The organism is Janthinobacterium sp. TND4EL3 (assembly GCF_900156175.1).
In the GTDB taxonomy this organism is placed as follows: Bacteria; Pseudomonadota; Gammaproteobacteria; order Burkholderiales; family Burkholderiaceae_D; genus Janthinobacterium.
Genome location: NZ_FTMV01000007.1, coordinates 1 through 55,763, shown reverse-complemented (window position 1 = coordinate 55,763; position 55,763 = coordinate 1). Strand labels below are relative to the sequence as shown.

The 55,763-nt window shown below is 60.8% G+C and carries 59 protein-coding genes, 1 rRNA gene and 1 pseudogene (1 of these 61 running past the window's edge); 23 read left to right on the top strand and 38 right to left on the bottom strand.

Going from position 1 to position 55,763, the window contains the following annotated elements; all coding sequences use genetic code 11:
* The 7 genes from BXA07_RS12690 to rsmB all read right to left on the bottom strand — a co-directional run.
* Positions 1–722, bottom strand: the 5' portion of a protein-coding gene (locus tag BXA07_RS12690; RefSeq protein WP_076568284.1) for a class II glutamine amidotransferase. Its footprint begins 58 nt before the window's first position; 722 of the gene's 780 nt are visible here — the first part of the coding sequence; its start codon is at positions 720–722; its stop codon lies beyond the left edge, outside the window.
* 86 nt (positions 723–808) lie between these two features.
* Positions 809–1,066 (bottom strand): BTH_I0359 family protein, encoded by a 258-nt coding sequence (locus BXA07_RS12685; RefSeq protein WP_076568283.1) that lies wholly within the window; start codon positions 1,064–1,066, stop codon positions 809–811.
* A 167-nt stretch (positions 1,067–1,233) separates the two neighbouring features.
* Positions 1,234–1,629, bottom strand: coding sequence for a GTPase (locus tag BXA07_RS12680; RefSeq protein ID WP_076568282.1), 396 nt, complete (start codon positions 1,627–1,629; stop codon positions 1,234–1,236).
* The gene (locus BXA07_RS12675) at positions 1,626–2,345 is read right to left on the bottom strand and encodes a response regulator (RefSeq protein ID WP_076568281.1); all 720 of its coding nucleotides are present in this window, start codon (positions 2,343–2,345) and stop codon (positions 1,626–1,628) included. The genes BXA07_RS12680 and BXA07_RS12675 overlap by 4 nt, the downstream gene beginning before the upstream one ends.
* A gap of 97 nt (positions 2,346–2,442) precedes the next feature.
* On the bottom strand, positions 2,443–4,740 hold the full coding sequence (locus tag BXA07_RS12670; RefSeq protein WP_076568280.1) for a sensor histidine kinase: 2,298 nt from the start codon (positions 4,738–4,740) through the stop codon (positions 2,443–2,445).
* Positions 4,740–5,246 (bottom strand): DUF4390 domain-containing protein, encoded by a 507-nt coding sequence (locus BXA07_RS12665; RefSeq protein ID WP_244556261.1) that lies wholly within the window; start codon positions 5,244–5,246, stop codon positions 4,740–4,742. The genes BXA07_RS12670 and BXA07_RS12665 overlap by 1 nt, the downstream gene beginning before the upstream one ends.
* Before the next feature lie 97 nt (positions 5,247–5,343).
* Positions 5,344–6,771 carry a 16S rRNA (cytosine(967)-C(5))-methyltransferase RsmB gene (rsmB, locus tag BXA07_RS12660; RefSeq protein ID WP_076568279.1) on the bottom strand — a complete coding sequence of 476 codons (1,428 nt, stop codon included), beginning with the start codon at positions 6,769–6,771 and terminating at the stop codon, positions 5,344–5,346.
* A 374-nt stretch (positions 6,772–7,145) separates the two neighbouring features.
* On the opposite strand from rsmB, the gene argS reads away from it, so the two are divergent.
* Genes argS through BXA07_RS12625 form a run of 7 tightly spaced genes read left to right on the top strand, consistent with a single transcriptional unit; the run spans position 7,146 to position 13,344 of the window.
* A complete protein-coding gene (gene argS / locus BXA07_RS12655) occupies positions 7,146–8,855 on the top strand; it encodes an arginine--tRNA ligase (RefSeq protein WP_076568278.1) in 1,710 nt (569 codons plus the stop codon).
* Positions 8,856–8,875: 20 nt separating this feature from the next.
* Positions 8,876–9,586 (top strand): SPOR domain-containing protein, encoded by a 711-nt coding sequence (locus BXA07_RS12650; RefSeq protein WP_076568277.1) that lies wholly within the window; start codon positions 8,876–8,878, stop codon positions 9,584–9,586.
* Positions 9,587–9,595: 9 nt separating this feature from the next.
* Positions 9,596–10,267 (top strand): thiol:disulfide interchange protein DsbA/DsbL, encoded by a 672-nt coding sequence (locus tag BXA07_RS12645; RefSeq protein WP_076568276.1) that lies wholly within the window; start codon positions 9,596–9,598, stop codon positions 10,265–10,267.
* A gap of 46 nt (positions 10,268–10,313) precedes the next feature.
* Complete coding sequence (locus BXA07_RS12640; RefSeq protein ID WP_076568275.1) at positions 10,314–11,075, top strand: SDR family oxidoreductase; 762 nt, start codon at positions 10,314–10,316, stop codon at positions 11,073–11,075.
* Positions 11,076–11,085: 10 nt separating this feature from the next.
* Positions 11,086–11,880: a biotin--[acetyl-CoA-carboxylase] ligase gene (locus BXA07_RS12635; protein ID WP_076568274.1), complete on the top strand. Its 795-nt coding sequence runs from the start codon at positions 11,086–11,088 to the stop codon at positions 11,878–11,880.
* Between the two features lie 4 nt (positions 11,881–11,884).
* The gene (locus BXA07_RS12630; RefSeq protein WP_076568273.1) at positions 11,885–12,652 is read left to right on the top strand and encodes a type III pantothenate kinase; all 768 of its coding nucleotides are present in this window, start codon (positions 11,885–11,887) and stop codon (positions 12,650–12,652) included.
* Positions 12,646–13,344, top strand: a complete 699-nt coding sequence (locus BXA07_RS12625) for a hypothetical protein (protein WP_076568272.1) — start codon at positions 12,646–12,648, stop codon at positions 13,342–13,344. The genes BXA07_RS12630 and BXA07_RS12625 overlap by 7 nt, the downstream gene beginning before the upstream one ends.
* On the opposite strand, the gene BXA07_RS12620 is transcribed toward BXA07_RS12625, so the two are convergent.
* The 6 genes from BXA07_RS12620 to BXA07_RS12595 form a co-directional block, all read right to left on the bottom strand.
* A complete protein-coding gene (locus BXA07_RS12620; protein WP_076568271.1) occupies positions 13,345–14,409 on the bottom strand; it encodes a septal ring lytic transglycosylase RlpA family protein in 1,065 nt (354 codons plus the stop codon). It abuts the gene before it with no gap.
* Entirely contained in the window at positions 14,409–15,524 is a 1,116-nt protein-coding gene (rodA, locus tag BXA07_RS12615) for a rod shape-determining protein RodA (RefSeq protein WP_076568270.1), read from the bottom strand. The genes BXA07_RS12620 and rodA overlap by 1 nt, the downstream gene beginning before the upstream one ends.
* A gap of 8 nt (positions 15,525–15,532) precedes the next feature.
* Entirely contained in the window at positions 15,533–17,503 is a 1,971-nt protein-coding gene (mrdA, locus tag BXA07_RS12610) for a penicillin-binding protein 2 (RefSeq protein ID WP_076568269.1), read from the bottom strand.
* A 12-nt stretch (positions 17,504–17,515) separates the two neighbouring features.
* Positions 17,516–18,028 (bottom strand): rod shape-determining protein MreD, encoded by a 513-nt coding sequence (gene mreD / locus BXA07_RS12605; RefSeq protein WP_076568268.1) that lies wholly within the window; start codon positions 18,026–18,028, stop codon positions 17,516–17,518.
* On the bottom strand, positions 18,025–19,065 hold the full coding sequence (gene mreC / locus BXA07_RS12600; protein ID WP_076568267.1) for a rod shape-determining protein MreC: 1,041 nt from the start codon (positions 19,063–19,065) through the stop codon (positions 18,025–18,027). Before mreC ends, mreD begins: the two co-directional genes overlap by 4 nt.
* Positions 19,066–19,171: 106 nt before the next feature.
* Positions 19,172–20,215, bottom strand: a complete 1,044-nt coding sequence (locus tag BXA07_RS12595; RefSeq protein ID WP_010393186.1) for a rod shape-determining protein — start codon at positions 20,213–20,215, stop codon at positions 19,172–19,174.
* Positions 20,216–20,566: 351 nt separating this feature from the next.
* Here BXA07_RS12595 and gatC point away from each other — a divergent pair, with 351 nt between their 5' ends.
* The 6 genes from gatC to BXA07_RS12565 all read left to right on the top strand — a co-directional run bounded on the left by gatC (position 20,567) and on the right by BXA07_RS12565 (position 26,886).
* On the top strand, positions 20,567–20,869 hold the full coding sequence (gene gatC / locus BXA07_RS12590; RefSeq protein WP_076568266.1) for an Asp-tRNA(Asn)/Glu-tRNA(Gln) amidotransferase subunit GatC: 303 nt from the start codon (positions 20,567–20,569) through the stop codon (positions 20,867–20,869).
* Positions 20,870–20,932: 63 nt separating this feature from the next.
* Positions 20,933–22,417, top strand: coding sequence for an Asp-tRNA(Asn)/Glu-tRNA(Gln) amidotransferase subunit GatA (gene gatA / locus BXA07_RS12585; protein WP_076568265.1), 1,485 nt, complete (start codon positions 20,933–20,935; stop codon positions 22,415–22,417).
* A gap of 37 nt (positions 22,418–22,454) precedes the next feature.
* On the top strand, positions 22,455–23,930 hold the full coding sequence (gene gatB, locus BXA07_RS12580; protein ID WP_280175056.1) for an Asp-tRNA(Asn)/Glu-tRNA(Gln) amidotransferase subunit GatB: 1,476 nt from the start codon (positions 22,455–22,457) through the stop codon (positions 23,928–23,930).
* Between the two features lie 191 nt (positions 23,931–24,121).
* Positions 24,122–24,505 carry a BlaI/MecI/CopY family transcriptional regulator gene (locus BXA07_RS12575; RefSeq protein ID WP_076568263.1) on the top strand — a complete coding sequence of 128 codons (384 nt, stop codon included), beginning with the start codon at positions 24,122–24,124 and terminating at the stop codon, positions 24,503–24,505.
* Positions 24,502–25,749 carry a M56 family metallopeptidase gene (locus tag BXA07_RS12570; RefSeq protein ID WP_076568262.1) on the top strand — a complete coding sequence of 416 codons (1,248 nt, stop codon included), beginning with the start codon at positions 24,502–24,504 and terminating at the stop codon, positions 25,747–25,749. The genes BXA07_RS12575 and BXA07_RS12570 overlap by 4 nt, the downstream gene beginning before the upstream one ends.
* A 99-nt stretch (positions 25,750–25,848) precedes the next feature.
* Positions 25,849–26,886, top strand: a complete 1,038-nt coding sequence (locus BXA07_RS12565) for an oxidoreductase (protein WP_076568261.1) — start codon at positions 25,849–25,851, stop codon at positions 26,884–26,886.
* A gap of 19 nt (positions 26,887–26,905) precedes the next feature.
* On the opposite strand, the gene BXA07_RS12560 is transcribed toward BXA07_RS12565, so the two are convergent.
* The 4 genes from BXA07_RS12560 to BXA07_RS12545 all read right to left on the bottom strand — a co-directional run bounded on the left by BXA07_RS12560 (position 26,906) and on the right by BXA07_RS12545 (position 29,498).
* Positions 26,906–27,370, bottom strand: a complete 465-nt coding sequence (locus BXA07_RS12560; protein ID WP_076568260.1) for a carboxypeptidase regulatory-like domain-containing protein — start codon at positions 27,368–27,370, stop codon at positions 26,906–26,908.
* Between the two features lie 59 nt (positions 27,371–27,429).
* A complete protein-coding gene (locus tag BXA07_RS12555; RefSeq protein ID WP_034749384.1) occupies positions 27,430–27,621 on the bottom strand; it encodes a YqaE/Pmp3 family membrane protein in 192 nt (63 codons plus the stop codon).
* Positions 27,622–27,716: 95 nt separating this feature from the next.
* The gene (locus BXA07_RS12550; RefSeq protein WP_076568259.1) at positions 27,717–28,583 is read right to left on the bottom strand and encodes an alpha/beta fold hydrolase; all 867 of its coding nucleotides are present in this window, start codon (positions 28,581–28,583) and stop codon (positions 27,717–27,719) included.
* 21 nt (positions 28,584–28,604) lie between these two features.
* Positions 28,605–29,498: a LysR family transcriptional regulator gene (locus tag BXA07_RS12545; protein ID WP_070222806.1), complete on the bottom strand. Its 894-nt coding sequence runs from the start codon at positions 29,496–29,498 to the stop codon at positions 28,605–28,607.
* A 125-nt stretch (positions 29,499–29,623) separates the two neighbouring features.
* On the opposite strand from BXA07_RS12545, the gene BXA07_RS12540 reads away from it, so the two are divergent.
* Positions 29,624–30,367: a sulfite exporter TauE/SafE family protein gene (locus BXA07_RS12540; RefSeq protein ID WP_076568258.1), complete on the top strand. Its 744-nt coding sequence runs from the start codon at positions 29,624–29,626 to the stop codon at positions 30,365–30,367.
* A 195-nt stretch (positions 30,368–30,562) separates the two neighbouring features.
* Here the strand turns inward: BXA07_RS12540 and BXA07_RS12535 are convergent, their stop codons facing one another.
* Together BXA07_RS12535 and pyrE are read right to left on the bottom strand one after the other, a co-directional pair.
* Complete coding sequence (locus BXA07_RS12535; protein WP_170909655.1) at positions 30,563–30,889, bottom strand: low molecular weight protein tyrosine phosphatase family protein; 327 nt, start codon at positions 30,887–30,889, stop codon at positions 30,563–30,565.
* 13 nt (positions 30,890–30,902) lie between these two features.
* On the bottom strand, positions 30,903–31,565 hold the full coding sequence (gene pyrE, locus BXA07_RS12530; RefSeq protein ID WP_076568256.1) for an orotate phosphoribosyltransferase: 663 nt from the start codon (positions 31,563–31,565) through the stop codon (positions 30,903–30,905).
* Between the two features lie 109 nt (positions 31,566–31,674).
* Here pyrE and BXA07_RS12525 point away from each other — a divergent pair, with 109 nt between their 5' ends.
* The gene (locus BXA07_RS12525; RefSeq protein ID WP_076568255.1) at positions 31,675–32,451 is read left to right on the top strand and encodes an exodeoxyribonuclease III; all 777 of its coding nucleotides are present in this window, start codon (positions 31,675–31,677) and stop codon (positions 32,449–32,451) included.
* 6 nt (positions 32,452–32,457) lie between these two features.
* On the opposite strand, the gene BXA07_RS12520 is transcribed toward BXA07_RS12525, so the two are convergent.
* From BXA07_RS12520 to BXA07_RS12460, 13 genes are all read right to left on the bottom strand, one after another.
* Positions 32,458–33,357 (bottom strand): RluA family pseudouridine synthase, encoded by a 900-nt coding sequence (locus BXA07_RS12520; RefSeq protein WP_076568254.1) that lies wholly within the window; start codon positions 33,355–33,357, stop codon positions 32,458–32,460.
* Position 33,358: 1 nt separating this feature from the next.
* The gene (locus tag BXA07_RS12515; protein WP_076568253.1) at positions 33,359–34,261 is read right to left on the bottom strand and encodes a M48 family metallopeptidase; all 903 of its coding nucleotides are present in this window, start codon (positions 34,259–34,261) and stop codon (positions 33,359–33,361) included.
* Positions 34,242–35,501, bottom strand: coding sequence for an AmpG family muropeptide MFS transporter (locus tag BXA07_RS12510; RefSeq protein ID WP_076568252.1), 1,260 nt, complete (start codon positions 35,499–35,501; stop codon positions 34,242–34,244). Before BXA07_RS12510 ends, BXA07_RS12515 begins: the two co-directional genes overlap by 20 nt.
* Positions 35,501–36,112, bottom strand: coding sequence for a methionine biosynthesis protein MetW (gene metW / locus BXA07_RS12505; RefSeq protein ID WP_076568251.1), 612 nt, complete (start codon positions 36,110–36,112; stop codon positions 35,501–35,503). The genes BXA07_RS12510 and metW overlap by 1 nt, the downstream gene beginning before the upstream one ends.
* Complete coding sequence (locus tag BXA07_RS12500; RefSeq protein WP_076568250.1) at positions 36,109–37,308, bottom strand: homoserine O-succinyltransferase MetX; 1,200 nt, start codon at positions 37,306–37,308, stop codon at positions 36,109–36,111. Before BXA07_RS12500 ends, metW begins: the two co-directional genes overlap by 4 nt.
* A gap of 133 nt (positions 37,309–37,441) precedes the next feature.
* Complete coding sequence (gene ptsP / locus BXA07_RS12495; protein WP_076568447.1) at positions 37,442–39,184, bottom strand: phosphoenolpyruvate--protein phosphotransferase; 1,743 nt, start codon at positions 39,182–39,184, stop codon at positions 37,442–37,444.
* 44 nt (positions 39,185–39,228) lie between these two features.
* Positions 39,229–39,498 (bottom strand): HPr family phosphocarrier protein, encoded by a 270-nt coding sequence (locus BXA07_RS12490; protein WP_010393142.1) that lies wholly within the window; start codon positions 39,496–39,498, stop codon positions 39,229–39,231.
* 92 nt (positions 39,499–39,590) lie between these two features.
* The gene (locus tag BXA07_RS12485) at positions 39,591–39,995 is read right to left on the bottom strand and encodes a PTS sugar transporter subunit IIA (protein ID WP_029496035.1); all 405 of its coding nucleotides are present in this window, start codon (positions 39,993–39,995) and stop codon (positions 39,591–39,593) included.
* A gap of 14 nt (positions 39,996–40,009) precedes the next feature.
* Complete coding sequence (gene gshB, locus BXA07_RS12480; protein ID WP_076568249.1) at positions 40,010–40,966, bottom strand: glutathione synthase; 957 nt, start codon at positions 40,964–40,966, stop codon at positions 40,010–40,012.
* A 97-nt stretch (positions 40,967–41,063) separates the two neighbouring features.
* A complete protein-coding gene (gene gshA / locus BXA07_RS12475) occupies positions 41,064–42,362 on the bottom strand; it encodes a glutamate--cysteine ligase (RefSeq protein WP_076568248.1) in 1,299 nt (432 codons plus the stop codon).
* 204 nt (positions 42,363–42,566) lie between these two features.
* A complete protein-coding gene (gene amt, locus BXA07_RS12470) occupies positions 42,567–44,105 on the bottom strand; it encodes an ammonium transporter (protein ID WP_076568247.1) in 1,539 nt (512 codons plus the stop codon).
* Positions 44,106–44,116: 11 nt separating this feature from the next.
* Positions 44,117–44,455, bottom strand: a complete 339-nt coding sequence (locus BXA07_RS12465) for a P-II family nitrogen regulator (RefSeq protein ID WP_010393464.1) — start codon at positions 44,453–44,455, stop codon at positions 44,117–44,119.
* Between the two features lie 11 nt (positions 44,456–44,466).
* A complete protein-coding gene (locus BXA07_RS12460) occupies positions 44,467–45,240 on the bottom strand; it encodes a TorF family putative porin (protein WP_076568246.1) in 774 nt (257 codons plus the stop codon).
* 270 nt (positions 45,241–45,510) lie between these two features.
* On the opposite strand from BXA07_RS12460, the gene BXA07_RS12455 reads away from it, so the two are divergent.
* The 3 genes from BXA07_RS12455 (at position 45,511) to BXA07_RS12445 (ending at position 47,699) form a co-directional block, all read left to right on the top strand.
* The gene (locus BXA07_RS12455) at positions 45,511–45,759 is read left to right on the top strand and encodes an accessory factor UbiK family protein (RefSeq protein WP_076568245.1); all 249 of its coding nucleotides are present in this window, start codon (positions 45,511–45,513) and stop codon (positions 45,757–45,759) included.
* Positions 45,760–45,870: 111 nt separating this feature from the next.
* The gene (locus tag BXA07_RS31605; protein WP_280175055.1) at positions 45,871–46,005 is read left to right on the top strand and encodes a hypothetical protein; all 135 of its coding nucleotides are present in this window, start codon (positions 45,871–45,873) and stop codon (positions 46,003–46,005) included.
* Positions 46,002–47,699 carry a recombinase family protein gene (locus BXA07_RS12445; protein ID WP_076568243.1) on the top strand — a complete coding sequence of 566 codons (1,698 nt, stop codon included), beginning with the start codon at positions 46,002–46,004 and terminating at the stop codon, positions 47,697–47,699. Before BXA07_RS31605 ends, BXA07_RS12445 begins: the two co-directional genes overlap by 4 nt.
* Positions 47,700–48,560: 861 nt before the next feature.
* On the opposite strand, the gene BXA07_RS30140 is transcribed toward BXA07_RS12445, so the two are convergent.
* A complete protein-coding gene (locus BXA07_RS30140) occupies positions 48,561–49,085 on the bottom strand; it encodes a hypothetical protein (RefSeq protein ID WP_139335548.1) in 525 nt (174 codons plus the stop codon).
* A 100-nt stretch (positions 49,086–49,185) separates the two neighbouring features.
* Between BXA07_RS30140 and BXA07_RS12440 the strand changes: the two genes are divergently transcribed.
* Positions 49,186–49,428, top strand: a complete 243-nt coding sequence (locus tag BXA07_RS12440) for a helix-turn-helix domain-containing protein (RefSeq protein ID WP_076568242.1) — start codon at positions 49,186–49,188, stop codon at positions 49,426–49,428.
* A 135-nt stretch (positions 49,429–49,563) separates the two neighbouring features.
* Here BXA07_RS12440 and BXA07_RS12435 read toward each other — a convergent pair whose 3' ends face one another.
* Genes BXA07_RS12435 through BXA07_RS30135 form a run of 3 tightly spaced genes read right to left on the bottom strand, consistent with a single transcriptional unit; the run spans position 49,564 to position 51,197 of the window.
* Positions 49,564–49,788, bottom strand: a complete 225-nt coding sequence (locus tag BXA07_RS12435; protein ID WP_076568241.1) for a cold shock domain-containing protein — start codon at positions 49,786–49,788, stop codon at positions 49,564–49,566.
* A complete protein-coding gene (locus BXA07_RS12430) occupies positions 49,781–50,956 on the bottom strand; it encodes a reverse transcriptase family protein (RefSeq protein ID WP_083708195.1) in 1,176 nt (391 codons plus the stop codon). Before BXA07_RS12430 ends, BXA07_RS12435 begins: the two co-directional genes overlap by 8 nt.
* A 22-nt stretch (positions 50,957–50,978) precedes the next feature.
* Positions 50,979–51,197, bottom strand: coding sequence for a hypothetical protein (locus BXA07_RS30135; protein ID WP_139335547.1), 219 nt, complete (start codon positions 51,195–51,197; stop codon positions 50,979–50,981).
* Positions 51,198–51,854: 657 nt separating this feature from the next.
* Here BXA07_RS30135 and BXA07_RS12425 point away from each other — a divergent pair.
* From BXA07_RS12425 to BXA07_RS12410, 4 genes and pseudogenes are all read left to right on the top strand, one after another.
* Positions 51,855–52,442 carry a recombinase family protein gene (locus BXA07_RS12425; protein WP_076568239.1) on the top strand — a complete coding sequence of 196 codons (588 nt, stop codon included), beginning with the start codon at positions 51,855–51,857 and terminating at the stop codon, positions 52,440–52,442.
* A 294-nt stretch (positions 52,443–52,736) separates the two neighbouring features.
* Positions 52,737–54,170: pseudogene (locus BXA07_RS12420) on the top strand (YifB family Mg chelatase-like AAA ATPase); the annotation flags it as partial.
* 59 nt (positions 54,171–54,229) lie between these two features.
* Positions 54,230–54,775 carry a hypothetical protein gene (locus BXA07_RS12415; RefSeq protein WP_076568238.1) on the top strand — a complete coding sequence of 182 codons (546 nt, stop codon included), beginning with the start codon at positions 54,230–54,232 and terminating at the stop codon, positions 54,773–54,775.
* A gap of 180 nt (positions 54,776–54,955) precedes the next feature.
* The gene (locus BXA07_RS12410; protein WP_076568237.1) at positions 54,956–55,300 is read left to right on the top strand and encodes a DUF1840 domain-containing protein; all 345 of its coding nucleotides are present in this window, start codon (positions 54,956–54,958) and stop codon (positions 55,298–55,300) included.
* Between the two features lie 61 nt (positions 55,301–55,361).
* On the opposite strand, the gene rrf is transcribed toward BXA07_RS12410, so the two are convergent.
* Positions 55,362–55,474 (bottom strand): 5S ribosomal RNA (rrf, locus tag BXA07_RS12405).
* A gap of 105 nt (positions 55,475–55,579) precedes the next feature.
* The coding region (locus BXA07_RS31075) for a hypothetical protein (protein ID WP_212592292.1) at positions 55,580–55,763 on the bottom strand (184 nt) is incomplete at its 5' end.

Below are 55,763 nucleotides of genomic sequence, written 5' to 3'. Positions count from 1 at the left end.
GCAAATGCCGTCCATTGCTCGTTGGTCGTCAGCGGCTGCGTAACGATCACGGCCACCCGGTCCAGCGGCGTCGTCACCTGGGAAAAGTCCACGCTCAAGTCCTCATCGGAGAGTTTAGCAGTTGGGAATGGATGTTGTCGCACCAGATAGTGCAAGCTGGTCGAGCAATGGGCAAACAGGGCTTCGCCGCTCGACAGCATCATATTGAAGGTGCCATGGGCGGCGATACCTGGCAGCAACTCCGCCAGCGCCGCGTGCAGGGCCGGCAGCGCCGGCGGGGCATCGCCGAAGCGTGCATGCAGCTCCTGCAGCAGATAGCAGAAGGCCAGTTCGCTGTCGGTGCAGCCGACGGGGCGGTAGCTGCCCGTCAGCACGGGGTGGAACTCCTTCAAGTCGCCATTGTGGGCGAATACCCAGTAGCGGCCCCACAGTTCGCGCACGAAGGGGTGGCAGTTTTCCAGCGCCACCTGTCCCTGCGTGGCCTTGCGGATGTGCGCGATGACATTGCGCGACTTGATGGGATAGCGTTTGATCAGTTCGGCCACGGGCGAGGCGATGGCCGCCTGGTGGTCGACGAAATGGCGCACGCCGGCGCCTTCGAAAAAGGCGATGCCCCAGCCGTCATGGTGGGTATCCGTATGGCCGCCGCGCATGGCGAAGCCGGTAAAACTAAAGACAATGTCCGTGGGGACATTGCAATTCATTCCGAGAAGTTGGCACATGGTCTGTTTGCAGCAGGTTAACCCGGCCACCATACCACGCCGCCCGGCGGATTGGTATGGTAGCGATGGCCATCAGGCAGCCAGCATCAGTGCAACAGGACCGGTTGGCTCATGAGGGAATCATAGCTGCCCAAAAATTCATCGATTTCCTCCATGCTCGGTTCGCTGGCGATCAGTTCCGTGACGTCGCGGCGGAAGTTTTGCGCGAGGACTCCCGCGATGAAAGTCTCGCGCTTGCCGCCCTTGTCGACGATTTCATAGCCGCCAAAGCGCAGGGCCTCCAGGTCGACGTCGGCGCCGAATTCCACGACGCTATATTGTTCGCTGTTATAGATCAGGTTCATTTTGCATCCTTCGCTCAGGCAGGAGAAGCTCCTGCGGTTTCAGGACAGAGGTGGGGTTCCCACGCCGCCATTTCAAGCGGCCAGGCCACCCTGCGGGCTACAGAGTTGTAACGAGATGCAAACTGCGACTGCGGTCATTCGATCAGAAAGGCGTCAGGAAAGCGCGTTCAGGAAACCACGATGTCCGCCTGCGGCGCCAGCAAGACATCGTAGGGACTGGCGGTAAGCCAGGTGCGCAGCTGTTCGATATGCGTAGCGTCGGCCAGGCTGATGAACAGGCGCGCCGGTGGATGGCGCAGCAGACGATTTAATGTTACACGCAATACGAGATTGCCGCTGCAGCACAGGCAACCGGGCGCGATGCGCAACAGTTGCAATGGAAACGATGGGGAGGTTTGCTCGGCCAGGTCGGCCAGGATGGAGTTGCCGTCAGCCAACCCTTCCAGGATCACGGCCGACGGCTGCTCCGGCAGCAAGACTTGCGCAATGCTAGCCTCGCGCTCACCGGCACGTCCGCCACTGACCAGGGTCAGCGGCGTAGCGTGCCGTACGGCTGCCGTCACAGGCTTTTCTTGGCCAGCTTGCCCGGTTCGACGCCCAGCTGTTTCAGCTTGCGGTACAAATGGGTGCGTTCCAGCCCCGTTTTTTCCGCCACGCGCGTCATGCTGCCGCCTTCGCGTCCCAGGTGGTGTTCGAAATACATGCGCTCGAACGCATCGCGCGCCTCGCGCAGCGGCAGGTCGAACGACAGGTTGTAGCCATGGCCCTCGGCCACCGCCGGAACGGCGATGCCTGGGCGCACCATCAGCTGTTGCGGCGCGCTGCCGCCGAAGCTGGGCACGGGATGGCTGCTTTCCTCGGCCACGGCGGCGGCCACGGGACGCGGCGCCACGCTCGGCGCGCGCACGGTTTCCTGCGCCCGCGTCAAGCCTTGCTGGACCGCTTTCAGCAGTTTTTGCAGGGCAATCGGCTTTTCCAGGAAATTCAGCGCACCGATGCGCGTCGCCTCGACCGCCGTATCGATGGTGGCATGGCCCGACATCATAATCACCGGCATGGTCAGCAAACCATCGCGCTGCCACTCCTTGAGCAGGGTCACGCCATCGGTGTCGGGCATCCAGATATCGAGCAATACCAGATCCGGCGCACCGGCGGCACGCGCTTCGCGCGCCTGCTGCGCATTTTCGGCCAGCTGGATAGCATGTCCTTCGTCGCCCAGAATTTCCGAGAGCAACTCACGGATACCCATTTCATCATCCACTACGAGTATGTTTGCCATTCGTGTCTTGCCTTCCTCATTTCGCCGGCCGTCGCGTACAAGAGGCACGCGCGGACAGCTATGATTTTATTAGTGTTTTAAATACTAAACCAGACCCTCAAGCCAGGAATTCCTGGGCCGGAGCGTCGGGAGCTAACTTTAACAGCAAAATGACCACCGAAGCGCCATTGCCGTCGACCCGGTTTTCGATATCGATGCGTCCACCATGTTCATCGATGATTTTCTTCACCATCGCCAGGCCCAGCCCCGTGCCGCGCGCCTTCGACGTGACGTAGGGCTCGAAGGCCCGCGCCAGGATCTTCGGCGCGAAACCGGGGCCATTGTCGGTGATGGCCAGCCGCACGGCGATATTCACGCCGCCGTCCGCACTGCGATAATGAATTGCTTCCGTCCTTACGTCAATCCGCGGATGCGGCGATTCCGGCGGCAGGTCCGCCATGGCGTCCTGTGCGTTCTGCAACAGGTTATGTATGACCTGGCGCAACTGGGTCGGGTCGCCCATCACCATCGGCAGATTCGGCGCCAGTTGCGGGTGGATGATGTCGCCATCGTCGCCGCGCAAATACAGGTTCAGTATCTCTTCGATCAGCTCGTTCAGGCGCAGCGGCGTCAGCACGGCCGGCGGCGTGCGCGCATAGTCGCGGAAGTCATCGACCATGCGCTTCATGGCGTCGACCTGTTTGACGATGGTGGTGGTGGCGCGATTGAGCAGTTCGGCGTCGCGCGGCTCCAGCTTGTCTTCGAGCTTCATCTGCAGGCGCTCGGCCGACAGCTGGATGGGCGTCAACGGATTCTTGATTTCATGCGCGAGACGGCGCGCCACTTCGCCCCATGCAATCGAGCGCTGCGCGGAAATGACGTCGGAAATATCATCAAAAACAACGATGTAGCCGCTGCCGGACTCCAGCGGCAGGCGCGAGCCGCGCGCCAGCAAGGTGATGTCGTGCTCGTCGGCGCTGCTGCCCAGCCGGCGCGGTATCTCGATCTGGCGCTGCCAGTGCAGGCGCTGCAGGTTGCGGCCCGACGCCGATTGCGCACTTTGCGCCGTGAAGGCGCTGATGATGGCGGAACCGAATTCTTCCATCCCGGCAATATTTGCCAGCGGCTGGCCCACCATGCTGGCGCCCGAATGCTGGAGGATGCGCTCCACCGATTCATTGCAGGTCACCAGTTTGAAGTCGCCATCGAGCACCATCACGCCGGCCGACATGTTCGCCAGCACGGATTCCAGGTGGGCCTTGGCATTTTGCAGCGCGGCGCGGTTGCTTTCCACGGCCGTGCGCGCATCGAGCAGCTGGCGCGTCATGATGTTGAACGATTGCGTCAGGGTGCCCAGTTCATCCTTGGTTGCGACGATGGGGCGCGGCGACAGGTCGCCTTCGGCCACGGCGCGCGTGCCTTCGGCCAGCAGCAGCAACGGCTGGGCCAGGTTGCCGGCGATCAGGAAGGCGCTGCCGATGGCGCCAAAGATAGCCAGCAGCAAGGTCAAGGTGAGGATTTCCATGTACATCTTGCGCAAGCCCACGCGCGCGACGAAACGTTCCTTGTACTCGCTGTAGGCGGCGCGCAGCATTTCGCCATTGGTGGCCAGCTTGGGCGGCACCGATTGCAGCAATTGCAGGTAGCGGGGCGATACGGACGGCCCCGGCACGGACACCAGCACGCGCAGGCGCAGGCCGGCTGCCGCATCGAGCCCCGCCGGCGGCCCGGCGCGGATGCCGCCGCCGCCCGATTCCGTGCCATCGTCATGCAACTCCAGCCCGCCCTCGGCGGACGCGTAGCCGGCCGGCAAGGCCGCCTGCGCCAGCATGGCCGGCGTCGGCAGGTCGGCCGCGCTGTGCGGGCCGGCGCTGGCCAGCAGCACGCCGTCACCGCTGACGATCATGACGTTTTGCATGCCTTCCTCGCGCAGCAGGCTGGTCAGCACCGCCGGACCGGCCACGGGGTCGGCGCGCATTTCGTCGACCGCCTTGTGGCCGCGGTGGTCGAGCTCGACCAGGGCCGCATCGAGGCCCGCGCGGCCCAGCTCCAGCCCTGATTCCAGCGCCGCTTCAATCTTGACGTTGAACCACGATTCGATGGAATGGGACACGAAGCGCACGGACACGACGAAAATCACGAGTCCGGGCAGGATGCCGACGATGGCGAACAGCATCACCAGGCGCGTCATCAGCTTGGAGCCGAATTTGCCGCTCTTGTAGCGCGCGTACAGGCGCCCCAGGGAAATGCCGACCAGGGCCAGCAGGGACACGGCCACGGCGGCGTTGAGCCCCAGCAGCCAGGAATAGTAACGGTCGAAGAAGCCGGAATTGTCGGATGCCGACGCCAGCAGGAACAGCAGGATACTGACAATGCCGCCGCCCACCACCAGCAGATAGCGCAATGCTTGACTCACTACTCCGCCGTATACAAGAAGGTTTTTTTATTCGAAGCCAGGCGCCAGTCACTGTTATTGAAGGCATTGACCTGTATCGGCTTGGGCAGGTAGTCGCGGTCCATGCCCATGCGCAAGGTCACATTGTACGTCTGCCCCACTTTCAGCTCGCCGCGCCGCGCCACCAGCCAGCGGCTGGGGCGGCGGATCAGGAACAGCGCATCGTCCAGGTTGGCAAAGCTCTGCTGCAGGCCGCCGCCCGACACATGGTACTGGCGTGTCAGCACGTTGTATGACAGGCGGCTGGTCTGGCGCGCGACGATGGCTTTTTCATCGAACCAGTACCAGCGGGGCCGGGTCAGTTCGATTTCCGTCGTAAAAAACAAGGGGACGCCGTGCTGCACGGCGTCATCGAGGTCGTGATTGAGTTCGAAGGAATACGTGGCGGCCAGCTTGTAGCCCTCTTCGCTAGCCTCGATGTAGGCACGCGTGATCTCGACCATATCGGCGGCATGCGCGCGTGGCATGGTACATGCCAGCATCAGCAGCAAGGCCAGGAGTCGGAAGAGTCGTGTTGTCACAAGTGTGCCGATAGTGTCCGTAGGAAAAGTATGAACGAATCGCTCAAGCCGCATTTTTTTGGAATAGCGCATAGAACAAACCGTCATGGTCCTGCTCCGCGCTGCCAGTGGGCAACAGCTGGCCAGGCGCGGTCAGACGGGTCGCATTATTGCGCACCGCAAACGCAGCCGCTTGTGCTTCGGACTCTTGCGGCCACAATGAACAGGTCACGAACAGCAATTTACCATCGGGGCGCAGCATCTGCCACAGGTTGTCCAGAATTTTGGATGAAAGTGTTGCAAGTTGGAACGCGTCCCCCTTGCGGCGCAGCCAGCGGATATCGGGATGACGGCGCACGATGCCCGACGCCGTGCACGGCACGTCGGCCAGGATGCGGTCGTACTGCTGGCCATCCCACCACGCGCTCGATTGCGCATCCTGCGCCTTCAGGGTCGCCTGCAGGCCCAGGCGCTCGAGGTTTTCCGCGATGCGCGGCAGGCGCTTGGCGTCGGCATCGATGGCCGTCACCTGCACGTCGGCCAGCTCCAGGATATGGCAAGTCTTGCCGCCCGGCGCCGCGCAGGCGTCGAGCACGCGCATGCCGTCCTGCAAGTCCAGCAGCGGTGCGGCCAGTTGCGCGCCAGCATCCTGCACCGAGACGACACCGTGCTCGAAGCCGGGGATCAGGGCCACGCCGATCGGCTTGTCCAGGCGCACGGCAAACGGTCCCACCTGGCGCGCGGCGATACCCGCTTCCGCCAGCACGGCCAGGTAGGCTTCCACCGTGCTCTTGCGGCGGTTCACGCGCAGGGTCAATGGCGGCACGGCGTTGCCTGCCGTCAGAATGGCTTGCCAGTCGCGGGGATAGGCCAGGCGCAGCGAATCGATCCACCACTGTGGATAATTCCATTGCGCCAATGGCTGCTGCAGGGCCGCTTCCAGCAAGGACTTGCGCTCGCGCAAGAACCGCCGCAAAACGGCGTTGACCATGCCCTTGGCATGCGCCAGGTCAGGGTGCGATGTCGCCACCGTGACAGCCTGGTCGACAACGGTAAATTCTTCATAGGGCTGTTCGCCCGGCTCGGCCGACATCAAGGACAGCGCGCAGCACAGCAGCGCAGCCAGCATCGGCGGCTCGGGCGCCTTCGAGGTCATCAGGCCGACCAGGGTTTCGCTGCGGCCCAGTTGGCGCATGGTGCGATAGGAAATATCCTGGATGGCGCCGCGCGCCTGCGGGCTGGCGTTCGATTGCGCAAACACCTTGGCCAGCGCCTGCGGCAGGGCCGTGCCCGTGCGCACTTGCGCCACGGCATTGGCAGCGCCCAGCAGGCAAAATGCCAGCGAGTCGGCGCGCAAATCGGGTTGGAAGCCTGGCTGCAGGACCGGTTTCAGGTCGGGATGGTAGCTGGGACGCAATTTCGGTGCGGCAGGGGCGCTAGCCTGGCCTGGCGCCGGCTTGGTTTTCAATTTCAGCGTGGGGCGCTTGTTCATAGTTATCCGGTGTGGCTGCGCGCGGCTGGTGGCATGGTGGCACTCGCGGCCGCGCGTCATCAATAAAGGGTCGATTGTAGCGTTTGTAGCGCCCTCTGGCCCAAGCGATTGTAGTGATAAATGTAAATTGCCGCAAAAAAGCGCATATATACAAGCAGAATGCGCCATGCTGATGTTTTCATGCACCAACATGAACATGTCTTACTGATAATATCGTGAAATGCGGCGCGATGGGGCGCCCGCCGGCAAGCGTATTGTTCCCGGCAGCAAACCAGTATAATTAACGCAGTCTGGGCGGCTTGGGTACTTGCCGTCCGTTTTGCTTTTTGATTCATTCTATTCATTCTTAACGCGGTTTCGCCGCCATCCTGCTCATGCTCGCCCAACAGAAACAAGAAATCATCGCCCTGTTCCAGGCCGCCCTCGCTCCCGTCCTGGCCGGCACCTCGCTGACCCCCATCGTGGTGCTCGAGCGACCACGCGATGCATCGCATGGCGACGTCGCCTGCAATATCGCCATGCAACTGGCCAAGCAGCTGAAACAGAATCCGCGCGAACTGGCGCAAACCATCGTCACGGCCGTGCTGGCCAATCCGGCCGGCAAGGGCCTCGTCGAAGCGGTGGAAATCGCCGGCCCCGGCTTCATCAACGTGCGCGTGTCCGCTGCCGCCAAGCAAGCCGTGGTGAAGACCATCCTGGGCGAAGGCGATCGCTATGGCCGCAGTACGGCAGGTGCCGGCAAGCAAGTGATCCTGGAATTCGTCTCGGCCAACCCGACCGGCCCCCTGCACGTGGGCCACGGCCGCCAGGCGGCGCTGGGCGACGCCCTGTCGTCGCTGTTCGACGCACAAGGCTATCAAGTGACGCGCGAGTTCTACTACAACGACGCGGGCGTGCAGATCCAGACCCTGGCCAATTCCGTGCAGGCGCGCGCGCGCGGCCTCAAGCCGGGCGACGCCGAATGGCCCGAGTCCGCCTACAACGGCGACTACATCGCCGACATCGCCAACGACTTCAAGGCCGGCAAGACGGTGTCGGCCAGCGATGGCTTGCCCGCCACGGCCAATGGCAACGTGGACGACATCGATTCGATCCGCCCGTTCGCCGTCACCTACCTGCGCAACGAGCAGGATATCGACTTGCAGGCGTTCGGCGTGAAGTTCGACAATTACTACCTGGAATCGTCGCTGTACGCGGACGGCAAGGTCAACAGCGCAGTGGAAACCTTGATCAAGGCCGGCCACACGTATGAACAGGATGGCGCGCTGTGGCTGCGCACCACCGACTTCGGCGACGACAAGGACCGCGTCATGCGCAAGACGGACGGCACCTACACGTATTTCGTGCCGGACGTGGCATATCACCTGGTGAAATGGCAGCGCGGCTTCGTGCAGGCCATCAATATCCAGGGCAGCGACCACCACGGCACCATCGCGCGCGTGCGCGCCGGCCTGCAGGCGGTCGACATGGGCATCCCGCAAGGCTACCCGGACTACGTGCTGCACAAGATGGTCACCGTCATGAAGGACGGCGAGGAAGTCAAGATTTCCAAGCGCGCCGGCTCCTACGTGACCGTGCGCGACCTGATCGAATGGTCGGGCGGCGGCGACATCGCCAAGGGCCGCGACGCCGTGCGCTTCTTCCTGATCTCGCGCAAGGCCGACACGGAATTCGTCTTCGACGTTGACGTGGCGCTGAAAACCACCGATGAAAACCCGGTCTATTACGTGCAGTACGCGCATGCGCGCATCTGCCGCATCCTGGAAAACTGGGGCGGCGACGAAAGCAGCATCGCCGGCGTCGACCTGGCCGCCCTGACGGCGCCGACCGAGGCGACCCTGCTGGCGACCCTGGCCGCCTACCCGGAAATGCTGGCGCGCGCACAAGCGGAACTGGGGCCGCACCAGGTTGCGTTCTACCTGCGCGAACTGGCCGCCGACCTGCACAGCTTCTACTTCGCCGAAAAGGTGCTGGTCGAGGACGAAGCCGTCAAGATGGCCCGCCTGGCGCTGGTGCTCGCCGCGCGTCAGGTACTGCGCAACGGCCTGGCACTGATCGGCGTATCCGCGCCAAACAAAATGTAATCGCGAAGGTCTATCCGTCAATGAATCACGCTTCCCGCTTCTCTTCGACCCGGCGCCAGCAGGGCAACACCCTGGTCGGCATCATCATTGGCCTGGTCATCGGCCTGGGCATCGCCGTGGTGGTCGCCCTGGTGATCACCAAGGGTTCGTCGCCCTTCACCGACAAGTCGGGCAAGGCCGGCAAAACGGCCGAGCCGACTGCCGGCCAGATCGCCGACCCGAACAAGCCGATGTACGGCAACAAGGAAGCGGCCAAGGAAGCGGCGCGCGACTTCTCCAAGGAGCCGCGCGAAATCACCACGCCGGCGCAACCGGCGGCCCCCGCGCCGGCCCCAGCACCGGCGCAGCAGCCGAAGGCGCCGCCACCGGACGCGCTGCAGGAACTGATCGGCACCCTGAAGGACAAGCCGGCGCCAAAAGCACCTGCCGCTGCCCCGGCGCCGCAGGCCAAGGCCGAAACGAAGCCCGAGGCCAAGGCCGATGCAGCCGGCGACAAATGGATTTATTATCTGCAGGCTGGCGCCTTCCATGACATGGCGGACGCCGAAAGCACGCGCGGCAAACTGGCGCTGCTCGGTTTCGAAGCGGCCATCAGCGACCGCAGTACCGATGCCGGCGTGCTGCACCGCGTGCGCGTCGGTCCGTTCAACCAGCTCGAAGCGATGAACCGCGCGCGCACCAAGCTGTCTGAAAACGGCATCGATGTCGCCGTCGTCCGCAACCAAAAATAAGGAACCAGCATGCGTTTTCTGAAGAAGCTGTTGTTTGCCGCCGCTCTGTGCGGCGCCGCCATGGGCGCGTCGGCCTCGCCGTCCGAGCCGAAGAACGGCGTCGAGTACGAAACCCTGCCCACGCCGCAGGCGACCGAATCGGGCAAGAAGATCGAAGTGACGGAATTCTTCGCGTATTACTGCCCGCATTGCAACGTGCTCGAACCGCAGCTGGCGGCCTGGGTCAAGAAACAGGGCGACAACATCGTCTTCAAGCGCGTGCACGTGTCGCGCGACGAAAACGTGGCGCCGCAACAGCGTTTGTTCTTCACCCTGCAAGCCATGGGCCTGGTCGACAAGCTGCACACGACGGTCTTCCACGCCATGCACGCGGAGCGCAACCGCCTGGCCACCGACGACGCCGTGTTCGACTTCGTCGCCAGGCAGGGCGTGGATCGCCAGAAATTCATCGACACCTACCGCTCGATGGGTATCTCGGCCCGCGTGCGCCGTGCGGACGCCATGATGCAGGGCTATAACGTCACGTTCTGGCCCATGATCGCCATCGATGGCCGCTACATCACCTCGCCATCGCAGGCAGACCAGGGCAGCAAGTCGGCGAAAAACGAAGAGCAGCTGAACGCCCAGGCGCTCACCGTGATGGACGCGCTGGTCGCGAAAGCCAAAGCGGAAAAGAAATAAGCATGGCCACTTCCCTGGCGCAGCCCCGGCACGCGCGCATCGCCTGATGCACGGCGTCTTCATCACGGGCGCGTCGAGCGGACTGGGCGCCGCCCTGGCGCTGCAGTACGCGCGCCAGGGCGCCAGGCTGGGTTTGCTGGCGCGCCGCGGCGACGCGCTGCAGCAGCTGATCGCCTCCCTGCCCCACCCTGAGCGCCACCGCGCCTACGCCGTCGACGTCTGCGACCACGCGGCATTGAAACAGGCAGCTGATGACTTCCTGCAGTACGCGGGCCGCATCGACGCCGTCATCGCCAGCGCCGGAGTATCGTACGGCACCCTGACGGAGCACGCGGAAGACCTCGACGCCTTCGCGCGCCTCATCGCCATCAACGTCACGGCCACGGTCGCCACCTTCGCCCCTTTCATCGCCGCGATGAAAGCCCAGGGCAGCGGACGCCTGGTGGGCATCGGCAGCGTGGCCGGCATCCGCGGCCTGCCCGGCGCGGAAGCCTACAGCGCCTCGAAGGCGGCCGTCATCAGCTACTGCGAATCGCTGCGCCTGGAATTGAAACCTGCCGGCATCAAGGTCGTCACCATCACGCCCGGCTACATCGACACGCCGATGACGCGCCATAACGCCTACCGCATGCCCTTCCTGATGCCGGCCGAACAATTCGCCGTACGCGCCGCGCGCGCCATCGCCGACGGCGACAGCTACCGCGTGATTCCATGGCAGATGGGCGTCGTCGCCAAGCTGCTGCGCGTGCTGCCCAATGCCGTGTACGACCTGGCGTTCGCCAACGCGCCGCACAAGGCGCGCAACTGACCCCATCACCATGACGAAGCACTCAGACCTGAACAGCGCGGCCATCGCCGCCCATTGCGCCACGGGCGCCTCCCACGTGGCCATCGAAGTGGTCGACGAAACGGGATCGACCAACGCCGACCTGCTGGCGCGCTGCGCCACCCTGGCCGGCCCCACCCTGCGCATCGCCGGCCAGCAGACGGCCGGACGCGGGCGTGCCGGACGCCCATGGCTGTCGCAATCCGACGCCAGCCTGATGTTCTCGCTGGCCTGGCGCTTCAAGGCGCCACTGCACCAGTTGGTGGGGTTGCCCCTTGCCGTCGGCGTGGCGCTGGCCGAAACCATGGCCTCGCTGGGCGTGCCGGTGCAGCTGAAGTGGCCGAACGACCTGCTCAAGGATGGCCATAAACTGGCCGGCATCCTCGTCGAGACGCAGCAGGCAACGGAAGGCGGCGTGTGGGCCGTGATCGGCTGCGGCATCAACCTCTTGATGCCCGATGCGCTGGAACAGCGGATCGGCCGCAGCGTGTCGGCCGTGCCCTGGCTGGCGCAAATGGAACGCAACACCCTGGTAGCGGCCCTTCTCAGCCGCCTGGCCGGCGTGCTGGCCGAATTCGACGACACGGGCTTTGCGCCATTTACGGAGCGCTGGAACCTGCTCCACGCGTGGCAGGGCCGGCACGTGAGAATCCTCGACAATGGCCAGTTGCTGCAGCAAGGCGTGGCGGCCGGCGTCGATCAGCTGGGCCGGCTGCTGCTGCGTACCGACGACGGCCTGCAGGAAATCATGTCCGGCGACGTCTCGCTGCACCTGGCGCAGGAGTAGGCGCATGCTGCTCCTCATCGACGCCGGCAACACGCGCATCAAATGGGCCTTGAGCGCCCCTGCCGGCGTGGCTGGCGCCTGGCTGGCCAGCGGTGCCGTGGCCCACGCCCAGCTCGACAGCTTGCAGGCCGCATGGTCGGGCCTGGATATCTCCCATGTGCTGCTGTCGAACGTGGCGGGAGCGGCCATCGGCGCGCGCCTGCGGGCGCAGCTTCCGGCCTTGCCGGCGCCCGCCATCTCCACCTTTGTTTCGCTGCCGCAGCAGGCAGGTGTCAGCAATCACTATCGCAATCCGGCGCAACTGGGCTGTGACCGCTTTGCCGCCGCCATCGGCGCGCACGCGCTGGCACCGGGCCAGGCCGTCATCGTCGCCAATTGCGGCACCGCCACCACCATCGACGCCATCACGGCCGACGGCGTGTTCCTCGGCGGGATGATCCTGCCGGGCCTGGGTCTGATGGCCAGTTCGCTGGCGCGCAACACGGCGCAGCTGCCGCAGATCGCGGGCGACGCCGGGTTGCCGGACGGCTTTGCCGACAATACGGACGATGCCATCCTGTCCGGCTGCCTGGCGGCGCAGGCGGGCGCCATCGAACGGGCCGTGCGCATGCATGGCGCCAGCGCCTGCCTGCTGTCGGGGGGCGCCGCACAACGCATCGCGCCAGCCCTGGCGCTGCCGGTGCCGCTGCACCTGGTCGACAATATCGTCATGATCGGCCTGCAGGCCGCGGCGCGTGCAGCGGGCGACACGCAAGGAGAACACGCATGCTGAAATTCGTCTTCTGGCTGCTGGCCGGCGTCAACCTGCTGGTGCTGGCCATCGGCCAGGGTTATCTGGGCAGTTTTCGCACGGAGACGCGCGAACCGGCGCGCCTGAAAAACCAGCTGCAGGCGGGCAAGCTCACCTTGCTGACGCAGGAGCAGGCCACGGCGCCCGCCGCGCCGCCGGCCGCCGAAGAGGCAGAGAAGCCGGTGGCGGCCGTGCCGGCACCGCCGACGACGTATGCCTGCACGGAAGTGGGCAATTTCCTGCTGGCCGACGGGCGCCGCTTCGAGGCGCAAGTGGCCGCGCTGGACCTGGGCGACCGCCAGTCGCGCCGCAACGTGGCCGGCCAGGAAGTATCGAGCTATATGGTGTATATCCCGCCGCAGGGCAGCAAGGAAGGCGCGGAGCGCAAGGCCGGCGAATTGAAGCAGCTGGGTGTGACGAATTACTTCATCATGGGCGACGGCAGCCCGATGCGCTGGGGTATCTCACTGGGCGTCTTCAAGTCGGAAAGCGGTGCGCAAAGCCAGCTGGCGTCGCTCAACAAGCAGGGCGTGCACAGCGCGCGCATCGGCCCCCGCTACAGCTCCAGCAAGCAGCTGGCCTTCCAGTTCCGCGACCTCGACGCTGCCACGCGCACGCGCCTGGAAAAGATCAAGGCGCAGTTCCCTGAACAGGAACTGCGCAATTGCAAATAACTACCGTTGGATCACGATAGGCTTGATACCCGTCGATTCCGGCAAATTCGCCGCCGCGCGTGCCGCCTCGGCGCGGCTGGAGAACGGTCCGCCGTACAGGCGGAACAGGTTACCGGCCTGCACCACCCCTAGCGTACCGAGGGCTGCCGCGTAGGGCGCCAGGCGCGAGCGCCCCGTTTCCGCATTGTCGGCGCGCGAATACGCGCCCAGCTGCAAATAAAAACCGCTGGCCAGCGCCGCCGGTGCGGGCGCGGCAACCGTTGCGTCAACCGGCAGCATCTGCGTCGTCACTTCAGGTTGTACTACGGCGCCCGTCTCGACTGGCGTATCGATGGAAATGGCCACCACCGACGGCGTCAATGGCGCCGGCTTGGGCGCCGCGCGGGCGGCCAGGATGGCGTCGATATCGGCCGGCAGCAGGCGTTCCACCACTACCTGGTGGCTGCCCTTGCCCAGGAAGCCCAGTTTCAGCGCCGCCGTGTAGGACACGTCGATGACACGCGTGGCGTGGAACGGCCCGCGGTCGTTGATGCGCACGATCACCTGCTCGCCGCTGTCGATGCTCGTCACGCGCGCATACGACGGAATTGGCAAGGTCGGATGGGCCGCCGTCATCTTGTACATATCGTAGATTTCGCCCGACGAGGTGCGCTGGCCGTGGAATTTCTTGCCATACCAGGTGCCGGTGCCCTTCTGCGTAAACGGCTCGTTGTCGGTAATCGGCGTGTAGGTCTTGCCGAAGACGACGTAGGGCCGGTTCGAGCGCGTGGAATACGGCTCATTGCGCACTTCCGCATCGGGCACGTCGCGCAGGTTGGCAGGCGGATTGTCGCCCGGGCCGTCATCCTTGTAGTAGCCGCCGCGTCCGGAACCGGCTGCCGGCAAGGCCGGCAAGGTAGGGTCCTGGCGCACGGGCGCCTTGACCTTGCCGCCCGACGGCACAGGGACGTTGCCCGAGCCGGGCTTTTGCGGCGCGGTGCCGCAGGCGGCCAGGGTCAGCAGGACGGCCAGCAGTGCGGCAGCATTCGGCCCGCGCGTGGCGAAAGCATCGAAAGGCGCGCGCATCAGGTCTGCACCAGTTTACGGTGGCGCTGAATGCTCATCAGGATGCCGGAGGCGACGCCCAACGTCAGCAGGGCGGTGCCGCCATAGCTGAGGAAAGGCAGGGGAACGCCGACTACCGGCACGATGCCGCTGACCATGCCCATGTTGACAAACGCATATGTAAAGAAAATCATTGTTATCGCTCCTGCCAGCAGGCGAGTGAAAAAACTGGGGGCGTTGGCGGCAATCATCATCCCCCGTCCCACCAGCAGCAAATACATCAGCATCAGGATCAGATTACCCACCAGGCCGAACTCCTCCGAGTACACGGCGAAGATGAAGTCGGTCGTACGCTCCGGCACGAACTCCAGGTGGGCCTGCGTGCCGTGCGTCCAGCCCTTGCCCGTCATGCCGCCGGAACCGATGGCAATGATGGACTGGATGATATGGAAACCCTTGCCCAGCGGGTCCTTGGTCGGGTCGATCAGCATCATCACCCGGTCGCGCTGGTAATCGTGCAGGTGGGACCAGGCGATCGGCAGGCAGGAAACAAAGGTGATCAGCAAGCCAGCGAGCACCTTCCACGACAGGCCGGCCAGGAAGATGACGGTAAAGCCGGCCGCCACCACCAGCAGCGCCGTACCCAGGTCGGGCTGGCGCGCGATCAGGTACACGGGCACCAGCAGCAGCACGGCCGCCATCACGAACGATTTCCAGCGCAAGGCGCCCACATTATGCTGGAAGAACCAGGCCAGCATCAGCGGCGTGGCGATCTTCAGGAATTCGGAAGGCTGGATGTCGATCACGCCGATATGCAGCCAGCGCCGCGCGCCAAGCTTGATGGTGCCGAACAGGGCCACGGCCACCAGCAGTATCACCGATACCGTGTACGCGGGCACGGCGATGCGCATCATCATCTGCGGCGTGACGTTGGCCGCCACCCACATGACGAAAAAGCACAGCAGGATGTTGCGCAGGTGGTCCTCGATCTTGCCGGGAATGCCGATGCTGGCCGAATACAGGGTCAGCAGGCTGGTGCACAGCAGCATCAGGATGATGATCATCAGCGGCGGATCGAACACCGCCAGATAGGGTTTGGCGCGCCGCCACAGCGAGCGCCTCTCGTTAATGGGCATGTGCTTCCTTATTGCCTGGCAGGCGGCGCCGGGGCGGCCTGCTCGTCAGTGATTTCTTCCAGGGTGCGCACTTCGTCGACATCTTCCTTGGGCACCTTGGTGGTGTCCTTTTCCTTGTCGCTCGGGCGCTTGCCCAGCAAGTAGTAATCGAGCGCCTTGCGCGCGATCGGCGCGGCCACGCCGGCGCCGAAGCCCGCGTTTTCCACCACGATGGCGATTGCGATGCGCGGCTTGTCGGCCGGCGCGAAGGCCGTAAACAGGGCATTGTCGCGCAGCCGTTCGGCCAGCAGCTTGGCATTGTACTTCTCGTTCTTCTTGATCCCCACCACCTGCGCCGTGCCAGTCTTGCCGCCCACCGTGTACTGCACGCCGGTGAAGATGCGCGCGGCCGTGCCGCCCTGCTCGCTGGTCACGCCCACCATGGCGCGCTTGATGGTATCGATGTTTTCCTGCTTGAGCGCGATGCGGTAGCTTTCCTTCGGCACCGTCAGGGTGCGCGCACGCGTGGCCGCGTCCTCGATGATTTTCACCAGATGCGGCTTCATCACCACGCCGTTGTTGGCCAGGTTGGCCGTCGCGTGGGCTATCTGCAGCGGCGTGTAGGAGTTGTAGCCGGAGCCGTTACTCACCGAAATCGTGTCGCCGCCCACCCATTTTTTCTGCTGCGGCGTCTTGAAGCGGTTGCGCTTCCATTCCGTCGACGGCAGCACGCCCGTCTTTTCGTTATTCAGGTCGATGCCCGTCAGCTGGCCGAAGCCGAACGGCTTCATGAAGTCGTGGATGGCGTCGATGCCCATGTCGCGGCCCAGCTGGTAGTAATAGGTGTTGCACGAGACGACGATGGACTTGTGCATGTCCACCGTGCCGTGGCCGCCCACCTTGTCGTCGCGGAAGGTGTGACCGCCGAGGATGAAGAAGCCGGGGTCGGAAATCGACTGGCTCGGCGTGCGCTTGCCCAGTTCCAGCGCGGCCAGCGCCATGAAGGGCTTGAAGGTCGAGCCGGGCGCATAGGTGCCGGACAGGGGGCGGTTGACCATCGGCCGGTCCAGCGAGGTATTGAGTTCGTTCCAGCTTTGCTGGTCGATGCCGTCGACGAACAGGTTCGGATCGTAGCCTGGCTTGGAGACGTAGGCCAGGATGTCGCCCGTGGCCGGGTCGATCGCCACGGCGGCACCGCGCCACTCGCCGAACGCTTCCTCGACCACCTTTTGCAGCTCGATGTCGATCGACAGGATCAGGTTGTTGCCGGGCGTGGCCGCAGTGCGCGACAGCGTGCGCATGGCGCGCCCGCCAGCCGACACTTCCACCTCTTCATAGCCCGTAATGCCATGCAGCTGCTTCTCGTAGCTTTTTTCCAGGCCTTCCTTGCCGATATGGTCGGTGCCGTTGTAGTTGGCGGCATCCTCGCCCTCTTCCAGGGCCTTGGCTTCATTGCGGTTGATGCGGCCGATGAAGCCCACCACGTGCGACGCCACTTCACCCATCGGATACTGGCGGAACAAACGCGCCTGCACTTCCACGCCAGGGAAGCGGAAACGCTGCGCCGTGAAGCGGGCCACTTCCTCGTCCGTCAGGCGCGTGCGCAGCGGCACGCTGACGAAGTTCTTCGATTCTTCCAGCAGCTTCTTGAAGCGGCGGCGATCCTTGACGTCAATCTGCACCAGCGTCGACAGCTCGTCGATCACGGAATCGAGGCTGGCACTGAGCTTCGATGGCGTCACTTCCAGCGTGTAGGCCGAGTAATTGCGCGCCAGGACGACGCCGTTGCGGTCGAGGATCAGGCCGCGCGTGGGCACGATGGGCACCACGGCAATGCGGTTGTCTTCGGCCTTGGTGGCATAATCCTCATGCTTGATCACCTGCAGCCAGATGAAGCGCGCCAGCAGCAGCGAAAAGCAGATAAACACGAGCGCGCCCAGGACGGTCAGGCGCCGCCGGAAGAAATGCAGTTCGCGCTCGTTATTCTTCAGTTCAGTCATTGCGGGCGCCCGTCAAATCGGCCGGTTATGGTCACGGTCCACGGCGCGGCGCTGCGGCGCCAGCAGGATCCAGGTAACGAAAGGCCACAGCGCGACGGCGACGAAGCTCTCGATGAAATTGAGCCAGCCGGGGAAACGGCCAGAAACGATCAAGCGCGTCAGCAACTGCAGCGCCTGCGTCAGCAGCAGCAGCGGCAGCACGTGCAGCGCCTGGGTCATGATGGGGAACCACAATACGCGGCGGTGCATCATGATGGCGAAGTACGACAACAGCGTATAGGCCAGCGCATTCTCGCCCAGCAGGGTCGAGTCGTGCACGTCCATCATCAGGCCCATGAAGAAAGCCACGCCGATACCGACCTTGCGCGGCTGATGAACGCCCCAGAAGACCAGTACCAGCGCGACGAAATCGGGCACGCCGACGAACTGCCCCCATGGCAGCAAATTCAGCAGAAACGCACACAGCAGGGAAAAGCCGATAAACAGGGGGCTGACCGGCAGCAGGATGTAATGCGGGCGGTTCATCGTGTCGCCTCCTTCGGTGGCACGGCGGCGGGTGCCGGCACAGGTCCTGCAGGCGCAGCGGGTTTCGGCGCGGGGCTGGCAGGCGGTTTCGCGGCCGGCGCGGTCGCGGCGGCCGCCTCCTTGGCGGGGTCCTTGATCGGCGCCATCTTGCCGGCGATCTTGCGGCCCGTCTTGACATCGTCGGCGGGCGGCCGCGGGGCGATCTCGGGCGAGGTCATCAAAATGAGCAGTTGGGTATTGCGTTCAATGCCAGCCAGCGGCTGGCACACGACGCGGCCGAACGGGCCATGCGCATTGCGCTCGACGAGGGTCACGCGCGCCACGGCCAGGCCGGCCGGGTACAGCCCATCGAGGCCAGAGGTAATGACGATGTCGCCGATCTGGATATCGGCGCTGGGGGCCGTGAAGCGCAGCTCCATGGTGCCGGACTTGCCGCGGCCGATGGCCACGCTGCGCACGCCATTGCGCAGCAGCTGCACGGGAATGGCCTGCTCTTCGTCCGTCAGCAGGGTTACCTCGGAGGTGAAAGGGAACACGCGCGTGACTTGTCCCACCACGCCCAGATTGTCAATCACGGGGCGGCCCAGTTCCACGCCATTCTGTATGCCCCGGTCCAGCACGATCTTGCGCGAGGCGGAATCGCGCGTGTCGTACAGCACTTCGGCCATCATGGTCTTGACGGGGACGCGCTCGCGCGCTTCCATCAGCTTGCGCAAGTGGTTGTTTTCAACGATGTTGAGCTGCGCCTGCTGCAGGATCTGCGCCGAGGCGATCTGTTCGTGCTTCAGGTCGCGCACCTGCTTTTCCAGCGCCGACAGCGATGAAAAATAGTTGCCGACGCCGAGCGCCACATCGCGCGGCACGAGGGCCGCCATCTGCACCGGATACAGCGCGGTGCCGACTGCCTGGCGCACGGCCGTCAGCGCGTGCATGCGCGAATCGACCAGCAGCAGGGCAATAGAAATGCCGGCGAACACCATCATCTTGACGCGGGCGGAGGCGCCTTGTTTGAAAAGTGGCGGAGGACTGTATTCCATGACATCCAGTAATCAGGCGCGGAGCGCCAACGTACAGGCCCCGGGCAAACGCCGGCACCAAAACCAAAAAAAGGCCGGAAACTGAAGTTCCGGCCCTTCTGTCAGATTATTCGTAGGAGAAGATCGAGCCGAGCTTGTCCATACGTTCCAGTGCCATCCCGGAACCGCGCACCACGCAGGTGAGCGGGTCCTCGGCCACCAGCACCGGCAGGCCGGTTTCCTCCATCAGCAGGCGATCCAGGTCACGCAGCAGTGCGCCACCGCCCGTCAGCATCATGCCTTTTTCGGCGATATCGGCGCCCAGTTCCGGCGGGGTCTGCTCCAGCGCGTTCTTCACGGCCGAGACGATGTTGTTCAGCGGGTCCGTCAGCGCTTCGAGGATCTCGTTGCTGGAAATGGTGAACGAACGGGGGATGCCTTCGGACAGATTGCGGCCCTTGACTTCCATTTCCTTCACTTCGGAACCCGGGAAGGCCGAACCGATGGCCTTCTTGATGGCTTCGGCAGTCTGTTCGCCGATCAGCATGCCGTAATTGCGGCGGATGTAATTGACGATGGCTTCATCGAACTTGTCGCCGCCCACGCGCACGGAACCCTTGTAGACCATGCCGCCCAGCGAGATGATGCCCACTTCCGTGGTGCCGCCGCCGATGTCGACCACCATCGAGCCGGTCGCTTCCGACACGGGCAAGCCCGCGCCGATGGCCGCTGCCATCGGTTCTTCGATCAGGTACACCTGCGAGGCGCCTGCACCCAGGGCCGATTCGCGGATCGCGCGGCGCTCGACCTGGGTCGAACCGCAAGGCACGCAGATGATGATACGCGGCGACGGACGGAAGAATTTCGAGTCGTGCACCATGCGGATGAATTGCTTGAGCATCTGCTCGGTCACGGTGAAGTCGGCGATCACGCCATCTTTCATCGGACGAATCGCTTCGATATTGCCCGGCACCTTGCCCAGCATCTGCTTGGCTTCCTTGCCGACTGCCTGAATGGTCTTCTTGCCATTCGGACCGCCTTCCTGGCGGATTGCTACGACGGACGGCTCGTCCAGGACGATACCGAGGCCGCGCACATAAATAAGGGTATTGGCCGTGCCCAAGTCAATGGCCAGATCGGTGGAGATATACCTGCGTAAAAAACCAAACATGAGTGTCCTGTAGCGCATCGAGCTGCGCAAAAGCTGTTTATGGGGAGTTTCAAAGCGGGCGCTTTCAGGCACCCTGAAAAACCATGAAGGCGGTTTTCCCGGGTTTCGCTTGGCGCTTGCGCAATCTTTTCTATGCTGCGGCAGCGGTCCATCAGCGCCGGCAACGCATTAACCCGCCATTCTACCTTATAATTTGAATGCGATTTGCTCAAAAACCATGGAAAAGTGCGACGCTTGCAGCCGCGAGTTACGCGGCATTCCTCGATTTTTGTGAGCAAAATAGCAGTAAATACCCGCGTTTTATCAAAACGCCAACTTAATACTAATGCGCGGCACTCCGCGCCATTCGCCATGTCCCTGACACTCTCCGACGTAAAACGCATCGCCCACCTGGCCCAACTCGAAATGGCCGACGACCAGGCCGTCACGTCTTTGGCCCAATTGAACAAGATTTTTGCATTGGCCGAACAAATGCAAGCCGTCAATACCGATGGCGTGGCGCCCCTGAGCCACCCGCTGGCCGCCCATATGGACAATATCGCCCTGCGTCTGCGCGAAGACGTCGCCACGGAAACAAATCGCCGCGACGCCTACCAGGCCGTCGCGCCGAAGGTACAAGATGGACTCTACCTCGTGCCAAAAGTGATCGAATAAGCATCCTTCACGCCCTCGCCGAATACGCTTGTCTTCCGCCGAATAAAATCAAATAGAAACGCCATGCATACAAAATCCATCAAACAGCTGTCCACGCTTTTGCAGAACAAGGAAATTTCCGCCGTTGCACTGGCGACGCATTTCCTCGACCGCATCGCAGCGGACAACTCGAACGCCTTCCTGCACGTCGACCGTGCGCTGACCCTGGCGCAAGCTGCCGACGCCGACGCGCGCATCGCCGCCGGCACGGCCACGCCGCTGACGGGCGTGCCGATCGCGCACAAGGACTTGTTCGTCACGAAAGGCTGGCGCACGACGGCCGGCTCGAAAATGCTGGCCAACTACGCCAGCCCGTTTGACGCCACCGTGGTGGAAAAATTCCAGGCGGCCGGCATGGTCACCCTGGGCAAGGTCAATTGCGATGAATTCGCCATGGGTTCCGGCAACGAGAACTCGGCCTTCGGCGCCGTGCAGAACCCGTGGGATAAAACAGCCGTGCCGGGCGGCTCGTCGGGCGGTTCGGCCGCCGCCATCGCGGCCGGCCTGGCGCCGGCAGCAACCGGCACCGATACGGGCGGCTCGATCCGCCAGCCTGCCGCTTTTTGCGGCATCACCGGCATCAAGCCGACGTATGGCCGCGTCTCGCGCTTCGGCATGATCGCCTTTGCCTCGTCGCTGGACCAGGGCGGCCCGATGGCCCGCTCGGCCGAAGACTGCGCCCTGCTGCTCACCGCCATGGCCGGCTTCGACGAGCGCGACTCGACCAGCCTGTCGCCGGAACAGGGCGGCGTGGCGGAAGATTTTTCGCGCGACCTGGAGCAACCCCTCACTGGCTTGCGCATCGGCGTGCCGCGCGAGTACTTCGGCGAAGGCCTGGCCAAGGACGTGGAAGCGGCCGTGCGCGGCGCGCTGGCGCAGTATGAAAAGCTGGGCGCCACCCTGGTCGATATTTCGCTGCCGAATACGGCCCTGTCGATTCCCGCCTACTACATGATCGCGCCTGCCGAAGCATCGTCGAACCTGTCGCGCTACGACGGCGTGCGCTACGGCCACCGCGCTAGCGAGTACAAGGACTTGCAGGACATGTACAAGAAATCGCGCGCCCAGGGCTTCGGTCCGGAAGTGCAGCGCCGCATCATGGTCGGCACCTATGTGCTGTGCCACGGCTACTACGACGCCTACTACCTGAAGGCGCAAAAAATCCGCCGCCTGATCGCGCAGGACTTCGAGGCCGTGCTCAATGGCCCGGACGCCGTCTGCGACGTCATCATGGGCCCCGTCGCGCCGACCGTCGCCTGGGACCTGGGCGACAAGACGGACGACCCGGTGGCAAACTACCTGGCCGACATCTACACCCTGTCGACCAGCCTGGCCGGCCTGCCCGGCATGTCGATACCCTGCGGTTTCGGCGCAGGCGAGAAAAACGGCAAGCGTCCCGTCGGCCTGCAAATCATCGGCAATTATTTTGGCGAAGCCAAGCTGCTGAATGTGGCCCACCAGTTCCAGTTGGTGACGGACTGGCATACACGCAGCCCTGCCGGCATCTAAGAAAAAATTCGCGCCGCCCGGGCGGCGCCACCAAAAAATAAGCGAGAACACTATGCAATGGGAAGTCGTCATCGGTCTTGAGAACCACGTGCAGCTCACGACCGAATCCAAAATTTTCAGCGGTTCGCCGATCAAGTACGGCGCCGAAGCCAACACGCAGGCGAGCCCCGTCGACCTGGCGCTGCCGGGCGTGCTGCCGGTGATGAACAAGCAAGCCGTCGACCGTGCGATCCGCTTCGGCCTGGCCGTGGGCGCCACCGTCGCGCCGCACTCGGTCTTTGCCCGTAAAAACTATTTTTATCCCGATTCGCCCAAGGGCTACCAGATCAGCCAGTTCGAAGACCCCGTCGTCATCGGCGGCGCACTGACCTTCGGCTACGAAAAGGACGGTGAATTCGTCACCAAGACGGTCAACCTGACGCGCGCCCACCTGGAAGAAGACGCGGGCAAATCGCTGCATGAAGACTATGCGGGCATGAGCGGCATCGACTTGAACCGCGCCGGCACGCCGCTGCTGGAAATCGTCTCGGAACCGGAAATCCGCAGCGCCGCCGAAGCCGTGGCCTACGCCAAGGCCCTGCACTCGCTGGTCATGTGGCTGGGCGTTTGCGACGGCAACATGCAGGAGGGCTCGTTCCGCTGCGACGTCAACGTTTCCGTGCGCCCTGTCGGCCAGAAGGAATTCGGCACGCGCTGCGAAATCAAGAACCTGAACTCCTTCCGCTTCATCGAGGAAGCCGTGCACGTCGAAGTGCGCCGCCAGATCGAGCTGATCGAAGACGGCGGCAAGGTCGTGCAAGCAACGCGTCTGTACGATCCGGAACGCAAGGAAACGCGCGAAATGCGCAGCAAGGAAGACGCCCAGGACTACCGCTACTTCCCGGACCCCGACCTGCCGCCGCTGGTCATCTCGCCAGAGTGGATAGCCACGGTCAGGGCCTCGATGCCGGAACTGCCGGCCGCCATGCGCGCCCGCTTCATCAGCGAATACGCGCTGCCGGACTACGACGCGCTGGTGCTGACGCAATCGAAGGCGATGGCCACCTATTTTGTCGCCGTGGTCGAGAAGGCCGGCAAGGAAAACGCCAAGGCCGCCGCCAACTGGCTGATGGGCGACGTGTCGTCGACCCTGAACCGCGAAGGCGTGGACCTGGACGACGCGCCCGTCTCCGCCGCCCAGCTGGCCGCCATGCTCAAGCGCATCGCCGACGGCACGATCTCGAACAAGGCGGCAAAGGAAGTCTTCGCCGGCATGTGGGAGGCGAAATCCAGCGACGAGCACCTGGTCGACACGATCATCGATGCCAAGGGTTTGAAGCAGATCTCGGATACCGGTGCCTTGGCGTCCATCGTCGATGAAGTGCTGGCGGCGAACGCCAAGTCGGTGGAACAGTACCGCGCCGGCAAGGAAGCGGCCATCAACGCGCTGATCGGCCAGGCCATGAAGGCGTCCAAGGGCAAGGCCAACCCGGCCCAGCTGACGGAACTGCTGAAAGCCAAGCTGGCGGGATAATTTTCACTTGCCCCAAAAAAAGACGCTGCGGCGTCTTTTTTTTCGTCTGCACACAACGGTTATAAACAGCTTTGTCTAGACTTTCCCGTTGTTTTGAAAGACGTTTGAAGGTCCACGAAAATTAAAGTATACATTTCTGTCTACAACGGCTAATCTAGCTATATTGAAATTCCAGCAAGAGGAAAAGCAGCATGGCCAAGACTTCCGACATCCCGAAACCGACGGCAGCCGAACTCGATCTGCTGCAGGCGCTGTGGCCGCTGGGCGCCGCCACGGCCAAGCAGGTGCACGAGGCGATGGCGCTGGCCAAGCCGGCCATCACGTATGGCACCGTGCTGCGCCTGATGCAGATCATGCATGGCAAGGGCTTGCTGATCCGTGACGAAAGCCAGCGTTCGCACGTGTATGCACCGGCCCAGGCGCAGGACAGCCTGCAAACGAATTTGCTCAAGGAATTGATGCAGAAAGCCTTTGCCGGCTCGGCCAAGGCGCTGGTGCTGGCGGCGCTGCGCACGGGCGTGTCGCGCGCCGAGCGCGCGGAAATCGAAAAAATGCTCAAGGACGATCAGTCATGAGCGGCTTCGTGCCGGCGCTGGGCTGGACCCTGCTGCACTTCCTGTGGCAAGGCTTGCTGATCGGCTGCGCCACGGCGCTGGCGTGGGCCGCCTTGCGCAATGCGCGTCCCGAGGCGCGCTACGCCGTCGGTTGCGGCGCCCTGCTGGCCTGCCTGGCGTGGCCGGCGGCGGGCTTGTATCTGCGCCTGGCCGCGGCCGATGCCACGGGCGCGCTGTACTCCAGCGCCTTGCTGCCGGCCGCCCTGCTGGCGCCCGACAGCCTGCCCGACCTGGACCTGCTGCTGCGCGCCGTCGTCGGCGTGTGGGCCTTGTGCGCCGCCGTGCTGGCCGTGCGCATGGCGCTGGGCATGCTATGGATAGAGCGCAGCGCCAGGAACACGGGCGCCGCGCATGCACAACTGCAGACAAGGCTGTCGCGCATGGCGCACGATGCCGGCGTGACTCGACCCGTGCGGCTGCGCGTGCTCGACCACATCGCCAGTCCGCTCACGGCAGGCATCTGGCGCCCCATGGTGCTGGTGCCTGCGGCGCTGCTCACCGGCATGCCGCCCCACCTGCTCGATGCGCTGCTGGCGCATGAACTGGCGCACATCCGGCGCCACGATTATCTGATCAACCTGCTGCAAAACGCCATCGAGGCGCTGCTGTTCTTCCACCCTGCCGTCTGGTGGCTTTCACGCGGCGTGCGCCTCGAACGCGAACATATTGCAGATGATTTCGCAGCAAGACAACTGGGCGAACCGCGGCGTCTGGCTCTTGCACTCTCGGAACTGGAACGTCTCCAGTTCTCAACCCACCACCTGGCCCAGGCGGCCAACGGAGGAGATCTTATGTCACGTATCAAACGATTGCTGCGCCCCGCACCACAAGCCCTGAACTGGAAGGCGGCCGTGCCGCTGCTGGCACTGGCCGGTGCCTGCCTTGGCATCTACGGCCAGGCCGTCGCCGCCGACAGCGCACCCGTGCTGGAGCGCCGCCCCATCATCGACTTTGGCGTGTGCGGCAAACCGGCCTGGCCGGCCGCATCGCTGCAGGCGAAGGAAGAAGGTACGGTCATCATGTCCTTCGACGTGAATGCCACCGGCAAGGTACTGGACTCGAGCGTGGTCAAGAGCAGCGGCCATCCGGCCCTCGACGAGGCGGCACGCAGCGGCATTGCCAAGTGCACGTTCAAGCCGGCCCTGGCTGGCGGCAAGCCGGTCAGCGCCAGCGTCAAGGTGCAATACGTCTGGAGCCTGAACTAAGGCAGGAGCGGCGGCACATCGTGGCAGCATTGCTGCAGCGGTGCCGCCGCCCGCTTGCGGGTATGATCATGGATTCTTCCACGCACCTGTGAATCCGCCATGAACAAGATCAAGACCGGCCTGGTCGGCTACGGCTTTGCCGGCTCCACCTTCCACGCTCCCGTGCTGTCCGCCATCGATGCCCTGGAACTGACGGCCGTCGCCTCCAGCAAGCCCGAGCTCGTGCACAAGGATTGGCCGCACGCGACCGTGTATGCGGAACCCGCGCAGCTGTTTGCCGATCCATCCATCGAACTGGTCGTCATCGCCGCGCCCAACGAAGCGCATTTCAGCCTGGCGCAAGCGGCCCTGCAAGCGGGCAAGCACGTGGTGGTGGACAAGCCCTTCACCATTTCCAGCTTTGAAGCGCAGAGCCTGATCGCCCTGGCGAAAGAGCGCAAGCTGGTGCTCAGCGTGTACCACAACCGACGCTGGGATGGCGACTTCCTCACCCTGAAAGCGCTGCTGGCGCAAGGTACGCTGGGGCGCATCGCCAGCGTCGAATCGCATTTCGACCGTTTCCGCCCCGAGATCCGCCAGCGCTGGCGCGAATCCGGCGCGCCGGGCGGCGGCTTGCTGTACGACCTGGGCCCGCACATGCTGGACCAGGCCATGCAGCTGTTCGGCAAGCCGGAAAAACTGTACGCAGATATCGCCCTGCAGCGCGATGGCGCGCAAGCCGTCGACTATATGCACATCGTCTTGTACTACGACCGGCTGCGCGTGGTGCTGCAGGCCGGCTGCCTGGTGAAGGCGCCGACGGCGCGCTTCGCCGTGCATGGCGACAAGGGCAGTTTCGTGAAGTTTGGCCTCGACCCGCAGGAAGATGCCCTGAAGGCTGGCGGCAGGCCGGGACAGCCCGGCTGGGGCGTGGACCCCGTGCGCGGCGCGCTGCACCTGGGCACGCAGCCGGATGGCCATTTCGACCACCTGGCGATGCAGCCGGGCTGCTACCAGGAATTCTACCGGGGCATGGCCGACGCCATCCGCCACGGCGCAGCGGCGCCCGTGGCGGCCGAGGATGCGGCAGCGACAATACGCCTGATCGAACTGGCGCTGCAAAGCGCCGCCGAAGGGCGCGTACTCGCGGTCAGCTGATCGGGCTGCCGTCGCCGGATCAAGGCCGGCCCTGGTTCGTTCCCGCCGGCCAGACCAGCTCCACCTGCGCGGAACTGCCCGCCTTGACCTGCACCTTGCGTTCCAGTGTCTTGCCGGCCAGGGTGGCGCGCAGGCTGTAGCTTCCCGGCGCCAGCTTCGCCAGCAGGAACGGTCCGCTGGCCGTCGTTTCCAGCACCGAAGCGCCCTTGGCATCGCGTATTTCCAGCTTTACGTCGGAGGCAAATTCCGCCTTGCCCGCCGCCTGCACGGAAAACACGAGACTCAAGGGCCAATGCCCGCTGGCGCTCTTGATGGCCGTCGACTCATCGAGGCCGATGCCGCCGCTCAGGTACTCCACCGCCCCGCTCTTTTGCACGGGCGGCAGTGCGGCGTCGGTTTGCGCCTGCGCCGCATTTCCCAGCAACAGGCCGGCGGCCAGCATTGCCGCCGCCAGGGTCAAGGTACCGCGTCTGTCTGGTGCCATCTCACTCTCCTCGTGTTGGTTGAATCAAGATAGGTAGCGCAGCTTAGGCCAGCCTTAGGTTAGCGCCGGCGCATGGCCTCGGCGATCTTCTGGTCCGTCTTGTACTGGCTCAGCGCATACACGGCCCAGATCGTCGCTGGCAGCCAGCCGATCAAGGTAATCTGCAGTATCAGGCAAATGATGCCGGCAATGGGGCGGCCGATCGTGAAAAAGGTCAGCCACGGCAGTAACAGGGCAATCAGCAAGCGCATCGTTCGTTCCTTGAGTATTCCCCTGTGCCGCGGGGACCGGGCCGGCATGCGCCGGCGGTAAATTAAGTGAATCCGATTATAGCGATACCTGGCCCTCAGGCCTGCACGGGTGCGAGCAGTTTTTCCATCCAGGCCAGGATGGCGGCAAAGATCGCCTCGCGGTTCACTTCATTGAAGTTCTCGTGATAATTGGCCGGGTAAAAATGGTAGTCGAGCAGGCCCTCGGGCACGCTGCGCAGCAGGCTTTCCGTGGCGCGGCTATCGGCCAGCTTGTCGTCGCCCGCCACCACGGCGAACAGGGGGAAGCGCCAGTCCGACAAGCCGCCCGCCAGCGCCTTTTGCGCCGACATCAAGGCATGGGCAAACCGGACCGACGCCGCACTGGCGCGGATGCCGTCGCGCTCGTCCTGGAAGTGGCGCGCGGTGATGGTTTGATCGTGCGTCAGCAGCATGGTCAAGTTGCCCAGCGGCACTTTCATCGTGGGAAAGCGCTGCGCCAGCCAGCCCGACAGCATCTGCAGCACCTTCGGCACGGGTATCGCATTCACGTAATACGGCGATGAAATGATGAAGCCCTTGATGGCCGGATCGCCCGCAAAACGCCACAGTCCCAGGTGCGTGGCGATCAGGCCGCCCATGGAGTGGCCCATGACGAACACGGGCACGCCCGGATATGCCTGCTTGACCCAGGCGAGGAACAGCTCCTCGTCGTCGAGGAAGGCGTCGAACGAGGGGATATCGACCTTGCGCTTGCCGTCGTGGCCCACCATGTCGAAGCTGACGGTGGCGATGCCGTGCTGGCGAAAATACAGCGCCGGCGTGACGTAGTCGCCCGCATGCGCCATGCCGCCGTGGATCGCCAGAATCACGGCGCGGGGATGCTCCGGCTGCCAGATGTGGATGGGCCGCTCGACCTGGTCGCTGCACAGCAGGCTGGCCATCTTGTCTTCTGAAAAACGCATCGCTGCTCCTGTCATGCCCTGTCACGCCTTCAGATGATCGATCAACTGGCGCGCGTACAGGGGTAGTTCACTGAACTGGCGCACGCAGATCGTCAGATTGCGTACGGACCAGGGATCGGATAATTCCAGGCAGCGCAGCGCCATCGTCTGCTGGCAGCGGCTGGCCGCCGCCAGCGGCACCACGCTGATGCCCACGCCGCTGGCCACCATGCGGCACACGGCATCGAAGCTGCGCAGGCGCACGCGTACCTTCAAGGGGCGCCCCAGGCGCGCCGCATGCATGCCCAGGTACTGCTGCATCGCGCTGTCGTCGGCCAGGCCGATGAAATCGTGATCCAGCAGCGTGGAGAACGCGACGACGCCATCCTGGCCCAGGGCGCGGTGATGCACGCCATCGGCCGCGGCAATCACCACCAGCCGGTCGGGGCGGAACAGAAACGTCTGCAGGCCGCGCATGTCGACCGAGTCGGACACGATGCCCATGTCGGCCAGCCCTTCCGAGACGGCCTTGACGATATCGTAACTGAGGCGCTCTTCCAGGTCGATGGTCAGGTTCGGGTGGCGGTCGAGAAAAGCGCCTAGCGCCTCGGGCAAAAATTCGCTGAGCGCGGCCGTATTGCACAGCAGCCGCAACTGCCCTTTCAAGCCGCGCGCAAATTCGCCGAGTTCCCCGCGCATTTTCTCCATTTGCAGCAATACGAGGCGCGCGTGATGCAGCAGGGTCTGGCCCACGGGCGTCGGCTCCACGCCGCGCCGGCCGCGCAGCAGCAAGGGCATGCCCAGCATCTCTTCCATGCCGCGCACGCGCGCACTGCTGGAGGCCAATGCGAGATGGCTGCGCGCGGCGCCCGCCGTCAGGCTGCCTGCTTCCACGACATTGACGAACAGCTGCAAATCGACCAGATCAAAGCGCATGACGGCTCCCCTTTTCCCCATCTTACCAGCCTTCGTATTTTACTGAGGCTGACTCAAAATAATCCACCTTGGCGAAACCGCCCAGCACGCGCAGAATTCACGCAATTTACTGTGGAATAGAAAAAATGGAGACGTCATTCCTGCTGGCCGTCGGCGCCAGCTTCCTCGTCGCAGGCTTCGTCAAGGGCGTAGTCGGATTGGGTCTGCCGACGGTGGCCATGGGCACGCTCAGCCTCGTCATGCCGCCCGTGCAGGCGGCGGCCCTGTTGATCGTGCCGTCGATGGTCACGAATGTCTGGCAACTGGCGGCCGGCCCCGGGCTGCGCGCCCTGCTGCGGCGCCTGTGGCCCATGCTGGCGGCCGTCATGGCCGGTACCGTGGCGGGCGGCGCCCTGCTGCCGGCCGACAGCGGCGCCTGGGCCGTCGTCGCGCTGGGCGTGGCGCTGATGCTGTATGCGCTGGCGGGCCTGTTCTCGCTGCAGCTGCGCGTGCCGGCGCGGCACGAAGCGTGGCTGGGGCCATTGGCGGGCGCAGCGACGGGACTGGTGACGGCCGCCACGGGCGTATTCGTGATCCCCGCCGTGCCGTATATGCAGGGACTGGGCCTGGCGCGCGACGCGCTGGTGCAGGCGCTGGGCCTGGCGTTTACGGCTTCGACCGTGGCGCTGGCGGCCAGCCTGGCCCTGCACGGCGACTTCAGCCTCGGCGCGGCCGGCGCATCCGCGTATGCGCTGCTGCCGGCGCTGGCCGGCATGCTGGCCGGCCAATGGCTGCGCGGGCGCATCGCGCAGCAGGTATTCAAGCGCTGCTTTTTTATCGGCCTGTTCGCCCTGGGCCTGCATGCGGCGGTCAAACCATGGCTGGCGTGATGCGGATAGACTGGCAAGGGGACAGCGCGCTGTGCGCGTGGATCGACGGGCAGCAGGTGGCCATGCTCGATTTCAGCCCCTGCGGCGACGAAGCCACGCTCAACATGCTGTTCGTGAAACCGCCATTTCGCCATCGCGGCGTGGCCAGGGTATTGATGCGCGAAATCCAGCGGCGCTATGCGCAGGTGCGCTGGGTCAATCGAGGCCGAGAATGGACGCGACCGACAGTTCGAGCTGCTCGACCAGTTCCGGCTGCATGAATTGATACTCGTCGGGGATATCGAGCACGTGGATGGTCTTGTGCTCGAGCAGGCGGCCAAACTGCGCGCGCAGGCGCGACTTGTGCTTCTCCTCCATCACGAAAATCACCTCGCACCAGGCCAGGTCATTCGCATTGACGGGATGGCGCGCGTTCGGACTGGTACCGCCCGAACGCACGGACATGGCGGGATGGCGACGCCATACCCGCTCCGCAGTGGGGCTGCGCCACTGGTTGCGGCTGCAAACGAACAGGACGTTCAAGCGCGCCTGAACCTTAGATGCCGTAGCGCGCGCGGTAGGCGGAGACAGCCTCTTTATGTTTCAGCAGTTCCGGATCGGCGCCCGCGCCGTTCAGGTAACCGAACAAGTCGTCCAGGTTGCCGATCGAGATGACGGGAATGCCGTACTGTTTCGACACTTCCTGCACCGCCGAACTTGGCGACAGCTGGCCGTCCGGGCCCGAGCGCTCCATGCGGTCCAGGGCGATCAGCACGGCGCATGGCTCGGCGCCGGCGGCGCGGATCATGTCCACCGATTCGCGCACCGAGGTGCCGGCCGAGATCACATCGTCAATGATGACAACCTTGCCATGCAGCTTGGCGCCGACGATGGTGCCGCCTTCGCCATGGTCCTTGGCTTCCTTGCGGTTGAAGGCGAACGAGGTGTTGCGGCCCTTGCCGGCCAGCGCCACGGCGGTGGCCGACGCCAGGGTGATGCCCTTGTAGGCGGGGCCGAACAGCATGTCGAATTCCACGCCCGAGTCGAGCAGGGTCTGGGCGTAGAACTGCGCCAGCTCGGCCAGGGTGGCGCCGTCATGGAACAGGCCCGCATTGAAGAAGTACGGCGACTGGCGTCCGGCCTTGGTGGTGAACTCGCCGAACCGCAAGACTCCCTTGGATACTGAAAACGCGATAAACTGCTGGCGTAAATTATTCACATTAGCCTCATTTTTTAAAAGTGCCTGTATTTTAATCCGCGCGCAGCGGCGAGACAATCGCCATGCCGCGCCCGCCGGCCCCGTCCAGCGCCCTTTTCACTTTCGACCTATGCCAAAAATTATCTCCGCCAACCTGAACGGCATCCGTTCCGCCGCAAAAAAAGGCTTTTTCAACTGGATGGGCACGCAGACGGCCGATTTCATCTGCGTGCAGGAATTGAAGGCGCAGCTGCCCGACATGACGCCGGAATTCCTCAACCCGCACGGCTACCATGGCCATTTCCACTATGCCGAGAAAAAGGGCTACTCCGGCACGGGCGTATACAGCAAGGTGGAACCGGACGCCGTGCATATCGGCTTCGGCAGCCCCGAATTCGACGCCGAAGGCCGCTACGTGCGCTGTGATTTTGGCAACCTGTCCGTCATTTCCGTGTACTGCCCCTCCGGCTCGTCCGGACCGGAGCGCCAGGAAGCCAAGTTCCGCTTCATGGAACTGTTCCTGCCGCACCTGCTGGAATTGAAGGCGCTGGGCCGCGAAGTGGTCATCTGCGGCGACTGGAACATCGCCCACCACGAAATCGACCTGAAGAACTGGAAGGGCAACAAGAAGAACTCCGGCTTCCTGCCCGAGGAACGCGCATGGCTGACGCGCGTCTTCGACGAAGTGGGCTTTGTCGACGTGCACCGCGGCCTGGACAAGCGCGAAGACCAGTACACGTGGTGGAGCAACCGCGGACAAGCCTACGCGAAGAACGTGGGCTGGCGCATCGATTACCACGTCGCCACGCCCGGCATCGCGGCCCAGGCGCATACGGTCAGCGTCTACAAGGACGAGCGGTTTTCCGACCATGCGCCCCTGATCATCGATTACACCGTCAAGGCATAAGCACAGCTACAGGCTGCGCCGGCTTTCAAAGTGGCGCGGCGCGCCGCTCAAAGGGTCCGTGAAATCGATCGCGCGCGCCAGCAGCTGCAGCGGCTGCGACATGTCGTCTTCCTTGCACGGCAGGGCAACAGGGTAAAACGCATCGTTGACGATGGGGATGCCCAGCGAGGCCAGGTGCACGCGCAGCTGGTGCTTGCGCCCCGTGTGCGGCTGCAAGCGGTACAGATTCACGCCGCCGCGCTCTTCGATCACGTCGATGACGGTTTCCGAGTTCGGCTCGCCCGCCTCTTCGCGCATGAGGAAAAACTTGTCGCCGTCCACCATGCGGCTGCGGTAGGTAAATGGAAAATCGCGTCCCGCCAGCACGGGCGCCAGCGCCTCGTACGTCTTGCGCACCTCGCGGCGCTGGAACAGCGACTGGTAGGCGCCCCGGCTGGCGATCTGGCGCGAAAAAATCACCACGCCGGCCGTCTCGCGGTCGAGGCGGTGGATGGGCGTGAGGTCGGCGCAATCGAGCCTTTTCTTCAGGCGCGTCAGCAAGGTCTCCTGCACGAAGCGCCCGCCCGGCGTCATGGGCAGGAAATGCGGCTTGTCGACCACGATCAGATGTTCATCCTGGAACAGGATTTCCTCTTGGAACGGGATCGGCGTTTCCCGCTCCAGCTCGCGGTAGTAAAAAATACGCATGCCGCGCCTGTATGCGCTGTCCGGCGCCAGCACGGCGCCGTCGCCATTGACCACTTCGCCGCGCGCCATGCGGTCCCGCCATTGCGCGGCGCTGATCTGCGGATAGCGCTCGACCAGGAAGGAGAGCATGTCCGGCCACTGCCCTTCCGGCAGCCACAGGTAGCTGGCTGCCACGCCGTCGCGCATGGGCAAGGGTGAGGCCGCGTGACGCTTCGGCATCCTAGCGCTGTGCGATGGCGTTGCTGCGGTACGGCGGCAAGGCGTCCACGCTGACGCCCTTGCTGCGCGCGTACAGCGGCAGCACTTGTGCCATGTGGCTGTTCATCTGCGAGATGCGGTCCTTGCCCGACGGGTGCGTCGAGAGGAATTCCGGCGGCGCGCCCTTGCTCACTGCCGCCATTTTCTGCCAAAGGATGACGCCGGCGCGCGGGTCGAAACCGGCGCGCGCGGCCAGGTCCATGCCGATCAGGTCCGCTTCGCGCTCATCGTCGCGCGAAAACTTCAGCATCACGCCCTGCGCCGCCATATTCGTGGCGGTACTGGTGATGCTCGGATCGACGCCGAGCCAGGCCGACAGGCCGGCGCCGGCCAGCTTGGCGCCGACGGCCGCCAGATTGCCCTTGCCCGCCTGCGCCTGCGAGTGTTCGCGCAAGGCGTGCGAAATCTCATGGCCCATGACGATGGCCACTTCGTCATCGGTCAGGTTCAGCTTGGTAATGATGCCGCTGTAAAAAGCGATCTGCCCGCCCGGCATGCAGAACGCATTGACCTGGTCGGAATTGAGCAGGTTGACCTGCCAGTTCCAGTCGGCCGCCGCCTCGTTCCAGCGCGTGGCGAACGGGATGATGCGCTGGGCGATGGCGCGCAGGCGTTTCACTTGCGGATCGCTGTCGGGCACCAGCGCATTTTTTTCCTTCGCCTCGTTGACCAGCTGCGCATATTGCTGCTTCGATTGTGCATTGAAATCGGCGCCGCCGGCAAAGATGCGCGACGTCGACAGGGGACGCACCTTGATGCCGTCCTGGACCGTCGCCTGCTGGGCGTGGGCGGACAGCGGCGCCAGCGCGGTGGCCGCGCACAGGCTGGCCAGGATGACGTAACGTTTAAGGGATATTGGTGCCATTGGCAGACCTCCATGGAGCAATTTTAGGCAGCATCATCATGGCCGGGAAGGCCAGGAAGAAGCACACGATGAAAAACGAGAACCAGCCCAATTCCGCGACCAGAAAACCCACCGAGGCATTGATCAGGGTGCGCGGCACGGCGCTCAGGCTGGAAAACAAGGCATATTGCGTGGCCGTGTAGCGCGGGTCCGTGCTGCGCGACAAAAAGGCGACAAAGGCGGCAGCTCCCAGGCCCAGGCTGGCAAACGCTTCAAAACCGATCACGGCACTCAACAACACAGTGTTCGGCCCCACCTGCGCCAGCCAGGCAAAGCCGAGAATGGCAATCGCCTGCAGCGCGCCGAATACCCACAGGCCCCGGTTGATGCCCAGCTTGAGCATCCACACGCCACCGACCACGCCGCCGGCAAGGCTGGCCCAGAATCCCGTGGTATTGGCGGCCAGGCCGATCTGCGTCATGGAAAAACCCAGGTCGAGATAGAACTTCGTCGCCAGTGCCGTCGCCATGCTGTCGCCTATCTTGTAGAGTAATACGAAGGCGAGGATCCACATTGCGTTACGCCAACCATCGCGCGCAATAAACTCCTGAAATGGCAAGATGATGGCTTCGCGCATGGTCTTCGGCGGCGAGCCGTACACGGTGGGTTCCTTGATCAGCAAGGTGCAGACGAGGCCCGGCAGTATGAAGGCGGCCGTGATCCAGAAGACGGGCTGCCACGGCATGCGGTCGGCCAAAATCAGCGACAGCGCGCCCGGCACCATGCCCGCCACTTTATACGCGTTGACGATGACGGCGGCGCCCAGGCCCTGCTCGTTATCGGACAGGATTTCGCGCCGGTAGGCGTCGATGACGATGTCCTGGCTGGCCGACAGAAAGGCGACCCCGCCGGCGGCGGCCGCGATCAGGCCGATCTGCGTGAGCGGGTCCAGCATGCCCATGCCGCCAATGGAAAAGAACAGCGCCACCTGGGTGGCCGCCATCCAGCCGCGCCGGCGCCCCAGTCCCAGGATGCGGTAGCGATCCATCAGGGGCGCCCACAGGAATTTCCAGATGTAGGGGAACTGCACCAGGGCGAACAGCCCCAGCGCCTTGACGTTCAGTCCCGACTTGGCCAGCCATGCCTGCAGCAGGTACAGCAGGATGAACAGGGGCAAGCCGGAACTGAAGCCCAGCACCAGCACGGCCAGCATGCGGCCATTGGCATAGGAACGCCATCCTGGCGCCGGGCTGACACTCATCAATGCACCGCTTTTTTACGCAGGCGGAAGACGGCCAGGTCGCCGCGCAGGTTGGGCAGCACGGAGACCATCTTGCCTTCTGCCAGGGCCACGCATTCGATCACTTCCAGGCCGCACTCCTCGGCCAGTTCGCGGAAGTCGTTGATGGTGGCGCAGCGCACGTTGGGCGTGTCATACCACTGGTAAGGCAGCGACTTCGACACGGGCATGCGGCCTTTCAGCAAGGCCACGCGGTGCGGCCAGTAGGCGAAGTTGGGAAACGAGACGATGGCCTCGGCGCCCACGCGCACGATGTCGCGCAACAGCGGCTCGACCTGCTTCATCATCTGCAGCGACGACAGGCACAGCACCGTATCGAAACTGTTGTCGCCAAAGATGGCCAGGCCCTTTTCCATATCCTGCTGGATCACATTGACGCCGCGCAAAGTACTGGCCAATACCTTGTCGTCGGCGATCTCGATGCCATAGCCACTGCACTCCTTGTCGCTTTGCAGGTACTGCAGCATCACGCCTTCGCCGCAGCCCACGTCCAGCACATGCGCGTTCTTCGGCACCCAGTGGGCGATGAAGGCCAGGTCGGGGCGCAGTGCGCTCAATTCGTCAAAAGTCATGCTGTCTCCTTCGCGCCCTGGCGGACGGCGGTGTTCTTTACTGCGGCGGGCGCGCCCGCGCCGATATCGTTCCAGACCTGGCCATAATAGGCGCGCACCATGTTCATGTAGCGCGGATCTTCCAGCAGGAAGGCGTCGTGGCCGTGCGGCGCGTCGATTTCGGCATACGTGACCTGGCGGCGGTTGCACACGAGCGCTTCGACGATCTCGCGGCTGCGCTCGGGCGAAAAACGCCAGTCGGTGGAAAACGAGGCGAGGAAGAACTTGGCCTTGGTACCCGACAGGGCCTTGGCCAGGTCGCCGCCATGCGCGCGCGCCGGGTCGAAATAATCGAGCGCCTTGGTGATCAATAAATACGTGTTCGCGTCGAAGTACTCGGAGAACTTGTCGCCCTGATAACGCAGGTACGACTCGATCTCGAAATCGATGCCGAAGCCGAATTTGTAGTCGCCCGTCTGCGCCGCGTCGCGCAGCTTGCGGCCGAATTTCTCGGCCATGTCATCGTTCGACAGATACGTGATGTGTCCCACCATGCGCGCCACACGCAAGCCGTTCTTCGGCACCACGCCATGCGCATAGAAGTCGCCTCCCCGGTAATCGGGATCGGACAGGATGGCCTGGCGCGCCACGTCGTTGAAGGCGATGTTCTGCGCCGACAGCTTGGCCGTCGAGGCGATCACCACGCAGTGGCGCAGCCGTTCCGGAAACATGATGCTCCACGCCAGCGCCTGCATGCCGCCCAAAGACCCCCCCATCACGGCGGCGAACTGGGTGATGCCCAGTTCATCGGCAAGGCGCGCCTGTGCGCTGACCCAGTCTTCCACCGTCACGACGGGGAAGGCGGCGCCATACGGCTTGCCGGTGGCGGGATTGGTGTGCATCGGGCCGGTCGAACCGAAGCAGGAGCCCAGGTTGTTGACGCCGATGACGAAGAATTTATCGGTGTCGAGCGGCTTGCCGGGGCCGACCATATTATCCCACCAGCCCGTGCTTTTCGGCTCGTCCGCGTAGACGCCCGCCACATGGTGCGAGGCGTTCAGGGCGTGGCAGACCAGCACCGCGTTCGATTTGTCGGCGTTCAGGGTGCCGTAGGTTTCATACATCAACATATAGTCCCGCAGCGATGCTCCGCTTTGCAGCTGCAGGGGTTGCGCAAAATACATAGTTTGCGGCGAAACGATTCCAATGGATGACATGTGTGTCGGTTTATAAAAGGGGGGCGGCCCCACGGGCCATGGTCGATGCAGCACCGCGATGATAGGTGCTGCAACTTTAGCGTCAGGACACATCTTGCCGCGCGCGATGTGTCCTGATGCTTAAGGTGACAGTTTACATGAGCTGCAGTTGATGGACAGCTTCCGCGATCACATTTGGCTCCATCGAACGCATAATTTTGCGCATTTGTGGTGCAATCAGGGCCAGGTCGCTGTTGAGAATCTCTTGCTTGACCGCCAACAGCTGGGCCGGATGCATGGAAAACTCGCGCAAGCCCATGCCCAGCAGCAAGCGCGTGAGCTTCACGTCGCCCGCCATCTCTCCGCAGACGGCTACATCGATACCCGCCTTGTGGCCGGCGGCGATCGTCATGGAGATCAGCTGCAGCACGGCCGGATGCAGCGGATTGTACAAATGCGCCACTTCGTAGTCGACCCGGTCGATGGCCAGGGTGTACTGGATCAGGTCATTCGTGCCGATCGACAGGAAATCCATGCGCTTGACGAACATGGGCAGCGCCAGCGCGGCGGCGGGAATCTCGATCATGGCGCCCACTTCGACGGCATCGTCGAACTTGACGCCCTCCTCGCGCAGGCTGGCCTTCGCTTGCGCGATCATGGCCAGCGACTGGTCGATCTCGAAGGCGTGCGCCAGCATGGGGATCAGGATGCGCACCTTGCCAAAGGCCGAAGCGCGCAGAATCGCCCGCAGCTGCGTCAGGAACAGCTGCGGCTCGGCCAGGCAGTAACGGATGGCGCGCAAGCCCAGGGCGGGGTTCAGGGCCGTATGGTCGGACTGGTCGAGCGGCTTGTCGGCGCCGATGTCGAGCGTACGGATGGTGACGACTTTTCCCTTCATCGACTGCACCGTGCTGCGGTAAGCCTCGAACTGCTCGTCCTCGGTGGGAATCTTGTGCGCACGGCCCATGAACAGGAATTCTGAACGGAACAGGCCCACGCCGCTGGCGCCCGATTCCAGCGCAAACGCGCAATCCTCGGGCAGTTCGATATTCGCCAGCAGGGTGACGGGCGTGCCGCATTTGGTCACGGCCGGCGTCTTTTTCAGCTTGCCCAGCTTCTTGCGCGCGCGCTGCATGGCCACCTGGCGCTCGCGGTACTGTTCCAGCACCAGCGCGCTGGGGTTGGCGATCACGACGCCGGCGTCGCCGTCGATGATCAGCCAGTCGTCCTGCTCGATCAGCATCGACGCCTGCGACATGCCGACGGCGGCCGGAATATCGAGGCTGCGCGCGACGATGGCCGTGTGCGAGTTTTGTCCGCCCACGTCGGTGATAAAGCCGATGAAGGAGCGGTCGCGAAACTGCAGCATGTCGGCCGGAGAAATATCGTGGGCGACGACGATCATCTGCGCCATCAACTCGTCCGCGGTAGCCGCTTTCGGCAGCAGCTGCTCGGTACCCAGCAAGACCTTCAGCACGCGCTCGGCCACTTGCTGGATGTCGGCCTTGCGTTCGCGCAAATATGGGTCTTCAATTTCGTCGAACTGCGCCGACAATTCATCAATCTGCGTCAACAGCGCCCATTCGGCGTTGTAGTGGCGCGAACGGATGATATCGAGCGGCGCTTCGGAAATCATCGGATCCGACAGGATCAGCGCGTGCACGTCGATAAAGGCGCCCAGTTCCGTGGGCGCATCCTTGGGCAAATCGTTCCACAAGGTTTGCAATTCCTTGTGGACGCTGGCAATGGCGTTTTGCAGGCGCTGGACTTCGGCCTCGATCTGCTCCTGGCCCACCAGATAATGTTTGACGTCAAGGGCGGCCGGCGCCAGCAGGTGCGCGCGGCCGATGGCGATGCCGCGGGAGACCGGGATGCCGTGGAGCGTGAAGGATGCCATGGGTTGACCTGTCGGAATGCGGCTGCGGCTGCGTTCGGCGGGCATTACTCGCCTTCGCCAAACCTGTCGTTAATCAGGGCGGTGAGCGCGTCGACGCATGCCTGCTCATCATCGCCCTCGGCTTCCAGGGTCACTTTCGCGCCCTTGCCGGCGGCCAGCATCATCACGCCCATGATGGACTTGGCGTTGATGCGGCGCGCATTGCGGGTCAGCCAGACATCGCTCTTGAACTTGGCGGCGAGCTGGGTAAATTTGGCGGAGGCGCGTGCGTGCAGTCCCAGCTTGTTGATGATTTCGAGTTCTTTTTGAATCATTTTTGTATGGTCTCTATCCCTGAATGCACTACGCTGATGACAATCTTGGCCTATAAAACCCGCCGCCTTCAAGGCGGCGGCCATGCACTTCCCTATTCGCCCACGCGAATGCGGTTATCGACGCGAACGGCGCCGCTTTGCGCACCGGCCAGCGCCATCTCCACCACCACGTCGAGCGTGTCGCGGCGATACGTGATGGCGCGCAGCAGCATCGGCAGGCTGATGCCGGCGATGACTTCCACGCGCCCCGCATCGGCCAGCTTGTTGCAGCAGTTCGACGGCGTGCCGCCCTTCACGTCGGTAATCACCAGGACGCCGGAGCCGTCGTCGAGGCGGCAGATGGCTTCCGATGCCAGCTTCTGCACTTCCGCCAGGTCCTGGTCGGCGACGACGTCGATGGCTTCAAAACGTTCCGTTGGCCCGCGAAACACATGCGCGCAGGCGGCGATGAACGCCTGTCCCAGCGGTGCGTGTGTCATGAGCAATATCCCTACCATGGTCATTTCGCCTGTTATCGCTGCTGCGTGGACGCAACACCGTGTTCGACCGCCTCGATGAACATGGCGGCCACATCAAACCCCGTCTGCTGCATGATTTCCTGGAAGCAGGTCGGGCTGGTGACATTGACTTCCGTCAGATAGTCGCCGATCACGTCCAATCCTACCAGCATCAGGCCACGCGCGGCCAGGATGGGACCGAGCTTCTCGGCGATTTCCCGGTCGCGCGCCGTCAAGGGCTGCGCCACGCCCGTGCCGCCGGCCGCCAGGTTGCCCCGCACTTCGCCCGCCTGCGGGATGCGCGCCAGCGAAAACGGCACCGGCTTGCCGCCGATGACGAGAATGCGCTTGTCGCCCTTGACGATGTCGGCGATGAAGCGCTGCGCCATGATGGTCTGCGCGCCGTTATCCGTCAGCGTCTCGATGATGGCGCCCAGGTTCAGGCCATCGGCCTTGACGCGGAAGATGCCCGTGCCGCCCATGCCGTCGAGCGGCTTGAAGATGACGTCCTGGTGTTTGGCGTGGAAGGCGCGCAGGCGCGCTTCATCCGACGTCACCAGGGTCGGCGAAGTGAATTCCGAAAACTGGGCAATGGCCAGTTTTTCATTGTTGTCGCGGATGGCGGACGGCTTGTTGAAGACGCGGGCGCCCTGTTTTTCCGCCAGTTCCAGCAAATACGTGCCGTACACGTATTCCATGTCGAACGGCGGGTCCTTGCGTTCGATGATGGCGTCCAGGGTTGACAGGCGCACTTCCTCGGTGGAGACGACCTTGTACCAGTCGTGTTCGTCGCCGGTCAGCTCGATGTGTTTTACCCGTGCCGTGACGATGCCTTCTTCCAGCGCCATGTCCTTCTGTTCGAAGGCGTAGACGGCGTGGCCGCGTTTGGCCGCCTCGCGCATCATGGCGAAGGTGGAATCTTTGTAAGTCTTGAAGCCTGCCAGCGGGTCGGCAAGGAATGCAATTTTCATGGTGCGTCCAATCGGGGAGCCTGGATAAGGAATGCTTGATTCTAGCCGAGATCGCCAGGCACAGTAGTCACCGCGCCCGGCAAACGGCAGGGAGAGATCAATACACCTCGGGATTCGGGTCCGTGCGCTCCATTTCCAGCGACGCGGCCAGCAAGGCCAGTCGCGCCACCACGCCGTACACATAGAAGCGGTTCGGCGCGGCCGTGCCCGGCTTGGCCTTCAAGTCCGGCACGGCATGCTGCTGGGCAAACGCCAGCGGCACGTACTGCGAGCCGGGCGCGTTCAGGTTCTGGTCCACGCCCTTCTCTGCGTGCACGCGGTAAAAACCGCCCACCACATAGCGGTCGATCATGTAGACGACGGGCTCGGCCACGGCATCCTTGATGCTTTCAAACGTGGGCACGCCTTCCTGGATGATGACGTCGGTGACGACCTTGCCATCCTTGACGATGGACATCTTGTCGCGCTGCTTGCGCGACAGGTCGCGCACTTCGCTGGCGTCGCGCACCGTCATGATGCCCGTGCCATACGTACCCGCGTCGGGCTTGACGATGACGAACGGCTTTTCCTTGATGCCGTATTCCTTGTATTTCTTGCGGATCTTGGCCAGCAGCACGTCGACGCTGGCGGCCAGCGCGTCTTCGCCCTCGCCTTCCTGGAAATTGACGTCGCTGCACTTGGCGTGGAAGGGATTGAGCATCCACGGGTCGACATCGATCATCTTGCCGAATTTTTTCACCACTTCATCGTACGCCGCGTAGTGGTTGCTCTTGCGGCGCAAGGCCCAGCCTGCGTGCAAGGGCGGCAACAGGCTTTGCTCATGAATATTTTGCAAGATGTCGGGGATACCGTCCGACAAATCGTTATTCAGCAAGATCGTGCATGGGTCGAAATCCTTCAATCCCAGGCGGCGGCCATTGTTCAGGCGCACGAGGGGTTCGATGACGAGCATATTGCCATCTGGCAATGCCAACGGTGTCGGCTGGGTGATGTCGGGCGACCACGAACCGAAGCGCACGTGCAGTCCCGTCTGGCGGAAAATCTGCATCAGGCGCGCCACGTTCTGCAGGTACTGCGGCGTGGTGTTGTGCAATTCGGGCACGATCAGCAGGTTGCGGGCGTCCGGGCAATACTTGTCGATGGCAGCCATGGCCGCTTGCACGGACAGGGGCAGCATTTCCGTGGCCAGGTTATGAAAGCCGCCGGGGAACAGATTGGTATCGACAGGGGCCAGCTTGTAGCCGGCGTTACGCAAGTCTACCGAGCAATAGAAGGGCGGCGTGTGCTCTTGCCACTCCATGCGAAACCAGCGCTCAATGGCCGGCGTCGCGGCCAGAATCTTTTTTTCGAGGTCGAGCAGCGGTCCGGTCAGGGCCGTGACGAGATGGGGAACCATAGTTACATCCTTAAATTATGTGCAGTATTCAAAAAAGCACACAGAACTGCCGACTATATTACCGTGTAAGTACCCCAAATCGGGGCAAAAGCCTTGTTTTAAAGACCTTTTCCATTCCCACAACGAAAAAAAGGCACCTCAATGAGGCGCCTTTTCCAGCCGGACATGCCGCGACGGGGCGCTGGCATGCCAGATCCTTGTTATTTAGCCATGGTACGCTTGCTCGCCATGACTGGTGATGTCGAGGCCTTCACGCTCCTCTTCTTCCGGTACGCGCAAGCCGATGACGATGTCGACCAGTTTATAGGCGACGACGGAAACCAGGGCCGACCACAGGATGGTGGTGCCAACCGCTTGTGCCTGCACCCACACCTGATGACTGATCGAATACGGATCAGCCGACATCTTGTTGGTGACATAGTCGAAGATGCCCTGGCCGCCCAATTGTGGTGCAGCAAACACGCCCGTCAGCAAGGCGCCCAGGATACCGCCCACGCCATGCACGCCGAAGACGTCGAGCGAATCGTCGGCGCCGATCAGGCGTTTCAGGCCGTTCACGCCCCACAGGCAGATGATACCGGCCAGCAAGCCCATCACCAGGCCGCCCATCGGACCGACAAAGCCGGCGGCCGGGGTGATCGCCACCAGACCGGCCACTGCGCCCGAGGCGCCGCCCAGCATGGATGGCTTGCCCTTGGTGATCCATTCGCCAAATACCCACGACAGGGTGGCGGCGGCCGTTGCCAGCAAGGTGTTGACGAAAGCCAATGCCGCCACGTCGCCCGCTTCCAGCGAGGAACCGGCGTTGAAACCGAACCAGCCCACCCACAGCAGCGAAGCGCCGATCATGGTCATCGTCAGCGAGTGCGGTGCCATCGATTCACGGCCATAACCGACGCGTTTGCCAATCATGATGGCGCCCACCAGGCCGGCGACAGCGGCGTTGATGTGCACCACGGTGCCGCCGGCGAAGTCCAGCGCGCCTTTTTGCCAGATCCAGCCCGCTTTCAAGGCTTCGCTGGCCGAGGTGGCGGCGTTGGTGATCAGGTCAGGACCGGTCCAGAACCACACCATGTGGGCGGCCGGCAGGTAGGCGAACGTGAACCACAGTACGACGAAGGCCAGCACGGCGGAAAACTTGGCGCGCTCGGCAAACGCGCCGACAATCAGCGCACAGGTGATGGCGGCAAACGTGCCCTGGAACGCCACGAAGACGAACTCGGGAATGACGACGCCCTTGCTGAAGGTGGCGGCGGCGGCAAACGTGCCCTTGGCCGGATCCCAGATACCATTCAGGAACAGGCGGTCGAAGCCACCGAAGAACGCGGTTTTTTCCGTGAAGGCAATCGAGTAGCCATAGATACACCACAGCACGATGACCAGCGCGAACACCATGAACACCTGCATCAGCACCGACAGCATGTTCTTGGAACGCACCAGGCCGCCGTAGAACAAGGCCAGGCCGGGGATGGTCATCAAGATCACCAGCAAGGTGGAAATCATCATGAAGCTGGTGTCGCCCTTGTTGGCGACGGGCGCGGCGGCTGGCGCGGCAGCGGCCGGGGCCGGGGCGGCGGCAGCCGGTGCCGTTGCGTCAGGCACGGGCGTCACGGCGGGGGCGGCAACGGCCGATGTCGTGGCCGCTTCCGTCTTGACGGGGGCGTCGGCAAAGCTCGGCGTGGCGACGCCAAACGCACACAGGCAGGCTATCCCGGCGAGCAATTTTGTTATATTTTTACGCATCAATATTCCCCTTAGAGCGCTTCGTTGCCGGTTTCACCGGTACGGATGCGGATGACCTGTTCCAGGTTGTAGACGAAAATCTTGCCATCGCCGATTTTACCGGTACGCGCGGCGCCTTCGATCGCTTCGATGGCCTGGTCGACAATGGCGTCATCGACGGCCGCTTCGATTTTTGTCTTTGGCAAGAAATCAACGACATACTCGGCGCCACGGTAGAGTTCCGTGTGCCCTTTCTGGCGGCCGAAACCTTTGACCTCAGTGACGGTTATGCCTTGCACATTGATAGCCGACAAGGCTTCGCGCACTTCGTCCAGTTTGAATGGCTTAATGATTGCAGTAATCATTTTCATGGCAGTCTCGCTTAAAAGGTTTTGGATACAGTCAGCACGAGACCGGATTTCGCCAGATTCTTGCCGTTGGGTGCCAGCGACGTGATGTTGGCTTTGACGTAGGCCAGCGCAACAGTTGCCATGCCGAAATCCTTGGTGACACCGAGCTTGTAATCGGTGTAGCTGAGGGCATCGTTATGTTCGACTTTCTGGCGGCCCACATGCAGGTTCAGCAGATAGCCTTCGTACATATCGATATTCGCGCCCACATCGAGGTAGCCGCTGTTCTTGCTATCAGGCACGCCGAACAGATTGGTGGTCGAGTGCGAATACTTGATGTAGGCCGGACCATAGCCGAGCTGGCCGTACAGCTCGAAGGTGTTCGCATTCGTGCTCAAGCCATTCGATGGGTAGAAGTAATACAGGCTCCCCACATCATAGGTAAAATCCTTGCTGATCTCGCCCCGCTTGCCAGCATAAATATCCCATTCCAGATTGGTATCGCCGCCGCCGTCCTTGATCCACTTGATGCTCGACAACCAGGTGCCCACATACAGGCCCGTCGGATTGTGGGTATAGTCGGCGCCGCCGCTGATGGCCGGATTCAGGCGGCTTTGCGAAATGCCGCGGTAACGGTAATCGCTGGTCAGCGCCACGTTGTAGCTCACGACATTGTCGGGCACGGCCTCGGCCACAGCGGGTGCCGGTGCCGCCACGGTATCTTGTGCCATCGCGCTGCCGCTCAAGGCGGTCACGGCCAACGTCAATGCGGCTGCTAAAGTCATGTTCTTGGACAGATTCTTCATGGCGATTCCCTTTTATTGAACTTTTAAAGCGGTTGAGGTTTAAAATCTTGGCTGGAGATCACAAAGCGTTCATAACTTCTTTAGCAGAATACGTGCCAGCTATATTGCCACCTTGACAGGTGCATTTCCGTCCATACATACCCTGCAAGCCGCTGGGCACGCGGGAATACGCTGCTGAGGCGTTGTGGATTTATCTATTTTCGCACCAGATTAACACCGCTGTGCACCGCAATGGTGCGATGCACATGCCGCACCATAAAAGGACTGAACATGGACATGAATACCTTCTTTAACGACTTGCAAGGCAAGATCCACCAAGCCATCGAGAACTCGCCGGCCAAGGATATCGAGAAGAATGTGAAATCGATGATGACCCAGGGTTTCGCCCGCCTGGATCTGGTCACGCGCGAAGAATTCGATATCCAGGCACAAGTGCTGGCCAAGACGCGTGCCAAGCTCGATGCACTGGAATTACGCCTGATCGAACTGGAAGCACGCCTGAACGCCCCGAAGGCGTAATGCAGCGCAGGCAAGGCGCTGCAATCGGCAGCCTTGCTGGCGCACATCAAGCCTCATTCTCTTGCCATTGCTAGACTGATCTTGCCCGCGCCCGCGGTGCAGGGGAGTCTGATGAGCCTGGCAGTCTTGAAAAGCCGCGCCCTGGCCGGCATGGAGGCGCCCGAGGTGAGCGTCGAAGTCCACCTCGCCAATGGCTTGCCTTCTTTTACCATTGCTGGGCCGATATACACTAAAATCTGTGTATGACAAATCTCGCCTACTCATATATACGCTTCAGTCACTCAAGCCAGAGGCACGGTGGAAGCCTTGAGCGCCAGGACACAACAGCTGCCGAGTACGCAGCACGCAAAGGCTTAACGCTAGACACCGAGCTAGACATGCGAGACCTCGGTAAATCAGGCTTCACAGGTAAGAACATCACTGACGGAGCATTAGGTAAGTTCGTCAAGGCGGTTGAAGATGGTACCGTGCCTGTCGGCTCATTCCTGCTCATTGAAGACATCGACCGCCTCTCACGCCTACCCGTGATGGAAGCACTCGCCGTCTTCCAATCCATAATAAAAGGTGGCGTGACAGTGGTTACACTGAAAGACGGGAAGGAATACAGCAGCGCCAGCTTGCTCGACGATTGGGTCCCCCTGATGCCAATCCTAGTTTCAATGGGACGTGCAAACGAGGAGTCAAAACGTAAATCGACCCTGCTCAGCAGTGCTTGGAAGAGGAAAAAGGAAGCTGCCGCTGCCGAACTGCTGCCAATGGGAAATAATGCCCCACAATGGCTAGAGTACGTCAAAGAGGACACGGCCCACGGCATCAATGCGTACTACAGAGCTATCCCAGAACGCGCTGCTATCGTGCAACGCATCTTCCAGCTGTCAATAGACGGACGTGGACGGACGTCCATAGCTGCCATTCTGAACGCAGAAAACACACTGGCCTTCAAAGGTGGCTTATGGGGGACAACACAAATCAGCCGTATCCTTAAAAGCCGTGCCGTGCTTGGTGAATACCAGCCCCGCACTATGCGCAAAACAACTGGCCATCCTCCCGTCATTGGTTACTTCCCAGCAGTAATCGACGAAGCCACTTTCAACGAGGCAGCGGCAAAGAACACAAGCCGCCGCATTCATGGCCTGAAGAAGACCACTAGAGATTTTAACGTTTGGGCTGGCATTGGCAAGTGTGCTGCATGTGGCGAATCAATGTACAGCATCACGAAAGGTAAGTTGCCAGAGGTGGGACGTATATACAGTGCGGGAGAGAAAAAACCCCCTCCTGTTTACACATATCTAACTTGCTCTGGCAAGCGTGCTGGCTGCAAGGCAAAAGCAATCAGGATTGAAAAGACAGAACTGATCTACCGGGAAATACTGGCTAAGGTGGGAGACAAGTCTCTTTTTGAGGACAAGGCTGCAATACAAGCAAGCAACCTTGAGGCTGCGCAAGGAAAGCTGATGACTGAGGAAGGCAAACTAGCCAAGATGGCGGAAGGTTTAGAAGAGGCGTACAGCCTGACGTTAGCAAAAGAATTAAATAAGCAGGAAGGCAAGATTGACAATCTCAAAGAGGAGATAGCCTCCCTCAAACTGTCACTGGCCGCTGACACAATAGATGACAAGGCCGCATTCTTCGCTGCATTCGACCTGACTAATAGAGACTTACGTCAAAAGTCTAACGAGCTTTTGAAACGATTGAACATCATTGTCAAGATTGATGGTGGAGCTAGTCATTACAGTGTGGAGCAAGACAAGGCGAAGATACTGGACATCTTCGATAGCAAGGAACCCGGCATCACGTTCTTCCCAGCGACTCCGGCCACCAGCAATGCCGTGTGGGACCAAGAAGGTAATTTTTCTCCATCCTTTGATCCTGATCCCAACTACGAAGAGGACGACTATGCAAGTGAAGGTGACTACGGAGATTCCCGTAACACCAATTAGCACCTTAGCCTCGACTTCACACCTACACGATCCAGCTTCCTAAGCAGCAGGCATAGAAAGTTGAGGACTTTACTAAGCACGTAAGCTTAGGCGCTGGCGAATTAGTTGCATAAATTGCAAATTCATGCTTGCGACATAGGGAGCAAAGGCTAGAGGAGATATTTACTATCTTTTGCATGACATAATGAGAATATTTTACGATTTTCCTTGCAAATATTCTAAAAGTGTACTATGTGTCTATTGACAAAATTCACGGCATCGAGTACAATGCCGTTAAAAGCAGTAAGCAGTATAAATAAGTTATATAAATAAGCTATATAAATAAGCTATATACTTAAGTTATATATAAAGAAAAACACATCTACTCCCGAAGAGGGAGAGATACTAAGTATATAACATATGTTATATTACTAATTTATATTACTAATTATATTAACAAATATATAACATATGTTATATATGCTAATTTACCTCCCTTTCGGGAGTGTGGTGCGTAGTAGTTTTCTTCGATACCGTACAACTACCAAGCTATGTCTCTCGTCATCGTACAACGTAGTAGCTGCCCACCACTGCTGCACAAACTCTCTATGTAATTATCATCGTACAAAGCTGTAGCAAATACAGTCCTGTTTTCACAGTGTCCGTACAAATATCCCTACCCATTCCGAAACACATCTAACGCCGATACTTAAAAGGCTCGCAGGCTTAATTTAAGGCACCTACACGCCTTCGTATTGTGTGAGGGTGCACCTGCCTAGCCTTTTTCAATTTAAAAGCCGCTACAGCTCTCTAATCGATTTTAACGCAGAGTGAACTGTAATATCGCATCTACCCTTCAAAAATGCCAAACTATCAAAAGTCCTATACCCTGAAATTCTCAGGCACGAATCGATGACCGCAGGAGCCGCAAGCAAATGTGTTTTCCCATTTCCTGTAGGCCTCCAAGCTGCTCTTGTTCTCCACCTCATATCGCTCAATTTCCTGCTGAGTTGGGGGAACATCCAAAGAATGAGCAATAAAAAAAATCACAACTATCATTGCAATGGCGAGAAGCAATACTGTTCCCGCTTGAGCACCAGATATTACTGCCATAATAGATACAAGTATGGCAACAACAAAGCCTCCTAGCAATGCCGAGCCAATGCTTTTCTTACTGTCAGATTCGAGGGGCGGCACCGGAGGAGGAGCCGCTCTTCTGGATGCATCAGTCTGCTGGATTCCCGCTGCCGTTCCTGTCGTTGTAATTTTCTGCCTACCAATCGTATTGAAAGTACCAACAGAGTGCATGGAAGTATTGACGTTAGACAGCCCATCACTGTAGATCACTGAGAGTTTTTTCGCATGTGGAGCTTCACAGAGGGGGCAAGTTGTATTTATAGAGGCCATACACTTCCTAAGAATAAATTGGCTAGAGATGATAAAAAAGAAACTTATTTGCGGTTCATGAACCGTCGATCAAGGCAAAGTATACCGCCATCATCGCTTTGTGCCCAATCTTTCTCCTCAACGTTACGACCCCTCATTAGTTGCCTTAGGAGCAAGCATTCGTCGTGTACGGATGGAATTAGGTATTTCCCAGGAAAAGCTGGCGCTGGTTGCAGAAGTTGATCGCAGCTATCTAGGTCGGGTGGAGCGAGGGGACAATAACGTAGCGATGCTTACGCTGGTCAAGATTGCACAGGGACTCAATACTACAGTGAGCCGCTTAGTCATAGATGCAAATCTATAGAATTATTGCGAAATTGCATGCTTCATCATACTTAGCTAGCTCATCGAATGTATTCTTCAATGTCATGCATAAATGATCTAGCATACAAGCGCCAGCTCAATAAAACGTCTTTAGATTAGACGTAAATATATTGATTCACCCTACAATAATTACATTTTTTGCTCGTGGCCCTTTTGGACTTTGTGGCTCTTCCAGCTCAAATTCTATTTGTGTTCCGACTACAGCAGCCGAATCTCCGTCCGCCGTGACGAAGTCGCTGTATAGCACAAAGACATCTTTTCCTTTTTCTCTTCTAATGAATCCAATACCCTTAACGGGATTATAAGCATTAAGAATTCCGCGATATCTTGCATTAGCCATAAAATTCACTCATTGTTCTTTTCGGCCGCCGAATATTTAACAGGGCTTGCAGACTTTTCGCCGTAGGTACATGCGTCCTTTTAACTATCGAGACAGCATGCTGTAATTGGTAAAACTTTTTCAAGTATCCGATTGAATTAGAATCACGCTGATTTTTACAAAACTTACTCACTAAATTGGCCACCTTAGCCACGTCATAGTTATTGTACGTAGGAAGTATGGTATCAAGGATCAACTTTAAGCGAGTAGCACGAGAGTGATTTAGCCTCTCTAGTAAGGCAACTTTGCCAGCTACTGAACTGTAGCGCGTATGATACTTAACTTCATTTACTCCATTTTTAAGCGCTTCCCTCTTAAGCTGGATTACTTCGCATGAAATTTCAAAGCATTTCTTACGATCAAGCTTAGGACTCCCACGATTAATCCATAAGCCAGTTATAGTCATTAAATCCAGCGGGTTCCCTTTGGAACGAACATGAGTTTTATCAGGGTGAATTTTGAGTCCATAATGGCCTAACATCTTAGCAATGATATCGATGACTTTAGACACACGCTCACTTGAAATTTTCTTCTTGGAGCTTATAGTGATGTCATCAATTAGCCTTGTATATTGAAAGCCCTGAGCCTCAAGATTGGCAGCAATTTTATATTCACGGTCAAAAAGAATAATGTTTGATATACAAGAACTCGTTGGTGCGCCTTGTGGCAACTGATTATTCAACATTGTTAGCTTCGCTAACACAGTTGCAACCTCATCGGGAAATTGAAATAATCGCAAGAATGAATTCTCAACCACCATTGAAGTCACATTTGGGAAAAAACTTTTGATGTCCAGTGTAATAGCCACTTCAGCACCAAGATGTGCGGAAGCATTTGAGTGAAAGTCTCGGGGATTGGTAGCTTTAATGCCACCATGGAGATAATGCGGAAATTTTATATGACAGAAAATTCGATTTAAAATTCTTTTTTGCAGAATTTTAAGCAACAGAATAGGCTCAGAAAGCGAGCGCATCTTCCCCTTCACAGGCTTTTCAAAAGAAATATAGTAATTACCAACATTATTGGCAATCTTAAGTAAGCGTCCTTCTGAAATATCCAACGCTTTGGCAAGTACTGCTACACTGCCAATTGGTGCACCTGAATAGTAAATCTTGTGACTGCCTGCCATATAGGAAAATCAGTGAGAGGTGTTAAAAAATATTCAAGTACATCAAAACATTATGAATACTTTCAACTAAAAAGGGATAATGGCTAATAATACCGCCAACCAAAGCACTGGTAAGACCTCTAACCACTGCACTCTTTAAACTGCCAGCACCGGCGGGTTTGTCATTGCACTTAATCTCCCGACTAAATACAACTAAGTTCTTTACAACAACGTAAATTACGGGGTTTGCTTGGTGTTTCATTGTGGTTCCTTTCAATTTCATGTCCTTCGACATGGCTCACGCATGATTGCGCGACGCAGCCTAACATTGAAAAAGTTCCTCAAAGGCATAAACCGGTGCTGCTGTTCCCTCTCACGTCATTACGCCTAACACGGGTAGACCCGGCGTCGGCGCCGTACAGCCGGGACAGGCGATTATGCCTCAAAGCCCAGGCTGCCGGTCGTGATCTTATCTCAAGAAAGATTCGATCGTCTGCAAAATCACAGACACGGATCCTTTGATACGTAATTACGTCATGAACACCCTCAGATATCCATCTGATAACCAATTATAAAACACAAAATAGAAATTCGGTAACATTTTTACATATGGCAACTTCGTTAGTCGTAGATGCCATACATGTTGCAAATATGCAATACATGCAATACATGCAATTTGTGTAGATCGTGCTGTGAAAGTGTCACTAACCATCTTACAAACTTATCGGAAGATATTGAAAGAGTTACAACTAAGTGCCTTTGCTTCGCTCTTGACCGTCGCCCATTCCTATAGATCAAAAGTTGTAACTTGCGCGCCACCGCTGAAACTACCTCTCAAGCTAGCTCAAAAGATACTTTACAGTGCTTATGATCCAGATCATAATAACTCAACTATCTAATGACCCAGTCAGGAACCAGCATGAGCCACATAGCCTACTACCGCGTCAGCAACACATCACAGTCCATACAGTCGCAGAAAGCAGCACTCACCCATGCCGACCTGATCGAGCATGAGTATATGGACGAAGGCGTGTCCGGTGCCGTAGTTGCGGCCAATCGCCCCGGCTTCGCTGAACTCTTGAGGTACATCCGCAAAGGCGACACCCTGCATGTGTACGCCGTTGACCGTCTGGGCCGTGATGCCATCGACGTACAGACAACCATCCGGGCCTTGCTCGAAAAGGGTGTAACGCTGGAAATCAACGGGCTTGGGCAAATTGGCAAAGGCGTAGGCGAACTGATCGTCGCCGTATTGGCTCAGGTAGCAGACATGGAACGGCAACGCATCATCCTGCGCACTACGGCGGGCCGCGAGCTAGCTAAAACGTCGCTGGCAGCTACTGGCAAGACCCACCGGGGAAAAGAAAGCCTTGGCCGACCTGTGAAGGCAGACGCCGCAGCCGTCAAAGCATGGCGTACAGAGAACACGGCATCTATTAGTCAAGCAGCCAAACACTTTGGCCTGTCTGATTCCACAGTCAAGCGGTACTGTGCAGCCCAAGCCTGATCTGGACGACTGGACAAGCAGCAAAGGGGGACGGCTTGCGCCGTCCCTTTTTTACGTCTGTACGCTTAATGACAACCCCGCTACGCCCTGCCGAAATGTGTGTAGCTTCTTACCCTGCCCAGCTATTTAAACGCCTTCTGTCCATATTTCATAGCCATTGACGGGGACGCCCTCCCTCCCACTCCCTTGTTTGATACAGCATTCGACCTCCCACCTATTTCAATATTTTTATATTTCTAATATGGCAACTCTCTTTCTCATCGCATCTCTGTAAAATTTTTAGTGTAATTAAGCCCATCTTTTACCATTGTCGGCCTGCCCGATACGGAAGTGAAAGAGTCGCGCGACCGCGTGCGGGCCGCGCTGCAAAACTGCGGCTTCGAGATGCCCGCGCGACGCATCACGGCCAATCTGGCGCCCGCAGACTTGCCGAAGGAATCGGGACGCTTCGACCTGCCCATCGCACTGGGCATTCTGGCCGCCTCCGGTCAGTTGCCCGGCGAGCAATTACACCACTATGAATTTGCCGGTGAACTGTCGCTGTCGGGACAGCTGCGCCCCATTCGCGGTGCGCTGGCCATGACCTTTGCCATGCAACGCAGCAAAACTGGCCTGCCGCGCGCCTTCATTCTGCCGCAGGCGAACGCCGACGAGGCGGCCCTCGTCGGCAACGCCAGCATCTATCCCGCACACACCTTGCTCGAGGTCTGCGCGCACTTTGCCGCACCAGACAGCCGGACAGCCCTGCAGCGCCACCAGCCCATGCTGCCGGTGACCACCTCTCCATACCCTGACTTCGCCGACGTGCAAGGGCAGCAGCAGGCGCGGCGCGCGCTGGAAGTGGCGGCCGCCGGCGGTCATAACGTCCTGATGGTGGGGCCGCCCGGCGCAGGCAAAACCATGCTGGCCAGCCGTTTTCCCGGCGTGTTGCCGCCGATGAGTGAGGAAGAAGCACTGGAATCGGCCGCCGTGCACTCGCTAAGCGGACACTTCAGGGTGGAGCAATGGAAGCGGCGCCCCTACCGCGCCCCGCACCAGACGGCGTCCGGCGTGGCGCTGGTGGGCGGCGGCAATGTCCCCCGGCCCGGTGAAATCTCGCTGGCACACTGCGGTGTCCTGTTTCTCGACGAAATCGCTGAATTCGACCGCAAGGTGCTCGATGTCTTGCGACAGCCCCTGGAGTCTGGTCTCATCAGCATTTCACGCGCGGCCCGCCAGGCCGAGTTTCCCGCCCGCTTCCAACTGATCGCGGCCATGAATCCCTGTCCTTGCGGCTATCTGGGCCACGTTTCGGGACGCTGCCGCTGCACACCCGACGCCGTGTTGCGCTATCAGCGCCGCTTGTCCGGACCGCTGCTTGACCGCATCGACTTGCAGATCGAAGTGGCCGCCCTGCCGCCAGCCTTGCTGGGCCAGCAAGGGGTCAACGCCGAATGCACGCAGCGCATTGCGGGGCGGGTGGCGGTCGCCTTTTCCCGGCAGTTGGCGCGCCAGGGGAAATCCAACCAGCGCCTGAACAACACGGAAATCTCACAACATTGCCAATTGGAAACGCATGGCGAACGGCTATTGCACAGTGCCATGCTGCGCCTGCATTGGTCGGCGCGCACCTATCACCGGGTGCTGCGCGTGGCGCGCAGCATCGCCGACCTGGCGGACAGCAGCATGATCGCGCCCCCGCATCTTGCCGAAGCAATCCAGTACCGGCGCGTGCTGGGTGAAATATAGGGCCGCACGCATGCACGTACACGATTGCGCACAACGGGCCACGCTGCTACCATCATCTGATGAAAAAAACATCACTTGCCTGCGTTCTGGCAACGCTCGCCGTGGCTGGCATCCTGTCCGCCTGTAGCCCGAAATTCGACTGGCGCGACTATCGCAGTCCCGACGCCCAATTCACGGCCTTGTTTCCCAGCAAGCCGGCCGTGTTGACGCGCGAGATTGACCTTGATGGCAAGAAAGTCAGCCTGACCATGACGGCCAGCGAAATCGATGGCAATACCTTCGCCATCGGCAGCGCCGTGCTCGACAGTGTAGAGCAGGCGCAAGCGGCCCTGCCCGCCATGAAAACGGCACTATTGAAAAATATCAATGGCGTCGTGCGCAGCGAAAAGCTGGCATCAGCCGCCAGCAGCACGGCGACGAGCAGCCACCAACGCAGCTCGCTAAGTATCGAGGCGACGGGCACGCAACAAGGCAAGCCAGTCTTGCTGGTCGGACGTTTTGTCGCGCAGGACAAGCACATCTTCCAGATCATCATTCTCGGTGAAGAAAGCAAGCTTTCACGGGACACCATCGACACCTTCATGGACTCCGTCAAGCTGGACTGAGACTTAGCAATCACTTAAACAGACGACGCTCTGGACCCGCCGCCCTTGCAAATACGTGTGTTGTCCAACAGATGGCCCTATCCAGCTTGCAGATTTACAATCCGGGCAAGCGGACGGCCTGTGCGACATTTCAAGTCGTGATATTGTTTCGACACTAACAACAAGTTTCAGAAAGCGCTTATGTTGATCTCATTCAAATCCAAATCCTCCCCAGAAGTGCTGATGTACCAGGAACATGCCCAGCGCATCCTCGATCTCCTGCACAAGAACCCCACTCGCGGCGTCATCACGCCGGCGGAAGCGGGCGACGCCCTGGCCCTGCTGGAAAAAGAAGTCGCGGAAAGCAAACTGCATCCGGAAAATGATATTGAGCACGATGCGCATACGCCGGAAACACTGGAAGACGGTGAAACAGGCGCCCATGCGCGCGCGCAAAAAGTGCATTTTTCCCAGCGCGCCTACCCCTTGATGGAAATGCTGCGCTCGGCCAAGGCGGAAGGTGAAAGCATCACCTGGGGCATCTAGTCCGATGAATGCTGCAGACGAAAAAAAACCCCGCACACGCGGGGTTTTTTTTATATAACAAGCCTGACGATAACCTACTTTCACACTGGTTGCAGCACTATCATCGGCGCAAAGTTGTTTCACGGTCCTGTTCGGGATGGGAAGGGGTGGGACCAACTTGCTATGGTCATCAGGCATAACTTTTTCAACAACCTGCTCCCAACGGGGCAGCAAGCCATCTGATCTGAGGAGGCGAATTATATAGGAATTTGCCTGAAGATGGGAGTAAAAGTGGTGATTTTATGGTAAAAAACCGCCAGACGAAAAAAAACCCGACCATTGCTGATCGGGTTTTTCTCTAGGTGAAACAGCCGGGGGCTGTTTCACCAAATAACAAGCCTGACGATAACCTACTTTCACACTGGTTGCAGCACTATCATCGGCGCAAAGTTGTTTCACGGTCCTGTTCGGGATGGGAAGGGGT

Coding starts and splice junctions, on each gene's coding strand:
- BXA07_RS12685 (WP_076568283.1), bottom strand. CDS start 1,066: ATGAACCTGATCTATAACAGCGAACAATATAGCGTCGTGGAATTCGGC.
- BXA07_RS12675 (WP_076568281.1), bottom strand. CDS start 2,345: ATGGCAAACATACTCGTAGTGGATGATGAAATGGGTATCCGTGAGTTG.
- BXA07_RS12665 (WP_244556261.1), bottom strand. CDS start 5,246: ATGCCACGCGCGCATGCCGCCGATATGGTCGAGATCACGCGTGCCTAC.
- rsmB (WP_076568279.1), bottom strand. CDS start 6,771: ATGAACAAGCGCCCCACGCTGAAATTGAAAACCAAGCCGGCGCCAGGC.
- argS (WP_076568278.1), top strand. CDS start 7,146: ATGCTCGCCCAACAGAAACAAGAAATCATCGCCCTGTTCCAGGCCGCC.
- BXA07_RS12650 (WP_076568277.1), top strand. CDS start 8,876: ATGAATCACGCTTCCCGCTTCTCTTCGACCCGGCGCCAGCAGGGCAAC.
- BXA07_RS12645 (WP_076568276.1), top strand. CDS start 9,596: ATGCGTTTTCTGAAGAAGCTGTTGTTTGCCGCCGCTCTGTGCGGCGCC.
- BXA07_RS12640 (WP_076568275.1), top strand. CDS start 10,314: ATGCACGGCGTCTTCATCACGGGCGCGTCGAGCGGACTGGGCGCCGCC.
- BXA07_RS12635 (WP_076568274.1), top strand. CDS start 11,086: ATGACGAAGCACTCAGACCTGAACAGCGCGGCCATCGCCGCCCATTGC.
- BXA07_RS12630 (WP_076568273.1), top strand. CDS start 11,885: ATGCTGCTCCTCATCGACGCCGGCAACACGCGCATCAAATGGGCCTTG.
- BXA07_RS12625 (WP_076568272.1), top strand. CDS start 12,646: ATGCTGAAATTCGTCTTCTGGCTGCTGGCCGGCGTCAACCTGCTGGTG.
- BXA07_RS12620 (WP_076568271.1), bottom strand. CDS start 14,409: ATGCGCGCGCCTTTCGATGCTTTCGCCACGCGCGGGCCGAATGCTGCC.
- rodA (WP_076568270.1), bottom strand. CDS start 15,524: ATGCCCATTAACGAGAGGCGCTCGCTGTGGCGGCGCGCCAAACCCTAT.
- mrdA (WP_076568269.1), bottom strand. CDS start 17,503: ATGACTGAACTGAAGAATAACGAGCGCGAACTGCATTTCTTCCGGCGG.
- mreD (WP_076568268.1), bottom strand. CDS start 18,028: ATGAACCGCCCGCATTACATCCTGCTGCCGGTCAGCCCCCTGTTTATC.
- mreC (WP_076568267.1), bottom strand. CDS start 19,065: ATGGAATACAGTCCTCCGCCACTTTTCAAACAAGGCGCCTCCGCCCGC.
- BXA07_RS12595 (WP_010393186.1), bottom strand. CDS start 20,215: ATGTTTGGTTTTTTACGCAGGTATATCTCCACCGATCTGGCCATTGAC.
- gatC (WP_076568266.1), top strand. CDS start 20,567: ATGTCCCTGACACTCTCCGACGTAAAACGCATCGCCCACCTGGCCCAA.
- gatA (WP_076568265.1), top strand. CDS start 20,933: ATGCATACAAAATCCATCAAACAGCTGTCCACGCTTTTGCAGAACAAG.
- BXA07_RS12575 (WP_076568263.1), top strand. CDS start 24,122: ATGGCCAAGACTTCCGACATCCCGAAACCGACGGCAGCCGAACTCGAT.
- BXA07_RS12570 (WP_076568262.1), top strand. CDS start 24,502: ATGAGCGGCTTCGTGCCGGCGCTGGGCTGGACCCTGCTGCACTTCCTG.
- BXA07_RS12565 (WP_076568261.1), top strand. CDS start 25,849: ATGAACAAGATCAAGACCGGCCTGGTCGGCTACGGCTTTGCCGGCTCC.
- BXA07_RS12560 (WP_076568260.1), bottom strand. CDS start 27,370: ATGGCACCAGACAGACGCGGTACCTTGACCCTGGCGGCGGCAATGCTG.
- BXA07_RS12555 (WP_034749384.1), bottom strand. CDS start 27,621: ATGCGCTTGCTGATTGCCCTGTTACTGCCGTGGCTGACCTTTTTCACG.
- BXA07_RS12550 (WP_076568259.1), bottom strand. CDS start 28,583: ATGCGTTTTTCAGAAGACAAGATGGCCAGCCTGCTGTGCAGCGACCAG.
- BXA07_RS12545 (WP_070222806.1), bottom strand. CDS start 29,498: ATGCGCTTTGATCTGGTCGATTTGCAGCTGTTCGTCAATGTCGTGGAA.
- BXA07_RS12540 (WP_076568258.1), top strand. CDS start 29,624: ATGGAGACGTCATTCCTGCTGGCCGTCGGCGCCAGCTTCCTCGTCGCA.
- BXA07_RS12525 (WP_076568255.1), top strand. CDS start 31,675: ATGCCAAAAATTATCTCCGCCAACCTGAACGGCATCCGTTCCGCCGCA.
- BXA07_RS12520 (WP_076568254.1), bottom strand. CDS start 33,357: ATGCCGAAGCGTCACGCGGCCTCACCCTTGCCCATGCGCGACGGCGTG.
- BXA07_RS12515 (WP_076568253.1), bottom strand. CDS start 34,261: ATGGCACCAATATCCCTTAAACGTTACGTCATCCTGGCCAGCCTGTGC.
- BXA07_RS12510 (WP_076568252.1), bottom strand. CDS start 35,501: ATGAGTGTCAGCCCGGCGCCAGGATGGCGTTCCTATGCCAATGGCCGC.
- metW (WP_076568251.1), bottom strand. CDS start 36,112: ATGACTTTTGACGAATTGAGCGCACTGCGCCCCGACCTGGCCTTCATC.
- BXA07_RS12500 (WP_076568250.1), bottom strand. CDS start 37,308: ATGTCATCCATTGGAATCGTTTCGCCGCAAACTATGTATTTTGCGCAA.
- ptsP (WP_076568447.1), bottom strand. CDS start 39,184: ATGGCATCCTTCACGCTCCACGGCATCCCGGTCTCCCGCGGCATCGCC.
- BXA07_RS12490 (WP_010393142.1), bottom strand. CDS start 39,498: ATGATTCAAAAAGAACTCGAAATCATCAACAAGCTGGGACTGCACGCA.
- BXA07_RS12485 (WP_029496035.1), bottom strand. CDS start 39,995: ATGGTAGGGATATTGCTCATGACACACGCACCGCTGGGACAGGCGTTC.
- gshB (WP_076568249.1), bottom strand. CDS start 40,966: ATGAAAATTGCATTCCTTGCCGACCCGCTGGCAGGCTTCAAGACTTAC.
- gshA (WP_076568248.1), bottom strand. CDS start 42,362: ATGGTTCCCCATCTCGTCACGGCCCTGACCGGACCGCTGCTCGACCTC.
- amt (WP_076568247.1), bottom strand. CDS start 44,105: ATGCGTAAAAATATAACAAAATTGCTCGCCGGGATAGCCTGCCTGTGT.
- BXA07_RS12465 (WP_010393464.1), bottom strand. CDS start 44,455: ATGAAAATGATTACTGCAATCATTAAGCCATTCAAACTGGACGAAGTG.
- BXA07_RS12460 (WP_076568246.1), bottom strand. CDS start 45,240: ATGAAGAATCTGTCCAAGAACATGACTTTAGCAGCCGCATTGACGTTG.
- BXA07_RS12455 (WP_076568245.1), top strand. CDS start 45,511: ATGGACATGAATACCTTCTTTAACGACTTGCAAGGCAAGATCCACCAA.
- BXA07_RS31605 (WP_280175055.1), top strand. CDS start 45,871: ATGAGCCTGGCAGTCTTGAAAAGCCGCGCCCTGGCCGGCATGGAGGCG.
- BXA07_RS12445 (WP_076568243.1), top strand. CDS start 46,002: ATGACAAATCTCGCCTACTCATATATACGCTTCAGTCACTCAAGCCAG.
- BXA07_RS30140 (WP_139335548.1), bottom strand. CDS start 49,085: ATGGCCTCTATAAATACAACTTGCCCCCTCTGTGAAGCTCCACATGCG.
- BXA07_RS12435 (WP_076568241.1), bottom strand. CDS start 49,788: ATGGCTAATGCAAGATATCGCGGAATTCTTAATGCTTATAATCCCGTT.
- BXA07_RS12430 (WP_083708195.1), bottom strand. CDS start 50,956: ATGGCAGGCAGTCACAAGATTTACTATTCAGGTGCACCAATTGGCAGT.
- BXA07_RS30135 (WP_139335547.1), bottom strand. CDS start 51,197: ATGAAACACCAAGCAAACCCCGTAATTTACGTTGTTGTAAAGAACTTA.
- BXA07_RS12425 (WP_076568239.1), top strand. CDS start 51,855: ATGAGCCACATAGCCTACTACCGCGTCAGCAACACATCACAGTCCATA.
- BXA07_RS12415 (WP_076568238.1), top strand. CDS start 54,230: ATGAAAAAAACATCACTTGCCTGCGTTCTGGCAACGCTCGCCGTGGCT.
- BXA07_RS12410 (WP_076568237.1), top strand. CDS start 54,956: ATGTTGATCTCATTCAAATCCAAATCCTCCCCAGAAGTGCTGATGTAC.